Below are 57671 nucleotides of genomic sequence, written 5' to 3' on the forward strand. Positions count from 1 at the left end.
GTCCAGTACGAGGGCCTGTGCCCGGCACGCCGAGAGCACGCACCTGACGCCGCAGGGCCCGCCCTCCGGGCGGACGACGGGAATGTGACGACAGGGCCTAGGTCCGTCCCTCCCGCTCCTGTGCGTCCTTCAGTGCCGCGGACGTCGTGGCCCAGCGGGCTCGGACGACTCTGAAGCCGTCCCGTTCCGCCTCGTCGCAGACGAGTTCGTCGTCGTCGACGAGGACGTGGATCTCGCGGTCGCGCGCGAGCCGGCGCAGGATGTCCAGCTTGGTGCGGCGGGCGGGCCTGCGGTCGTCGTTGCGTCGCATCCAGACACGCCCCTCGGGCAACCCCTGCGCGGCCAGCCACTCGACGGTGTCGCGGCGGCAGCGCTCGGGACGGCCGGTCAGATAGACCACCTCGCACTCCTCCGTGCTGCGCAACGCCAGGGCCACCCCCTCCGCGAGCGGCGGATCCTGCGGCGCGGCCGCGAAGAACGCGTCCCAGTCCCGCGGCTTGCGCTCCAGGAACCGCTGCCGGTGCGCGCTGTCCGCGAGCGTGCCGTCGAGGTCGAACACGGCGAGCGGTCTGCTGGTCTTCTCCCTGGTCTTCTCCGTCACGCGGACCACCCTAAACAGGGCCGCCGACACCCGGCACTCCACGGCCACCGCCCGCCCCTGTGAATCCGTAGTCCCCTCGCACCAACTTCCTTCACCACAAGCACTATTCACATCACCCAGCAAGCCCTTACCGTGATGCCTCGCACTGCTTGTTGCACAGCATGTCGCACAACATTCGGTATTTCGAACGAGAACAGGGCGGTGAAGGGACACCACCGCCCGGTTCTTCGGCATGCGGAGGTCTTCGTGAACCCCCCACTCGACAGACGTCACTTCCTCGCCGTCACCGGCACGTCCACGGCCGCCGTGACCCTGGCCGCGGCCGGCGGCGGCGCGGCCCACGCCTCGACCGGGACCGACAGCTCGGGCGTCACCGTCGCCCACGACGCCACCGCTCCCGTCAGGCCTTTCCCCCTCGGCTCGGTGACCCTCCTGGACAGCGCCTTCCGGGCCAACCAGCAGCGCAACTCCGCCTATCTGCGCTTCGTGGACATCGACCGGCTGCTCCACACCTTCCGTACGAACGTCGGTCTGCCCAGCAGCGCCCAGCCGTGCGGTGGCTGGGAGGGCCCGAGCGTCGAGTTGCGCGGCCATTCGACCGGCCATCTGCTCTCCGGGCTCGCCCTCGCCTACGCCAACACCGGGGAGCGGGCCCTGCGCGACAAGGGTCATCGGCTCGTCGCGGCGCTCGCCGGGTGCCAGGCCGCCTCCCCCGCCGCGGGCTTCGGCGCGGGCTATCTGTCCGCGTTCCCGGAGAGCTTCTTCGACCGCCTCGAAGCCGGGACCGGCGTATGGGCGCCGTACTACACGATCCACAAGATCATGGCCGGGCTGGTCGAGCAGCACCGGCTGACCGGCAGCGGACAAGCCCTCGACGTCGTGCTGCGCCAGGCCGAGTGGGTCGACCGGCGCACCGAGCCGCTGTCGTACGAGCAGATGCAGCGGGTGCTGGAGACGGAGTTCGGCGGCATGAACGACGTGCTCGCCGATCTGCACGCCCTCACCGGCGACACCAAGTGGCTCGCCGTCGCCGAACGCTTCACGCACGCCCGCGTCTTCGACCCGCTGGCCAGGAACGAGGACAGGCTCGCGGGGCTGCACGCCAACACCCAGATCCCCAAGATGGTCGGCGCCCTGCGCCTGTGGGAGGAGGGCCTGCCCGACCGCTACCGCACGATCGCCGAGAACTTCTGGCAGATCGTCACCGACCACCACACCTACGTGATCGGCGGGAACAGCAACGGCGAGGGCTTTCACGAACCGGATGTCATCGCGGGCCAGTTGTCGAACAACACCTGCGAGAACTGCAACAGCTACAACATGCTGAAGCTGACCCGGCTGCTGCACTTCCGCACACCGCAGCGCACCGATCTGCTCGACTACTACGAGCGCACCCTGTTCAACCAGATGCTCGGTGAGCAGGACCCGGACTCGGCGCACGGCTTCAACATCTATTACACGGGTCTGGGCCCCGGCGCCTTCAAGCAGCAGCCGTCCTTCATGGGCACCGACCCGGACGCGTACTCCACCGACTACGACAACTTCTCCTGCGACCACGGCACCGGCATGGAGACGCAGGCGAAGTTCGCCGACACCGTCTACTCGCACGACCGGCACCGGCTGCTGGTGAACCTGTTCATCCCGTCGCAGGTCAACTGGCGGGACCAGAACATCACTTGGCGACAGACCACCTCCTTCCCCGATCGGTCCTCGACCGTGCTGACCGTCACCGCCGGACGGGCCGCGCACCAACTCCTCGTCCGTGTACCGTCCTGGGCCGCGGACGCCCGCGCGGCGCTCAACGGCCGCGCCCTGCCCGACCGTCCTGAGCCCGGCGGTTGGCTGACCCTCGAGCGGGAGTGGCGCGCCGGGGACCGGGTCGAGGTGTCGCTGCCCATGCGCACGGTCATCGAGCCCACGCCTGACGACCCCGACGTCCAGGCGGTACTGCACGGCCCGGTGGTGCTGGCAGGGGCGTACGGGGACCGGGCGACGCCGTGGCTGCCGCGCCTGGACACCGGATCCGTACGGCAGGAGTCAACGGACCCGCTGCGGTTCACCGCCCGCGCCGACGGTGCGGACGTCTCACTGCTGCCGATCTCCCGGGTGCACCACCAGCACTACTCCGTGTACTGGCAGACCGGTGAACCACCTCCCCCGCCACCGGAGTTCGCCGCCTGGCACCGTTTCGACGAGACCTCCGGGACCACGGCCGCCGACGCCACCAGGAACGGGAAGGCGGCCCAGCTCGTCGGCGGTGCCGCCTGGACGGCGGCCGGCGTCAGCGGTGGCGCGGTGGCCCTCGACGGCACGGACGGGTACGTACGCCTGGCCGACGACCTCCTTGCGGGTGCCGCCGCCTACACGCTGGCCGGCTGGGTGCGGCTGGACGGCCAACCCGGCGTCTGGGGCCGGGTGTTCGACCTCGGCACCGGTGTCACGGCCAACATGTTCCTCACCCCGCTCAGCGGCGACGGCACCCTCCGCTACGCCATCACCGCCGCAGGCGCGGGTGCCGAGCAGCGCATCGACGCCGCGCCGTTGCCCACCGACCGCTGGGTGCATGTGGCGGTGACGTACGGCGGCGGGACCGCCGTCCTGTACGTGGACGGGCAGGAGGCCGGACGGAACGCCCAGGTCACCGTGGACCCGAGCTACTTCGGCAACCACATCCGTGCCGGTTACCTCGGCACGCAGTACGCCGACCCCTACCTGAGGGGTGCCGTCGACGACTTCCGTGTGTACGGCAAGACCCTCACCGCCGAGGAGGTCGCCGCTCTGGCCCAGGCCTGGGCGACGCCACCTCGACGTGTGCGCAGGACGGGTGGGGACGCGGAGCCGCCGCACCCCCACCCGGAACGACAGAAACAAGGAGAGCCGCAAAAATGATCACCCCCGACCGGAACGCGTCCTCGACGCCGCTCAACCCGTCCCGGCGCAGTCTGCTGCGCGCGATGGTCGCGATACCCGCAACCGCACTCGTACTGGGCGAACTGCCCGGCCTGCTCGGCTCGGCCGCCGCGGCGGCCCCCGCCCACGGCTCGGCCACCCGCTACACCATCGTGCCGTTCCTCAACAGCGACGACGGCACCGTGAACGTCTACCAGTCCGACGACGCGACCGACTTCCGGCTCGTCAAGTCCTCCGCCTACACCCCGCCCGGCAACCGCATCCGCGACGCCAGCGTGTTCAAGCACACCGACGGCTACTACTACATCACCTACACCACGCACACCTGGCAGGACGTCAGCACCACCATCGGATTCGCCCGCAGCTCCGACCGGGCCAACTGGACCTTCCTGTACGACTACACGGTCCCCCTCACCAATCTGTCCCGCGCGTGGGCCCCCGAGTGGTTCGTCGACAGCGACGGCAGCGTGAACGTCATCGTGTCCTGTTCGACCACCGACGACGAGTGGATCTTCACGCCGTATGTGATGAAGGCCGCCAACTCCGCTCTCACCGCGTGGAGTTCACCCGTGGCTCTGTCCGGTATCGGCACCAACCACATCGACACGTTCATCGTGAAGATCGGCTCCACCTATCACGCGTTCCCGAAGAACGAGACGACGAAGTACATCGAGTACGCGACCGCCTCCAGCCTGACCGGGCCGTACACCATCACCCGGACCGGCGACTGGGCCGGCTGGGGCGGCACCCGTGAGGGTCCCTCGGTGATCCAGCTCGACAACGGGGCCTGGCGGATCTTCTTCGACGGCTATGGCGACGGCAGTTACTACTACAGCGACAGCTACGACACCTTCGCGACCTGGACCGCCCCGAAGAAGCTTCCGGGCATCTCCGGAACGGCCCGGCACTTCACCGTGATCAAGGAGACGGTGTCCGGCGGCGTGAACCTGGCGACCGATGTCACCCGTTCCTTCCGGTCGGGCAACTACTCCACCCGCTACTGGCAGGAGCAGTCCGCGCTGCTCAACCTGCCCGTGGTCACCAGCTCCAGCACCACCGCGGAGAAGCAGGCGTCCACCTTCACCGTGGTGCCGGGCCTCGCCGACGCGAACGCCTACTCCTTCCGGGACGCGGCGGGCAACTACCTGCGCCACTGGGACTTCCGGGGCCGCTTCGACGCCAACGACGGTACGTCGACGTTCGCCAAGGACGCCACGTTCGTCATCCGCACGGGCACCCCAGACGGCGCCGTCCGCTTCGAGTCGTACAACTACCCGGGCTACTACCTGCGCCACTACAACTACCAGCTGCGCCTGGACGTGTCGGACGGCACCGACCTCTTCCGCCAGGACAGCTCCTTCGTGCCCGTGACGGCCTGGGCATGACCTCCGCAGCCGCAGCCTCGGCCTCAGCCTCAGCCTCAGCCGAAGAAGTGAGGGAGACGCACCCGATGAGCGACCGCCCCAGCCCCCTTCAGCCGTCCCGCCGCACCGTGCTGGGGGCGATGGCCGCCCTCACCGCCTCCTTCACGATCGGCGTCCCGTCCGCGCGCGCCGCGGCCGGATCCGCGTACGTGATGGGCTACTTCACCGAGTCCCCGAACGGCCTCGGCGACGACTACGGCCTCCACCTGGCCGTCAGCACCGACTCGCTCCAGTGGATGCCGCTGAACCAGAACAACCCGGTCGTGACCCCGACCGGGGGCACCGGCGGTCTGCGCGACCCGTTCATCCTGCGCAAGCAGGACGGCACGTTCGTGGTGCTCGCCACCGACCTCAAGGGCACCGACTGGAGCCTGCAGAGCCAGTACATCCACATCTGGGACTCCGCCGATCTGCGCTCCTTCACCGGCTACCGGCGACTGAAGCTGCACGACATGGCCACCCACAGCTGGGCTCCGGAGGCGTACTGGGACGCGGGGCGTGGCCAGTACGGGATCATCTACTCGGCCGTCAACTCCACGGGCCACAACGTGATCATGGTGAACTACACCACCGACTTCGTGACGGCGTCGACGGCGCAGGTCTTCTTCGACCCCGGCTACGACATCATCGACGGCGATCTGGCCGTGGGCGTCGGTGGGGTCAACTACCTCTACTTCAAGAAGGACCAGACGCTGGTCGGCGCCAAGTCGACCTCCCTGGACCCGGGCAGCTTCACCGTGTTCAGCACACCCGCCGCACACGGCGGCACCGAGGCCCCGATCCTCGTGAAGTCCCAGACGTCGAGCACCTGGTACCTCTGGGGAGACACCTACACCCCGAACGGTGTCTTCTACGCCTGGCAGACGAGCGACCTGGCCGCCGGCACCTGGGCCGCCGTCGACCAGCGGCTCTACACCCAGCCGGTCAACTCCAAGCACGGCACCATCCAGCCGATCACCACCACCGAGTACGACAACCTCGTGGCGGCGTACGGAAAGCCGAGCTGGAACCGGATCAAGTCCTACAACTACCCGGACCGTTACGTCCGCCACGCGAACTACGTCGGCAGGATCGACGCCTACCCGTTCGACCCGTACACCGACGCGGAGTGGAAGCTCGTGCCGGGGCTCGCCGACAGCTCCGGGGTGTCCTTCCAGTCCGTCAGCTATCCCACGCGCTATCTGCGGCACTACAACTACCAGCTGCAACTGGACGTCAACGACAGCACGACGACGTTCGCGCAGGACGCCACGTTCTACCGGACCGCGGGCCTGGCCGACACCTCCTGGTCATCTTTCCGCTCCTTCAACTATCCGGACCGTCACATCCGCCACGCAGACTACGTCCTGCGCATCGATCCCATCTCCACCAGCACCGAGAAGGCCGACGCCACGTTCTCGGTCGGCTACTGACGCCCCGTCATCCCTCAGTACCCAGCCCCCAGGAGACACCCCCATGTCACCTCTCCGAGGAGTCCTCGCCACACTGGCCGCGGCAGCCGCGGCCCTCGGCGGACTCACGGCGACCGCCCCCGCTGCGGCCGCCGCCGACTCGGGCACCTTCAACGTGCTCAGCTACAACGTCGCCGGACTCCCCGAGAGCCTCTCCAGCGCCTCGACCCCGCGCGACACCAGCACCACGGCGATAGGCCAGCGGCTCGGCCCGTACGACATCGTCCACGTGGAGGAGGACTTCAACTACCACGCCTACCTCTACGCCGGCGACACCACGCACGCCTACCGCACGCCCACCAGCGGCGGTGCCGGGATCGGCAGCGGGCTCAACACCCTGTCCAAGATCTCCTACGACACCGACGACTTCGAGCGGGTGCACTGGAACTCCTGCCAGATCGACTCGGGTGACTGCCTGACCCCCAAGGGCTTCACGTTCATGCGGGAGCGGCTGGCGGAGGGCGTCTACGTCGACTTCTACAACCTGCACACCAACGCGGGCACGAACGACGGCGACCTGGCCTCGCGGGCGGACAACCTCAACCAGCTCACGGCGTTCATCCAGAGCCACTCCAAGGGCAACGCCGTGGTGGTCATGGGTGACACCAACACCCGCTACACCCGTACCGGCGACACGATCGCCGAGTTCGGCGCGGCCAACGGCCTGACCGACGCCTGGGTCAAGCTCATCCGCGGCGGCACCCCGCCCGCCAAGGGCAGCGACGCGCTGGTCTGCGACCAGACCGGTGCCACCGTGCCCAACACCTGCGAGGTCGTGGACAAGATCCTCTACCGCGGCAGCAAGCTGGTCACGCTCGACGCCACGAGCTACAACAACGAGCACGCGAGCTTCCTGACCTCGGACGGGCTGATGCTCTCCGACCACGACCCGATCACCGCCAGGTTCACCTGGTCGCGCAACTCCGCCTTCCAGCTGAGCGACCAGTTCGGCGGCCCGCACGGGGACTACTTCAACGACATCGACAGCGTGCCGGCCGGGGCCAGGGCGACCACCCTCACGCTGCGCAGCGGCTCGCGCGTCGACCAGATGGGCCTGACCCTGAGCAGCGGCACCACGCTGACCCACGGCGGTACGGGGGGCACCGCCTCGTCGCTCACGCTCGGCAGTGGCGAGTACGTCACCTCGGCGCAACTGTGCCAGGGCGTGAAGGACGGCAACACCCGCATCTTCTACGCCAAGTTCACCACCAACCTCGGCAACAGCCTGGCGGGCGGTACGACGACCTCGGACTGTGTGACCCGCACGGCGCCGTCGGGCTGGCAGGTCGCCGGGTTCCACGGCCGCACGGGCGACGAGGTCGACAAGATCGGCTTCATCTACACCCAGCGCTGACCGGACACGACCGGGCCCGTGGCCCCTGGTGTGCGCACACCAGGGGCCACGGGCTCACTTGCTCACTTGCTCACTTGCTCACACACGAGGCTCGGCTCACTCACGAGGAGAGCCACTCGGTGGCGTTCAGCGCGAGTGCGGCGTTGGTGGCTCCGGTGTCGTTCCAACCGTCGTACAGGGTGTTGCCGGACTGGCCGGTGCCGTCGTCGATCGGCGAACTGTCGCCCCAGAAGGCGACCTTGCCACTGCCGAAGGTGCTGGTGGCGAAGAAGGCCCCGGTGTTGCCCGAGTAACCGGAGCGGTAGAGCAGGCCCTTGACCGCCGAGTTGTCGGCGGGCTTCAGCGTGGCCGTCGTACCGTTGGCGATGAGGCTCTTGGTGACGGTGCCGAACGAGCCGTGCAGGACGGCGTTGGTGCTGTCGCTGATCGCCGCGGGGTAGCCCGAGCTGATGTTCAGCGAGTCTACGGAGAAGCCGAACGGGTCGGTGGAGTCGACGCTGTTGTTGGTCATCAGGTCGTTGAGGATCTTCACCGCGTCGTAGCCGTCGCTGTTGCGGTCGGCGCCGGTGTGGTCGGAGATCATGAACAGACCGCCGCCGTTCTTCACGAACGTCATGATCGCGGTCTTCTCGGCCGTGGTGAAGAGCGTGTTGGGCTCGGGCAGCACCAGCGTGTCGAAGTTCGACAGGTCGGTGGCCGAGGTACCGCCGTACGTCAGCTTGGAGCCCGAAGGCAGTGTGTCCAGGCTGTAGTCGCCGGTCTTCTGCAGGGCCACGCCCCACGAGGAGAGCGCGCCGGTCCAGTCGGTCTCGGAGGACGGCGAGGAGTCCTCGTTCAGCGGGTTCGGCTGACTGGTGGAGATGATCCAGTCGGCGTTGCCCGCCGTCTCCGCGTGGCCGTTGTCGAACAGGACGCGATGGGTGGTGGCCGCGTGCGCGGGGGCGGCGGTGGTCGTCTGGAGCGCGGCTCCCGTGAGCAGCACGCCGAGCGCGGTGAGGGCGACGGCGAGTCTGTGGCGGGGCCTTGTGGGGGTGAGCATCCGGCATTCCTCCATGGGTGGGGGCGGGGGAAGGGGCGGTGCGGGGCGCCGATCTGCGCGCGTAGAACGGCCGTTGAACGACTGCCGTCCGACACAACGGTGGACAGTACAGACATGATCAAGGCCGCCGGGAGACCCTGCCGCGACTTATCATCAACCTCTTACCTTGCGCCACAACCGGCGTAGAATTCAGGCCAGTTGAAGATCCGCGCGGTGGTTGCCCGCGGCAGTCGGACGATGATCCGTCAGGACGCGTCGACCAGCCAGGGCCTGACCTGCTTGCGCGCCTCGTGCAGCCGGGACTTGAGCGTGCCGAGCGGAATGCCGACGCGCTCGGCGACCTCGGCGTACTCCAGCTGGCAGATGTCCCGGTAGACCAACGGCGCCACCAGATGCGGGTGTTCGCGCTCCAGGCGCTCCAGCGCCTCCAGGAGGTCGATGCGGGATCCGGCGATCACGCTCGTGGTGCGCGGGTCGACGTGCTGCGAGGCATCGATGACGTCCGGCTGCTCGGCGGCCCGCCGCTTCAGCTCGCGGTACTTCTGACGGGCGCAGTTGGCGACGACCGTGTAGAGCCAGGTGCTGAACCGGCTGCGCCCCTCGAATGAGGTGATCTTCCGCGCCACCTGGAGGAGGACGTCCTGCGCCGCCTCCTCGGCGTCCTCGCGACAGGGCAGGAAGCGCCCGCAGCGCCGCACGACCTCCGGTCGGATCCCCTGGAGCAGCAGGTCAAGGGCTTCCGGATCGCCCGAGGCCGCGCGCAACGCGAGCTCCTCGGTCGCCGCCGCGTCCTGCACTGGGTGCTCCCCTCGGTGTCGATCAGAGGCCAGGCATCATAGTTGCATGGACTGCCTCGGCAGACAGACCGGGAGGTCATCCCTGACGCCCGGTTCAGCAGGGCAGTCGTCCGTGCCCATGCCACACGGAGTGTGATCCGGAAGTACCGTCGGACGCCCTCGTCGCGTACCAGGCCTCCCAGGACGTGAGCGACCAGGCCCACCGCGGGGTCCGGATGCCAGACGAGTGTGCGCTCGGCGAAGTGCGCCGTCGTCTCGGCGAGCGCGGTCACTTGCGCGTGGACAGTGCTCAGGCAGGAAGGGACGGCGGACAAAAGGGAGTTGAAGGTACGATTCATGTGGACCTCACCAGTTCGAAGCGGTGAGGTGCGGGCCCGCACCCCGGACTGTGCCGGCGTGAGTTCTCAAGGTCCCGCGTGCCTGGTCGGGGCACGAACCACGGCGAGGTCATGGACTTTCGGCTTTGCGAATCCGCAGGTCGGATCCCGTTGGGGTGGCATTTGCCGCGAGGTCTCGTTCGCGGTGTCGGCCCGGAAGGGCTCGACCTGTCCCCTACTCTGGGCGACCGGCAATCCAGCGATCTCGACGGGGAGTTGAGGCGGTGGCAGGAGCGGAAGCGTCAGAGCCGGGAGGGGACCGGCTGGGACCGGACTCCGAGGTGGCCCGCACAGCGGCACAGCTCCTGCTGACGGCCTTGGAACTGCTCTATGACCGTTGCCTTGAGCAGCTGCGACGGCAGACGACGGGGCGGCGGGGCGGTGAGGCAAGCCGCACGGACGAGGCGGTGTGGAGCGAGGTGCACCGGCTGGTGCGCCGTCAGATGGTCATGGACCGGGACTAGGGACTGAGCAGGGCGCCGGACCGTGTTCCTCAGTTCCACCGGGACACCTTCGTCTCGCTCCTCGCCGGCCTGCAGGCGGGCAAGGGCATCGGCTTCGACCAGCAGCGGATCGTGGAAGCCACGATCCGTCTTGCGCTCCCCTACCGGCTGCCCCCGTGCTCGTGGGACAGCTGCGCGTGGTCGTACGCGACCTGTGGCGGGTGAGCAGGGCGAGCGGCGACGGCGGGAAGTCGAAGAACGAATTCCTGCACGCTGTCAGCGAGCGGGCGCTCGACGAGATCGCACTGCTGGACCACGGGATCTCCCTCTCCGATCTCTACATCGCCCGGGGACACGAGGAACCTCTGGCCCGCACACTGGTCCAGCAGATCCGCGACCGGCAGCCGGGGCAGCGTCTGCGGAGTCGCCCCAGAACCGGGCGGAGACCGCCGGGGACCTGATGCGCGCGGCGGTGCGCGGCCTGCCCATCCGCGAAGTCGTCGCCCATCCGCTTCTGCGACGGCGAGCGTTGGCACAAGGCGCGTCGCAACAAGCTGAACGAGCTGAACGAGCTGATCCAGCGGAGTCTGGTCGACCACGCACCACACCGGCACCAACTGCCGGCCGCCGCGGTGAGCGAACGGATCCCGAGCGCGGACGTTCCCTGGATCGCCGCGCTGGCGAAGCAGACGGCCGAACAGCCGGCGTCCGTCACCTACGGCGCGGCACGTGCCGCGTTGGCCCGGTGCGGTACGGAACTCGCCTGGTGGTGTGCGGAGTTGTGGGCGGGCGCGCCGTGCCCGGACCCGGACGTGAAACTGGCGGCCCTCAGGCTGTGGGGCGATCTCGTGCGGCTGGGTGCGGCCGAGCGTCCCTCCCTCGCAGAGCAGGCCGGCCTGGCGGCGTCGTTCAGCGCGTCTCAGTGGGCCGGCGCTCTCTCGGTCCTGCGCCATTGGAACAGCTCGGAGGTCGCGCCTCTGGAGGCAGTCCCGGACAGGTCGAGCCGGTGACGGGCGCTCGCCCACTCGGCCGTGTGGACATGGGCGTCCCACAAGCCCGGCAGCAGCACCCGTCCCGCCAGATCGGGACCCGCTCACCGCCGGCCGGCACCGCTCGCCCCCCGGCGCCCTCCTCCGCGACGGCATGGGTGACTCTGCCGCCCGCCACCCGCAGGCGGGTGAGCGGTCCACCCGCGCCGAGCCGCACCCGGTCGAGTATCGGCGCGGTCGCCGGGGACAGGTCTCCTCCTGGGAGCCTGCGCCGAGCGCTTACGAAGTCCGCCATAAGGCCTCCATCTGCGACGACACGCGGTCTCGACCGGAGCGCGACGGATGTGACTCCCAACCGAACATCCATCAAGCCTTACCTCACCTCCCTGATCCGCCCCGTCCTGCGGGTGTTGGCCGCCGACGAGACCCTCGGTACCGAGGAAGAGTGCCCTGCGCACGGTGCCGCGTGCTCGGCGGCCGACGCGACCGGTAGGCTTCAACAGCCCGACCGTTGCCAGGAGCAGCAATCCGTCCAAGGACAGCGGCCACAGCGCCGCGCTCGTGGCATCCGCCCCGCCCTGGAGAGCAAATGCCCGCTGGTGAACAGATGCCAGGCCATCTCGACCGTGGTCGAACCCACCGGCTCACGGGCTTTCCGGCGGGTCGTCCATGCTGAGGGATCCCCTCGATCGGATCGGCCGCTACCGTCTGGACCGGCGTCTCGGCGCGGGTGGCTTCGGCGTCGTCTGGCTCGCCCACGACGAGGTGCTCGAGGCCGTCGTAGCCCTGAAGGTACTGTCCGACAACTGGGCCGACCATCTCGACGTCCGCGAACGTTTCCTCTCCGAGGCCCGGCTGCTGCGCAAGGCCGACTCGAACCGGGTCGTCCAGGTCTACGACATCGGCGAACTCCCCGACGGCAGGCCCTACTTCGTCATGGAGTACGCCGACGGAGGCACCCTCGCCGACCGGATCGAGGCCGGGCCGCTGCCCATCGCCGAGGCGCTGCGCCTGACGGCCCTCGCGGCGCGGGGCGCGGCCGCGCTGCACGCGGCCGGGATCGTGCACCGCGACATCAAGCCGTCCAACATACTGCTGCGCACCTCGTCCGGCGGCGCCGACCGCGTCCTGCTCGCCGACCTCGGGCTCGCCAAGAGCCTGGCGCAGGCCTCCGGGCTGACGATGGCGGCGGGTTCCGCGGGCTACACCCCGCCCGAACAGGCCCAGCCCGGTTCGGGCATCGACGCGCGGGCCGATGTGTACAGCCTCGGCGCCCTGGGCTACCACCTGGTCACGGGGTCGGTCCCCGGGCCGCCCGGCAAGGTCGTACGACCCGAGCGACTCCGTACGGATCTGGCCCCGGACGCGCAGCGGGCGCTGCTGCGCGCCATGGAACCCGACCGCGAGCGGCGCTGGCCCACGGCGCTGAGCCTGGCCGTGGAGTTGGAACGGCTGGCCGAACAGGTGTCGATGGGGTCGGTCCGCGTGCCCCGGCGCCGTCGTCGGACCGTACTGGTGGCCGTGGCCGCCGCGGTGGCGGTCGGCGCGGCCGGTGTGACCACCGCGCTCGTGACCCGGCGGTCCGACGCCCCGTCCGTGACGGTCGAGGACGCCTCCGGACAGGTCTCGGTCGAGGTTCCGCACGAGTGGGGCCGTCAACTGCGCGACTCCGGGTGGAATCCGCGGACCGTGGGCCTGTCGGACACGCACGAACCGGGTCTCGCCGTCGCGGACGACCTGGCGAAGTGGCAGAACCTGCGCTCGGGCGTGGACGGGGTGTTCGTCGGCCTGAGCGAACACGGCGACGTGCGCGGCAGGGTCGGGGCGATCGCCCACACCGACTGCCACTACGAGGGCAGCCGCACCTATACGGGCACGCGCTGGCACGGGCTGATCCGGACCTGGAACGCCTGTCCGGGCAGCCATGGCTCGCTCACGGAGGCGGGGCTCGCCTCGGCGGGCTCGGCGGGCGGGAACCAGCAGCCACAGCTGTACGTCCAGATCCGCCAGACCGCCGGCAGCGCCGCGACGACCGACCGGATTCTCGGCTCCATACGGGCCGGAGACTGACGAGCGGGGAGCTGACGAGCGGGAGGCTGACGAGCGGCGCCGAGGCCCGCGGGGCCCGGATCATGGGCCCCGTTCCGGGATCCGCGGAAATATAGCGTCCGGTCCGCGAACTTTTTCGCGTGCCCGAGCATCGGACATTGGTGACAGAGCACAGAGCGCCGTTCGCACGCCGAGTCAGGGCACGTGCGGTGAATTCCAAGGAGTGTTGACATGGCGACCTTCCGGCCCGGCGACGCGGTTCCCGTCCGCCGCCCGTCCTCCCCCACCCACAGGGCAGCACTGGTCGCGGGTGTCGCGCTGCTCGGCCTGCTCACGGCCTGCGGCACCGACCACGGCGCCGCCAGTCCTCCGCAGAAGCTCTCCGGCACCGCCGAGCCGGCCTCCGGCGACAAGACCACGGACACCACCGGTACGGGCGCCGCCCCGACCGGTTCCTCCACTCCCTCGGCAGCGGCCTCGAACTCGTCCTCGACCGGGAGCGGCTCGTCCGGCAGTACCCGGTGCCACACCTCGGAACTGCGCGCGACGGTCGGCGCCAACAACCCGGGCGCCGGTCAGGAGAACTTCCCCGTCGTCCTCACCAACATCTCCCACCGCACCTGCACATTGCGCGGCTTCCCCGGCGCGGCGTTCGTCAACGCGTCGGGCAACCAGCTCGGGCCCGACCCGAAGCGCTCCGCCGGCACGCCGACGACGGTCACGCTGACGCCGGGGCGTAGCGCGTGGGCGGGGCTGACGTTCTCCAATCCGGAGATCAGCGGCGCCAAGACGGCGGCACCCGCCACGCTGATCGTCACGCCGCCCGACGAGCGGGACCCGCTCAAGGTGGCGTGGCAGGGGGGCGAGGTACCGGTGTCCGGAAACGCCTCCTCGGTGTCCCTGACGGTCGTCCGGTCAGGCACCGGTGCCTGACCCCACCCGGCCCGCTCTCCGCCGGCCCGCTCTCCCCCGCCCCGCCATCAGTCACGAAGATGGCGGGGCGGGGAACTGCTGCGGGCGTACCGAGTTGTAGCGAGCGCCGGCGAGGTCGGCGAGGTCGGCCACGAGGACTCGCTCCCCAAGGCTCACTCCCCCTCAGTCGCCGGAAACGGTTTGTCACGGAACAGCAACACGTGCCGATCCCGGCGACCTTTCCCGACGATCCACGCATCACACCGTTTGACGCACCCCGCAGAGCGGCGCGTCACAGGAACGGAAGCTCCCGCCCGCGGGTGGGAGCCGGATCAAGGACATCGGGGGTTCAACATGACCGGCATCTCACGCAGGCATCTGCTGGCCGCGACGGCATCGGCGGGCGCGCTGGGCGGCCTGGGCGCGCTCTCCGCCTGCTCGGCGAACGACTGGTCCGTGGGCAGCAGCGCCAATGGGGATACGAGCGGCAAGTCCCCCAAGCCGAAACTGATCGGCGACGGCTCCACCGCCGACACCGGGGCCCAGCCCAAGCAGCCGAAGGCCGAGCGGCTGAAGCCGGGCGAGCGCCCGCCGCAGTTCGTGGTCTTCTCCTGGGACGGCGCGGGCGAGCTCAGCAACAAGCTGTTCTCCCGCTTCCGCAAGGTCGCCGCCGACCACGGCGCCTCGATGACGTTCTTCCTCAGCGGCATCTACACGCTGCCCGAGTCGAAGAAGCACCTCTACAGCCCGCCCCAGCACCCCGTGGGCGCCTCCGCGATCGGCTACCTCTCCGACCGGCACATCCACTCCACGATCCAGCAGATCCGGTCCGCCTGGCTGGAGGGCCACGAGATCGGCACCCACTTCAACGGCCACTTCTGCGGCGCGGACGGGGTGCGCCGCTGGTCCCCCGCCGAGTGGCGCAGCGAGATCGCGCAGGCGAAGAAGTTCGTCACCGAGTGGAAGACCAACACCGGCTTCACCGACCTCGAACCGTTCCCCTTCGACTACGAGAAGGAGCTGATCGGCGGCCGCGCCCCGTGTCTGGAGGGCCAGTCCAACCTGCTACCGACCGCCGCCGCCCTCGGCTGGAAGTACGACGCGAGCAGCCCCGGCGGCCTGCAGATGTGGCCCGGCAAGGTCCAGGGTGGCAAGGTCTGGGACTTCCCGCTGCAGTCCATACCCTTCCCCGGCCACTCCTTCCAGGTCCTGTCGATGGACTACAACCTGATGGCCAACCAGTCCCACGCCAACCCGCTCGGGGACAAGTCCATGTACGACGCCTGGCGTGCCCAGGCCCGCGACAGTTACCTCGCCGGCTTCCGCCGTGCCTACGAGAGCAACCGCGCCCCCTTCTTCATCGGCAACCACTTCGAACGCTGGAACGGGGGGATATACATGGACGCGGTCGAGCAGGCCATCGAGCAGATCGCCGGGCACGACGACGTGCGCCTGGTCTCCTTCCGCCAGCTCGTCCAGTGGCTGGAGGCCCAGGACCCGGCCGTACTGCGCAAGCTGCGCACCCTCAACCCCGGGCAGTCGCCCCTCGGCGGCTGGGCGGAGTTCCTGGGCACGGCGGCCTCGCAGTCGGCCACGGCGAGTTCCTGACGACTCGGACGTCGGCTACAACTCCACACACGATCGCGGCCAGGCGCGCGTGGCCTGGCCGCGGTAGATGTGACAGTCCCGGACGGTCAGCGGTGGCCGCCCTGGCCGCCGCCGTCTCCATAACCGCCGTAACCCCCGTAACCGCCGTACCCATAACCGCCGTAGCCGCCGTAGCCATATCCGTAGTCGTACCCGGGTGCGCCGTGTTGTCCGCTCGATGGCGCGCAGTAGTAGTACGGGGAGCAGTTGTGGGCGGGTGACGAGGCCGAGGGCGCGGGCGTCGAGGGCTTGGCCGAGGGCTGGGGCGACGACTTGGGGGCGGTCGGCGACGGCTCGGGAGAGGCCTGACCCGACGATGTCTTCGTCTGTCCGGCGGAGTCCCAGTTGACCGCCTCCATCTGGAGCGAGGGCGACGAGGTGTCCATCGTCCAGTGCTGGTCGGACTCCTCCTTGCGGACCTTGAGGACCAAGGACGCCTCGCCCTTGGTGGAGGCGGGGGTGAGGGCCAGGTCCTGGTTCCAACGGGGCACCACCGTGCCCTGGAGGGTGAAGTCGTAGCGCACGTTCTTGGTGCCCGGTTGCGACTCGCCGGTGCAGGGTGCCAGTTGGACCGAGTAACCGAGGTGGGAGTCGAGGCAGAGGTCGGGGGCGGCCAGGTCGCGCAGCAGTCCGTTGTCCTCGTACGACCATTCCTGGCTCGCCGCCGAGGAGCACGGCGTGAGCGCGGTCTCCACGCCCTTCGCGGGCTTCTCGCCCACGATGCCGACGCACAGCCCGGTCTCGGTGTTGCGCAGCCGGCCGTGCACGCCGCCCTTCGACGTGGCGCCGGTGCCTATCCAGGACGGGTTCGGTCCGGGCGCCTTGGCCGGGCCCGAACTGGGCGAGCCCGAGGGTCCGGCGCCATCGGCCATGCCGGGTGCGCCGTCCGAGTTCTGGGTGACCCACAGGACCAGCGGGACCAGGATCATTCCGCTCACGGTCAGCGCGGCCAACGCGACGTTGTTGCGGCGCGGGGCGCGGCGGGAGGAGCGCCGGGGCGCCCTGTGCGCCGGCGGGCGGGAGTCACCGGAAGCGCGGCTGCGCGGCGCGGGGCGCGGGGGCTCACTCGGAACGAAGGGCGCGTGGCTGGGAAGGGGAGGGATTCTGTGCGCGGCAGGGACGGTGTCCGGGACGTCCGTCACTTCCACGATCGCGTCGACGCGGCCGGGGCGGGAGTCGAGGTAGGCCGCGGCGCCCCAGCCGAGCAGGGCCTCGGCCAGCGGCAGCGCGAGGCCGCCGTTGAACCGGCTCAACTGGTCGGCGGTGTGACGGCAGTGCCGGCACCGGCCCATGTGCCTGCTCAGATCGGCGTCGAGGTCGCCGCCGCCGCGGCGCAGGGACACGTCGAGCATCCGGTGGAAGCGGCGGCACTCCTCCTCCGGGGCCAGTTCGCGGTGGATCTCCAGGCAGCCCTCGCGCAGGCGTTCCCGGGCCCGCCGCAGTTCCACCAGGGCGTCGTCGTCGCCGACTCCCAACAGCCCGGCCGGTACGGCGAGTTGTTCGGCCTCGACCTCGGTGTGCCACAGCAGACAGCGGGCGGGCTCGGGAAGCCGCTGGAACGCGCGCGACAACTGCCGTCTGTTCTCCGGCGGCAGAAGCCGCGCCATGACCCGGTCGCGGCTGTCGGAATCGGCCAGCAATTCGGGATGGAGCATCTCCCGCCGTTGGTCCCCGAGCCATTCGGCGGTCATACGCCGTACGGTGACCAGCAACTGTGGCCGCCAGGCGGCCGTCGGCCCGGTCTGCCGCAGCGATTCGCCGAACAGTCGGGTGAAAGCGGCCGTGGTGAGCATTCCGGCGGGACGCACACCGTTGGTACACAGGCGCGCGTAGGCGAAGACCGCTTCCCAGTGGCGGTCCAGGAGTTCCCCGACGGGATGGTGCGCGGGCGTGTTCCCCGAGCTCTTCTTCAGGTCCGCCGCGAGCCGCTCATCCGAAACTTCGAACAAGCGACCGGGCGTTGGGGAATGAGACAGCGCTGCGTCATTCACGTCCGCTTTCCTCCCAAAGGTAACGCAGGAATTAGTCCATACCAATGGGTATGTAGCCCGCCCGCCGAAGCGGAGGGACTACCCATGGGGGGTTGTTACCGCAATCGCCCCCCGACAGCTCTTTCGAAGCGAGGGGCGCACGGGCACACCGTGCGCGCGCAGAAGGAAGCGAATTGTCTGCACGCCAACAAGGCACACCTTTGCACAGCGCGCCGAGCCGAAACAAGAGATCTCGTCACCTTCCCCTTTCCTTCGAGCGCGGACGTATTGACCGAACGTCAGCAGAGGTCTCCACAAAGGAAATTCAGAATCCCCGACAACCATCGGCCGAGCAGCCGTACGCAAGCCCCCGACCAGGCCTCCGGAGGCCACAAAGGCCTTCACCGACCCATTGACGGCCTGGCATGCCCATGCAATGCTCCATATTGGGAGCGCTCCCATTCTCCGTCGTCCACCTCTCGTGGCCGCGGCCCAGGATTCACTTGACCGCTGGGAGCCGCTCATGTCCGCATTCCCGTTGCCCCGCCGCCGTCAAAGACACCTGGCGGCAGCCTTGCTCGCGGGGACATTACTCGTCGGCGGCCTGGCGACCGCCCCCTCCGCGACGGGACTCTCCACCGCCGTCACGGCGACAGCCGCCGTACGGGTCAACCAAGTCGGCTATCTGCCGGACGGTCCCAAGCGCGCGACCGTGGTCACCTCCGCCGCGCGGCCGCTCACCTGGCGACTGCGCGCCGCCTCGGGCAGGGTGGTCGCCTCGGGGTCGACCGTCGGCCGGGGCACGGACGCGGCCTCCGGGCAGCCGACCCAGGTCGCCGACTTCTCCTCGTACGCACGGACCGGTTCGGGTTACGTCCTGACGGTCGATGGAATGGTCAGCGACCCCTTCGACATTCGCGTGGATCTCTACGACGGGCTGCGCTCCGACGCGCTGGCCTTCTTCTATCACCAGCGCAGCGGCATACCGATCGAAGCCTCCCTGGTGGGTTCCGCCTATGCGCGGCCCGCCGGGCATCTCGGAGTCGCACCCAATCAGGGCGACACGAACGTGCCCTGCCAGTCCGGGGTGTGCGAGTACACGCAGGACGTCAGGGGCGGTTGGTACGACGCGGGAGACCAGGGCAAATACGTCGTGAACGGAGGCATTTCCACCTGGCTGCTCGTCAATTCCTTCGAACGCGCGAAGCGAGCGGGCACCGCGTCCGCGCTCGGCGACTCGACGCTGCGCGTTCCCGAGCGCGGCAACGGCGTTCCCGACGTCCTGGACGAGGCGCGCTGGGAGCTCGACTTCCTGATGCGGATGCAGGTGCCGGACGGCAGACCGTACGCGGGAATGGCGTTCCACAAGGTCCACGACGCCGCCTGGACCGGGCTGCCGACCCGGCCCGAACAGGATGCCCAGCCGCGTGAGCTCCACCCGCCGTCCACCGCGGCCACCCTCAACCTGGCGGCGACGGCGGCCCAGTGTGCCCGTGTCTTCAGGCCCTACGACACCGCGTTCGCGAACCGGTGTCTGACCGCCGCCCGCACGGCCTGGACGGCGGCGCGGGCCAACCCGGCGATGTACGCGCCGGATTCGGACAGCACCGGCGGTGGGGCGTACGGCGACACCCAGGTCACCGACGAGTTCTACTGGGCGGCCGCCGAGTTGTACGCCACGACCGGCGAGCGCGCCTACCGGGACGCGGTGACCTCCTCGCCCTGGCACACCGCCGTGAACGCCTTCACTCCCGGTGGCTTCAGCTGGGCCGACACCGCCGCGCTGGGCAGGCTGACGTTGGCGACCGTACGCACCGGGCTGCCCGCGGCCGACCTCGGGCGGGTACGCACCTCGGTGACCGCCGCCGCGGACGGCTATCTGTCCACCATGGCCGGGCAGGGATACGCCGTCCCGCTCCCCGCCACCGGGTACGTCTGGGGCTCCAACAGCGCGGTCACCGACAACGCGATCGTCATGGCCACCGCCCAGGAACTGACCGGGGACCCGCGCTACCGCGCCGGGGTGCTGGAGTCGATGGACTACCTGCTGGGACGCAACGCCCTGGGCCAGTCGTATGTGACCGGATACGGGGAGCGGTACTCCGACAACCAGCACCACCGCTTCTGGGCGCACCAGTACGACCCCTCGCTGCCGCACCCGCCGGCGGGCTCCCTCGCGGGCGGGCCCAACAGCGGGCTGCAGGACCCGGTCGCGCAGGAGCACCTGCCCGGCTGCGCGCCCCAGGCCTGCTACATCGACGACATCGGCTCGTACTCGACGAACGAGGTGGCCATCAACTGGAACGCGCCACTGGCGTGGCTGGCCGCCTACGCCGCCGAGGACGACTGCGCGGTCGGCCGTTCGGGGCGCCTCAGCTGAGCGCGCTCCCCGCCCGCCACTGGGTCCAGCTCATGTTCCAGCCGCTCAGACCGTTGTCGGGCTGCACGGTGTCGTCGTGGGAGTTGACCACTTCCACGACGTCACCGATCAGCGAGTTCTCGTAGAACCAGTAGGCGGGCGTTCCGGTGTCCTTCGCGCCCTGGGTGTCGTGCAGGCCGACACAGCCGTGGCTGACGTTCTGCGCGCCGAAGGTCGCGGCGGACGACCAGTAGTTGCCGTGCACGAAGGTGCCGGAGGTGGTCAGGCGCATGGCGTGCGGGACGTCGGGGATGTCGTACTCGCCGCCGAAGCCGACGGTGGAGCCGTCCATGCGGGTCTGCAGATACTTCTCCGAGATCACCATCCTGCCGTTCCAGGTGGTGTGTGCGGGCGCTCCGGAGGTGATGGGGATCGTGCGCACCGCGCGGCCGTCACGTCGTACGACCATGGTCTTCTTGTCCGCGTCGACCAGGCTGGTCTGGTTGCGGCCGACGGTGAAGGTGACGTCCTTGTGCTGGACGCCGTAGCGGCCGCTCGCGCCCTCGACACCTCGCAGCCGCAGGGCGAGGGTGACCTTGGTGCCCGCGGGCCAGTAGTTCTCGGGGCGGAAGTCGAGCCGGGTGTCGCCGAACCAGTGGGCGGCGATCTCGACTCCCGCCGTGGAGGTCACCGTCACCGCCTGCTCGACCGCCTTCTTGTCGGTGACGGCGTGGTTGAAGTTGAGCGAGACCGGCATGCCCACACCCACGGTCGAGCCGTCCTCGGGGGTGAAGTAGCCGACGAGGGTGGCCTCGGGGGCGATGGTGGTGAAGGTGGTGTTGGCCAGCGCCTCGCGGCCGTTCTTGTCGGTGGCGACGGCGCGTACCGAGTACTTGGTGGACGGGGAGAGCCTGCCGGACGGTGTCCACCGGGTGCGGTCGGCGGAGAAGGCGCCGGGCACCCGGATGCCGTCCTCGGCCGTGACCGTCACCGAGGTGAGGCTGCCGCTGCGGACGGAGACGGAAAGCGCGCCCTCGACCGCCGTGTTCGCCGCGCCGGTCTTGGGCGCGACCGTGACGCGGGCGGTGGAAATGGCGGACGCGGAAGCCGAGTCGGACGTCTTCTTCGGCTCGGACCTGCCGGACGTACAGGCGCTGACCACACCCGCGCCGATGACGGCGAGGACGGAGCGTCTACCCAGCCGCCGGGCGGTCGCTGTCCGGGAGGTGCGGCGGCTGTGATCGTCGTTCACGCGGGAATCCTTTTTCCGTGCGGGTCGGCCCCGCGCACCGGCGCGAGGCCCGACCGTCTTCACTTGAACTCTAAAGGATCTTATTTAAACTTCAATAAAGCGAACCTGTGTGGATTCAGCGCCCCGGCGCGCGTCAGTGCCCACTGATCGCGTGGGGCGTGTACGGCTCCTCCAGCTGTTCGATCTCCTTCTCCGAGAGCTCCACGTCGAGGGCGGCCACCGCGTCGTCGACGTGTCCCACCTTGGTGGCACCGATGATGGGCGCGGTCACGGTGCTCTGGCGCAGCAGCCAGGCGAGGGCGATCCGGGCACGCGGAATGTCACGCTCGGCGGCGATCCGTGCGACGGCGTCGACGATCTCGCGGTCGCCCGGCTGGTAGAGCCTCTTGCCGTACTCGTCGGTGCGGCTGCGCTCGGTGGTGACGTCCCAGTCACGGGTCAGCCGGCCGCGGGCGAGCGGGCTCCAGGGCAGTACACCGACGCCCTGGTCCGCGCAGAGCGGCAGCATCTCGCGCTCCTCCTCGCGGTAGAGGAGGTTGTAGTGGTTCTGCATGGACACGAACCGCGTCCAGCCGTTCAGCCGGGCCGTGTACTGGGCCTTGGAGAACTGCCACGCGTACATCGAACTCGCCCCGATGTAACGGGCCTTGCCCGCCTTGACCACGTCATGCAGGGCCTCCATCGTCTCCTCGACGGGAGTGGCGGGGTCGAAGCGGTGGATCTGGTAGAGGTCCACGTAGTCGGTGCCCAGGCGGCGCAGGCTGTTGTCGATCTCCGTCATGACGGCCTTGCGGGACAGGCCGCGCGCGTTGGGGCCGTTGTGCATCGCGCCGTTCACCTTGGTCGCGATGACGATCTCGTCGCGGCGCGCGAACTCCGCCAGCGCACGGCCGACGATCTCCTCGCTCGTGCCGTCGGAATACACGTTCGCCGTGTCGAAGAAGGTGATCCCGGCGTCCAGCGCGCGGCGGATCAGGGGGCGGGCACCCTCGTCGTCGAGCGTCCACTCGTGGGGCCCCCGGTCGGGCAGCCCGAAACTCATGCAGCCCAGGCAGATCCGGGACACGTCCAGGCCCGTCGAACCGAGCTTCACGTACTGCATGTTCACTCCTGCTTTCCGTGGGGTGGAAGGGCTCCCGCCGACCCGGCCGCGGCGAGCCGCCGACAAGAGCTCCGGGGAAGCCATTCCCGATCGCCGTTCGCTTAGTCGCGAGGGCGCGGCGCAGTACGTGCCGCCGAGGAGTTCCTACGACGGCCGGCGGGCCCAGGTGGATTCCGTGGCGGCATGGGTGTGGGCCGCGGTCTGAACTGTGGTGATGCCTCGGACGTAGCACCGGATGCGAAACAGGTCTTGGACCCGGAGCGCTTCCCGTGCGCAGGTTGCAATCACCGCCCCGGTGCCGCATCGGGGCGGCCTCTGTTCGTCCTGTCGAAGGAATGCACCATGCGCGTATTCGTCACCGGCGCGACCGGATTCATCGGTTCCGCCGTCGTCCGTGAACTCCTCGAAGCGGGGCACCAGGTCGTCGGCCTCGCCCGCTCGGACGCCGCCGCCTCGGCGCTGACGGCCGTCGGCGCCGAGGCGCGCCGCGGCTCCCTCGACGATCCGGACAGCCTGCACGAGGGTGCCGCCGCGGCGGACGGCGTCATCCATCTGGCCTTCAACCACGACTTCTCGGACTACGTCGCCAGCGACAAGCTGGACCTGCGTGCCGTCGAGGCTGAGCGGCGCTCGAAGGGACCGGCAAGCCGCTCGTGGTGACCTCGGGAACCCTGATGCTCACAATGATGGCGCCGGGTCGCCTCGGGACCGAGGAGATCGCGCCCGATCCCGGGTCTCAGGCACCGCGGATCGCATCGGAGAGCGCGGCCATGGCCCTGGCCGCGCGCGGGGTGCGCGCTTCGGTCGTGCGGCTTTCGCCGACCGTGCACGGCGAGGGCGACAAGGGCTTCGTCCCGAGTCTGATCGGCATCGCCCACGAGACCGGCGTGTCGGCCTTCGTCGGCGACGGGTCGAACCGCTGGCCGGCCGTGCACCGGCTCGATGCGGCGCACCTGTTCCGGCTGACGGTGGAAGCCGCCCCGGCCGGCTCGATCCTGCACGGGGCCGCCGAAGAGGGTGTGCCCTTGCGTGACATCGCCGAGCTCATCGGACGCAGGCTGAAGCTGCCGGTCGCCGGGATCACGGCCGAGGACGCGAGCCGGCACTTCGGCTTTCTCGCCGCCGCCGTGCCGCTCGACAACCCGACCTCGAGCGTCCTGACCCGGAAGCTGCTCGGATGGCGTCCCGAGCACCCCGCACTCGTCCCGGACCTCGAAGCGGGCCACTACTTCAACGACTGAGCGAGCCGCTCGGGCGGCTCGAACCCGGCGACTTCGTCACCCGTCCGTGCCCGGCCGGGATGCGCCGCCCGGGACCGTCGTGTCCCATGAAGTCAGGATCTTCCCACCGGTGGAACCCCGTCCCCGGCCATTCCCTCTAGCAGGGCGACGAGGAGGTCGGCATGGAAGACGGCCCCCAGACGGTGAGCGGCAGACCCACGCGGCAGTTCGTGCCCGCGTCGCCTGCCGCCTCGCCCGAGGTGTGGCGATGGCGGGGCGAACTGAAGCGGGCGTTGCCGGCGCTGTGGCTGTTCGCCGCCGCGCGGCTGACGGGCGTGGTGATGGTGACCGCCTGGTCGCTGCACCTGGGCCGGCACCCGCGCAATGTGCTCGGTCTGGAATGGGACGGCGGCTGGTACTGGCACATCGCCCGGTACGGCTACGGCACGATCGTCGCCGCCAAGTCCGGCCACGGGGTCATCTACAACGACCTGGCGTTCTTCCCGCTCTTCCCCGGACTGATCCACGGCCTGAACACGGTCCTGCCGATCGGCCCGGTCAACGCGGCGCTCGTCATCTCCTGGACCGCCGCCGCCGTGGCCGCCTGGGGCGTGTACGCGGTCGGCGAGCTGCTGCACGGACGGCGGGTCGGCCTGGCGCTCGCGGCACTGTGGGCGCTGCTGCCGCACGCCGTCGTACTGACCATGGCGTACACCGAGTCCCTCATGACGGCCTTCGCCGCCTGGGCGCTCTACGCGGCGCTGACCCAGCGCTGGCTGACCGCCGGGACGTTGGCCGCGCTGGCCGGGCTGTGCCGCCCCAACGGTTTCACCGTGGCCGCCGCCGTCGTCACGGCCGTCGCCGCCCACCTCTGGCAGCGCCGCCGCGACGGGAGACCCACCGTCCCGCGCGCCTGGGTGGCCATGCTCCTGGCGCCCGTCGGGTGGCTCGGGTACGTCGTCTGGGTGGGGCTGCGCACACACGACCTGACCGGCTACTTCCGGGTGCAGAGTCTGTGGGGCTCACATTTCGACTTCGGTCACTACACCGCGCACATGTTCAAGCACCTGATCGTCGGACACGACACCCTGGTCGTCTATCTCTCCGCCGGAATCGTCCTCGGCTGCCTCCTGCTGTTCGTCCTCGGCGTCCTGGACCGACAGCCGCTGCCGCTTCTCGTGTACTCGGGGATTCTCCTCGTCATCGCCCTGGGCGACGCCCACTTCTTCACGAGCAGACCCCGACTGCTGCTGCCCGCCTTCCCCCTGCTGCTGCCGTTCGCCCTCTCCCTGGCCCGCGCCCAGCGGCGCACGGTCGTCGTCCTGCTCATCGGCCTGGCCGGTTTCTCCCTCTTCTACGGCACCTATCTGCTGACCATTTCCCACGAGGCCCTGTGACGGCCGGTGCGGCGAGATCCGTATCATCCGAGGAGTCATGCCGAGCCCACACGATCACGCGGGTCCACCGGGACGGGACTCCCGCCTCGCAGCGACGCGTTTCTCCGTCCTCGACCGCTCGCGCACCCGCGAGGGGCACGACGCCGCCGAGGCCCTGCGGGACACCGTGCGTCTGGCCCAGGAGCTGGAAGGGCTCGGATACCACCGGATCTGGGTGTCGGAGCACCATGGCGTGCCCGGGGTCGCCGGGTCCGCGCCCACCGTGCTGGCCGCCGCGGTCGCCGCCGCCACCCGGACGATCCGGGTCGGTACCGGCGGGGTGATGCTGCCCAATCACCAGCCCCTGGTCGTGGCCGAGCAGTTCGGTGTGCTCGAGTCCCTGTTCCCCGGGCGGATCGACATGGGGCTCGGGCGTTCGGTCGGCTTCACGGACGGAGTGCGCAGGGCGCTGGGGCGGGACAAGGACGTCGCCGACGACTTCGCGGGGCAGCTCGACGAGCTGCTCGGCTGGTTCCGCGGCCCGTCGCCGACGGGGGTGCACGCGCGCCCCTCGGAGGGGCTGACCGTGCCGCCCTTCGTGCTCGCCCTGAACGAGGGCGCCACGATCGCGGCGCGGGCGGGCCTGCCCCTGGTCATCGGGGACATCAGGAACCGGGAGAAGATGCGGCGCGGGATCGACCACTACCGCGCGACGTTCCGCCCCTCCGTGTGGGCGGCGGAGCCGTACGTCGTCGTCTCCGGCGCCGTCGCGGTCGCCGCGACCCCGGAGGAGGCGATGCGGCTGCTCCTCCCCGAGGCCTGGTCGATGGCGTACGCCCGCACGCACGGCACCTTCCCGCCGCTGCCGCCCGCCGAGCGGGTCGAGGACCTTCCGATGAACGGCAAGGAGCGGCATTTCTACGAGTCGGCGCTCGCGGGGCAGATCGCGGGCACCGAGAAACAGGTCGAGCACGAACTGGAGATGTTGATCGAGGAGACCGGCGCGCAGGAGGTGCTGGTCACGACCAGTACGTACGACCGCGGGGCCCTGCTGGACTCCTTCCGGAGGCTCGCCCGGGTCGCGGGACTGACCGGGGCCTAGAATCGTGGGGTTTGCCCCGAGCCCCCAGGAGTCCCGTCGATGTCCGACCCGCACCGCCGCCACGACGAGTACGTCCGTGTGCGGGGCGCCCGCGAGCACAATCTCCAGGGCGTGGACGTCGACATTCCGCGCGATGTCCTCGTGGTCTTCACCGGGGTCTCGGGCTCGGGCAAGTCCTCGCTGGCGTTCGGCACGATCTACGCGGAGGCCCAGCGGCGCTACTTCGAGTCGGTGGCGCCGTACGCGCGACGGCTGATCCACCAGGTCGGGGCACCGAAGGTGGGGGACATCACCGGGCTGCCGCCCGCGGTCTCGCTCCAGCAGCGCCGTTCGGCGCCCACCTCGCGCTCGTCCGTGGGCACGGTCACCAACCTCTCCAACTCGCTGCGGATGCTGTTCTCACGTGCGGGCGACTATCCGCGGGGCGCCGAACGCCTCGACTCGGACGCCTTCTCGCCGAACACGGCCGCCGGGGCCTGCCCGGAGTGTCACGGTCTCGGCCGGGTCCACCGTACGACCGAGGAGTCGCTGGTCCCGGACCCGTCGCTGTCGATCCGCGCGGGCGCGATCGCCGCGTGGCCCGGTGCCTGGCAGGGCAAGAACCTGCGCGACGTCCTCGACGCGCTGGGGTACGACGTGGACCGGCCGTGGCGCGAGCTGCCGCCCGAGCAGCGGGAGTGGATCCTGTTCACGGACGAGCAGCCGGTCGTCACCGTGCATCCGGTACGGGACGCGGACCGGATCCAACGCCCCTACCAGGGCACGTACATGAGCGCCCGGCGCTACGTCATGAAGACGTTCTCCGATTCGAAGAGCCCGACGCTGCGGGCCAGGGCCGAGCGGTTCCTGACCAGCGCCCCGTGCCCGGTGTGCGGCGGCAGCCGGCTGCGTCCCGAGGCGCTGGCGGTGACCTTCGCGGGCCGCACGATCGCCGAACTGGCGGGGCTGCCGCTGTCCGAGCTGGCCGGGACCCTGGAGCCCCGGGGAGAGACGGCCCGCGTCCTCACCGACGACCTGAGAGCGCGGATCGCCCCCGTCGTCGAACTCGGCCTCGGTTACCTCAGCCTCGACCGGGCCACCCCGACCCTCTCCGCGGGCGAGTTGCAACGACTGCGGCTGGCCACGCAGTTGCGCTCCGGTCTGTTCGGTGTCGTGTACGTCCTCGACGAACCGTCCGCGGGTCTGCACCCGGCGGACACGGAGGCCCTGCTCACGGTCCTGGACCGACTGAAGGCAGCGGGCAACTCGGTGTTCGTGGTCGAGCACCATCTGGACGTCGTGCGGGGTGCCGACTGGCTCGTCGACGTCGGTCCGCGGGCGGGTGAGCACGGCGGGCGGGTACTGCACAGCGGCCCGGTGGCGGAGCTGGCCGGGGTGGAGGAATCGGCGACGGCCCGCTTCCTCTTCGACCACTCCTCCGGCCTGGAACGCGAAGTCCGTTCCCCACAAGGGCAGTTCAAGGTGGGGCCGGTGAGCCGCCACAACCTGCGCGGGGTGAGCGCCGCGTTCCCGCGCGGTGTGTTCACCGCCGTCACGGGCGTCTCCGGCTCGGGCAAGTCCACCCTCATCGGCGAGGTGACCGCGGAACTGGAGGGGGTGGGACGGCTCGTCTCCGTCGACCAGAAACCCATCGGCCGTACCCCGCGCTCGAATCTCGCCACGTACACGGGCCTCTTCGACGTCGTGCGCAAGGTCTTCGCCGGGGCGCAGGAGGCGCGAAGGCGCGACTACGGGGTGGGGCGCTTCTCCTTCAACGTCGCGGGCGGGCGCTGCGAGACCTGCCAGGGCGAGGGGCTCGTGAGTGTGGAGCTGCTCTTCCTGCCGAGCACCTACGCTCCCTGTCCGGACTGCGCTGGGGCGCGCTACAACCCCGAGACGCTCGAAGTGACGTACCGCGGACGGAACATCGCGCAGGTCCTGGACATGACGGTGGAGGCCGCGGCGGAGTTCTTCACCGACATCGCGCCCGTCGCCCGCAGCCTCGCCACGCTCCTCGACGTGGGTCTGGGCTATCTGCGACTCGGCCAGCCCGCCACGGAGTTGTCCGGTGGCGAGGCCCAGCGCATCAAGCTGGCCAGTGAGTTGCAGCGGGTCCGCCGGGGGCACACCCTCTATCTCCTCGACGAGCCGACGACCGGGCTGCACCCCGCCGATGTCGAGGTGCTGATGCGCCAGTTGCACGGCCTGGTCGACGCGGGACACACCGTCGTGGTCGTCGAGCACGACATGTCGGTGGTCGCGGGCGCGGACTGGGTGATCGACCTGGGTCCGGGCGGCGGGGACGCGGGGGGCCGGATCGTGGCCGCGGGCTCCCCGGCCGAGGTGGCTCGGGCGCAGGGGAGTACGACGGCCCCGTACCTCACCCGGGCACTCGCTCGGGGCCGGTAGCCCCGTACCGGCGGCTGCCGGCCCCTGTCCCTTCAGGTCGCCTCGTCCTGATACGTCAGCGATGTGCGGGGACCGACGCGCGTGCGCCCTGGGAATGCAACCCCCCTTGCGCCGCGCGGGCCAGCTCCCGTCGATCCGGGTGGCTGCCCGGGGCGAGCGTGGGCCGTACCTCGACCTCGGCCACCAGCCCCCGTGCCGAGGCCACCCGCCACAGGGAGGCGAGCAGCGAGTCGTTGCCGACGAAGGCGGGCGCGGTGCTCGCCACTCCCCCGGCGAGCCGGTAGTGGATGTGCACCGGCTGGACCGGCACCCCGGCGTCGAGCGCGGCCTGGAAGACGGCCCGCCGGAAGTGTCCCTGCGCCCTGCCGCACCAGGTGCTGCCCTCCGGGAAGGCCACGACGGCCGCCCCGTCGCGCAGCAGCCCCGCGATCCGCGCCACCGTGTCCGGGAGCGCGCGCAACCGGTCGCGCTCGATGAACAGGACGCCGCCGCGCGCGGCCAGCGGTCCCGCCACCGGCCACTGCCGGATCTCGGACTTGGCGAGCATCCTGGCCGGCCGGACGGCGGCGAGGAGCGGGATGTCCAGCCAGGAGATGTGGTTGGCGACGATCAGCAGCCCGCCGGTGGGGACGGCGGGGCCGGTGATCCGAACGCGTACGCCCGCGGCCCGCACGATCGCCCGGCACCAGCGCCGTACCGGCTCGGCGGGGATCCGCCCGCCGAGCGGCAACAGCACGACCCCGGTGGCGACCACCACCAGGACCGCCGCGAGCCGCAGCACGGCGCGCGGTACGGCCGTGGCGGACCCCGTCGCCTCGACGCACGCCCTGGGGGTGCAGGGCGCGCTGGGCAGCCAGACGCTCATCAGGCCTGGACGAGCGAGAGGAAGTGCCGCAGATAGCGCGGGTTGACCCGGCGCATCGACAGCAGCACGAACAGGTCCGCGACCCCGAAGTCCGGGTCGTGCGCGGGTGCGGCGCAGACCCAGGCGCCGAGCCGGAGATAGCCGCGCAGCAGCGGGGGCAGTTCGGTGCGGGGCCGGCGGGTGACACCCTCCGCGGTCCAGGGCAGCAGCGGTCGTACCTGGTACTCCTCGGGTGCCAGGTGCTTGGCCTGCACCCGGTCCCAGGTTCCGGCCGCGAGTTCGCCGCCGTCGGCGAGCGGGATCGAGCAGCAGCCCGCGAGCCACTCGTGGCCGCCCTCGACCATGTAGCGGGCTATCCCGGCCCAGATGAGGCCGATGACGGCGCCGTCGCGGTGGTCGGGGTGCACGCAGGAGCGCCCGACCTCGACGAGTCCCGGGCGGATCGCGTCGAGCGGGGTCAGGTCGAACTCGCCCTCCGAGTAGAGCCGGCCGGCGATCGCGGCGCGCTCCGGGGGCAGCAGGCGGTAGGTGCCGACGACCTGGTCGGTCAGCGTGTCACGGACCAGCAGGTGATCGCAGTAGGCGTCGAAGGCGTCGATGTCGAGCCCCGGCTGCGGCGTGGTCAGCAGGGCGCCCATCTCCCCGGCGAAGACGTCGTGCCGCAGCCGCTGCGCGGCCCGGACGTCGGCCTCGGAACGGGCGAGGGAGACGGTGTAACGGGTGGGGGCCAGGGGCTGCGGGGGGCTGTCGAGGGTGGAAACGCCGGTCATGGCACTCTCCTGGTCACGGGCCGGTTCGGCACAGCGGCGGCAGACCGGTTCGGTACGGCCCGCGCGCTCCTGTTCTTCCGATGCAGGTTGGCGTGCGCGTGACCTGTGCCAGGAGCCAGGATGTGGGGATGTTGAATGCCAGGAGATTCCCCGAATGCGAGACGGGGCCGGGGATGAGCACCACCTCCCGGCCCCGCCCGTCCGCACAGATCCGGCGAACGTTTTCTGAACAAGTGACCTCGGCTGGAGCGCGCCCCAAAGGGGCGCGGGGAACTGCGCGACCAGCCACATCCGACCCGCAGCCGAAGTCTCCCTAGCGCCGCCCGGTTTTACGGGCAGCCCGCAGCCACTCCTTGTTCATCCCGGTGATGGAAACCAACGGAATCCCCTTCGGGCAGGCGGTGGCGCACTCCCCGGCCAGCGTGCACCCCCCGAACCCCTCCTCGTCCATCTGCGCCACCATGTCCAGCACCCGCGTCTCCCGCTCGGGCGCCCCCTGCGGCAGCACGTTCAGATGGTTGATCTTCGCCGAGGTGAAGAGCATCGCGGCCCCGTTGGGACAGGCGGCCACACACGCACCGCACCCGATGCACTCGGCGTGCTCGAACGCGAAGTCGGCGTCCGGCTTCGGCACGGGCGTCGCATGGGCTTCGGGCGCCGCGCCGGTCGGGGCGGTGATGTAGCCGCCGGCCTGGATGATCCGGTCGAAGGCCGTCCGGTCCACGACGAGGTCCTTGACGACCGGGAAGGCGGAGGCGCGCCAGGGCTCGACGTCGATGGTGTCGCCGTCCTGGAAGGACCGCATGTGGAGCTGGCAGGTGGTGGTGCGCTCGGGTCCGTGCGCGTCGCCGTTGATGACGAGGCTGCACGCGCCGCAGATGCCCTCGCGGCAGTCGTGGTCGAAGGCGACGGGGTCCTCGCCCTTGAGGATGAGTTCCTCGTTGAGAGTGTCGAGCATCTCCAGGAAGGACATGTCGGCCGAGATGCCGTCCACCTCGTACGTGGACATCGCTCCGTCGGCGTCGGCGTTCTTCTGGCGCCAGACGCGCAGGGTGAGCTTCATGCGTAGCTCCGCTGGGTGGGGTGGACGTACTCGAAGACCAGGTCTTCCTTGTGCAGGACGGGCGCGGCGCCGGTGTCGGTGAACTCCCAGGCGGCCGTGTAGGAGAACTCCTCGTCCTTGCGGGCGGCCTCGCCGCCCTCGGTCTGGGACTCCTCGCGGAAGTGGCCGCCGCAGGACTCGGAGCGGTGCAGTGCGTCGAGGCACATCAGCTCGGCGAGCTCCAGGTAGTCGACGACGCGGTTGGCCTTCTCCAGGGACTGGTTGAACTCCTCACCGGTGCCGGGGACCTTGATGCGCCGCCAGAATTCCTCGCGGATCTGCGGGATGCGCTCCAGCGCCTTGCGCAGACCCGTCTCGGTGCGGGCCATGCCGCAGAACTCCCACATGAGTTCGCCGAGTTCGCGGTGGAAGGAGTCGGGGGTGCGGTCGCCGTCGACGGCCAGCAGCAGCCGCAGCCGGTCCTCGGTCTCGGCCAGTATCTCCTGGACGGCGGGGTGTTCGTCCGTCACCTCGGTGTGGTGCGGGTTGCGGGCGAGGTAGTCGTTGATGGTGGACGGCAGCACGAAGTAGCCGTCGGCGAGGCCCTGCATGAGGGCCGAGGCGCCGAGGCGGTTGGCGCCGTGGTCGGAGAAGTTGGCCTCGCCGATCGCGAACAGGCCGGGGATGGTGGTCTGGAGGTCGTAGTCGACCCACAGTCCGCCCATCGTGTAGTGCACGGCCGGGTAGATCCGCATCGGCACGGTGTACGGGTCCTCGGCGGTGATCCGGGCGTACATGTCGAAGAGGTTGCCGTACTTCTCCTCGACCTTCGCCCTGCCCATGCGCCCGATGGCGTCGGCGAAGTCCAGGTAGACGCCCTGTCCGCCCGGCCCCACCCCGCGGCCCTCGTCGCAGACGTTCTTGGCGGCGCGGGAGGCGATGTCACGCGGGACCAGGTTGCCGAAGGAGGGGTAGATGCGCTCCAGGTAGTAGTCGCGCTCGTCCTCGGGGATCTCGTTCGGCGGGCGCGTGTCGCCCTTCGCCTTCGGGACCCAGATACGGCCGTCGTTGCGCAGCGACTCGCTCATCAGGGTGAGCTTGGACTGGTGATCGCCGGTGCGCGGGATGCAGGTGGGGTGGATCTGGGTGAAGCAGGGGTTGGCGAAGTAGGCGCCGCGCCGGTGCGCCCGCCAGACGGCGGTGGCGTTGGAGTTCATGGCGTTCGTCGAAAGGTAGAAGACGTTGCCGTAGCCACCGCTGGCCAGGACGACGGCGTCCGCGTAGTACGTGTCGATCCGGCCGGTGATGAGATCCCGTGCCACGATGCCGCGCGCCCGTCCGTCGACCACGATCAGGTCGAGCATCTCGGTGCGCGGATGCATCTCGATGTTGCCGGCCGCGATCTGCCGCGACAGTGCCTGGTAAGCACCGAGCAGGAGCTGCTGGCCCGTCTGGCCGCGGGCGTAGAAGGTGCGGGACACCTGGACGCCGCCGAAGGAACGGGTGTCGAGCAGACCGCCGTACTCGCGCGCGAACGGCACGCCCTGGGCGACGCACTGGTCGATGATCTCGACCGAGATCTGTGCGAGGCGGTGGACGTTGGACTCGCGGGCGCGGAAGTCGCCGCCCTTGACGGTGTCGTAGAACAGCCGGTGGACGGAGTCGCCGTCGTTGCGGTAGTTCTTCGCCGCGTTGATGCCGCCCTGGGCGGCGATCGAGTGGGCGCGGCGGGGCGAGTCCTGGTAGCAGAACTGGACGACGTGGTAGCCCTGTTCGGCGAGCGTGGCGCCCGCCGAGCCGCCCGCGAGGCCGGTTCCGACGACGATCACCGTGTGCTTGCGGCGGTTGGCGGGATTGACGAGCTTGGCCTCGAAGCGGCGGGTGTCCCAGCGCTCGTTGACCGGGCCCTCGGGGGCCTTGCTGTCGACGACGGGCGCACCGGTCGTGTACGCGGCGTATTCAGAGGCTGCGGTCATGTCAGCTCACCAATCCGGTCATGACACCGACGGGTACGGAGATGAAGCCCACCGTCAGCACCAGCGCGAGGACGTCGGCGATGGTCTTGAGGGCGCGGTCGCGGGTGCGGCTGCCGGCGCCCATGGTCTGTGCGGCGCTCCAGAAGCCGTGCCGGATGTGCAGGCCGAGCGCGAGCATCGCGACGATGTAGATCACGTCGCCGTACCAGGTCGAGAAGGTGTCGATCACGTTCTGGTACGGGTGTCCGGACTGGAAGCCGCCGGGGTGCACGGTGCCGGTCGTCAGGTCGAGGATGTGCCAGACGATGAACAGGCCGAGGATGATCCCGCCCCAGCGCATCGTGCGGGTCGCGTAGCTGGACCTGGGCTTCTTGTGGACGTACTTGCTCGGGCGCGCCCTGATGTCACGGCGGCTGAGCTGGTACGCGGCGGTGGCGTGGGCGACGACGGCGACGACCAGGACCACGCGGATGATCCACAGGGCCCACTCGTAGTGCAGGAAGGGCTCGCCGAGGGTGCGCAGCCAGTGGGCGTAGTGGTTGAACTCGCCCGAGCCGAAGAAGATCTTCAGGTTGCCGAGCATGTGGACGACCAGGTACAGCAGCATGATCAGGCCGCTGACCGCCATCACGGTCTTCTTCCCGACGGAGCTGTCCCACACGGTGCGCGTCATGGACGGTCGTCGGTCCGTCCGCGTTGCCAGAGCCATGTCTCAGAAGCTAGGGCCACGGGTGCCGATCGGTCCAAGACATGGTCCGGCTCGTTTCAATAGCTGGAGCCTATGATGGGTGGATGCAGTTCCAGCAGCTCCAGTACTTCGTGGCGGTCGCCGAGACCCGGCACTTCACCCGGGCCGCCGATCTGGTCCATGTCGCCCAGCCGTCCCTGTCCCAGCAGATCAAGGCGCTGGAACGGGAGTTGGGGGCGGACCTCTTTCTCCGCGCGCGGGGCAACATCACGCTGACGGACGCGGGCGAGGCGCTGCTGCCACTGGCCCGGCGCATCCTGGCCGACGCGGACACGGCCCGGCACGAGGTGCAGGAACTGGCCCAGCTGCGCAGCGGCCGGATCCGCCTGGGCGCGACGCCGAGCCTGTGCACCGGCCTGCTTCCGGACGTCCTGCGTGCCTTCCACGACCGCTATCCCGGTATCCGGCTGCTGATCGAGGAGGGCGGCTCGCACGATCTCGTACGGGAACTCGCGCGCGGCGCGTTGGATCTCGCCCTGGTCGTCCTCCCGCTGCCCACCCCCTCCCCCGCGCTGACGACGGTGGAGCTGCTGCGTGAGGACCTGGTCGTGGTGTCGTCACCGGACGCGCCCGCGCCGGGGACCGGCCGCACGGTGCGCATCCCCGATCTGGAGGGCGAGCGCCTGGTGATGTTCCGGCACGGCTACGACCTGCGGGAACTGACCGTCGCCGCCTGCCGCGCCGAGGGCTTCGAGCCGGACTTCGCCGTCGAGGGCGGCGAGATGGACGCGGTGCTGGGTTTCGTCAGGGCGGGGCTCGGCGTGGCCGTCGTCCCGCGCATGGTCGCGACACGCTCGGGACGCGGTCTGCGGGTGACACCGCTCGCGCGCCCCGGACTCCACCGCACCATCGCCCTGGCCCACCGCAGCGATGTGGCTCCGCCTCGCGCGGCCCGCGAACTCCAGCGGATGCTGCTGGAACGCTGACCGGCGCAGGGGGTTTCGAAGGTCGGTCGCCGCGTCACCAGGTCGGGATGAAGCCGCCGTCGATGACGAAGTCGCTGCCGGTGATGTTGCGGGAGTGGTCGCCGGCGAGGAAGAGAACCAGGTCGGCGACCTCGTTCGGCTGGGAGAAGCGGCCGGTGACCGTGGCACCGGACGCCTGGGCGACCACGTCGTCCGGGGTGATCCCGGCGGCTGCCGAGACCGTGGCCGCCACCCCGTCGCCGCCGAGCCACAGCTCGGTCTCCACCGGGCCCGGGCTGACGGTGTTGACCCGGATGCCCTTGGGGCCGACCTCCTTGGACAGCGCTTTGGAGAAGGCGACCAGCGCGGCCTTGCCCGCGCTGTAGTCGATCACCATCGGGTCGGGCAGCGTGGCGTTGACCGAGGCGACCGTCACCACCGAGCCCTGCCCGGCGGTCAGCATCAAGGGCAGGGCGGCGCGGGTGACCCGTACGGCCGTGAGGAGGTTCAGATCGACCGTGCGCTGCCAGTCCTCGTCGGTCACCGACAGGAATCCGCCCATGCGGGCGGGGGCCGCACCGACGTTGTTGACCAGGATGTCCAGCCGGCCGTCAGCCGCCGTCACGAGGCGCTCGGCGGCTCCGGGTTCGGCCAGGTCCACCGGTACCCAGGTGACTCCGCCCTGCTTGACCAGCGCGTCGAGACCCGGCGTCGTGGTGCGCGACCCGGCGATCACCGTCGCACCCGCTCCGGCCAGCGCCTCGGCGACGGCCAGTCCGATGCCCTTGCTCGCGCCGGTGACGACGGCGGTCCTGCCCTGGAGTTCCGTGCTCATCCAGCTCAGCTCCTTCGATTACTTCGATTACTTCGATCGGTGAAATGAGGCATGCCACGAACCGAGGCGTGCCTCGGCTCAGACGTCCGGGTCAGACCTGTGAGGTGTCCCGGCCCTGGATGCCCTGCTCGGACAGCCACCGCAGGGCGTACTCGGCCACCGTCCGCCAGCCGTGGTCGACGACCAGGGAGTGGCCCCGGTCGGGGAACTGCTTGAGTTCGGTGACCGCCGACGAGTCGCCGTAGAGCTTGTACGCCGAGCGGGTCACGACATCGGGAACGGTGTGGTCGGCCTGGCCGGAGATCAGCAGGAGCGGCCCGCGGTCCGCGTTGCCGGTGGCCACGGCCGCCGGGGAGCGCCGCGCGAAGTTGGCGAACGCGGCCTCGAACAGCGGCCGCCCCGGCGAGGGGATGGTGAGGCGCTCGTACAGGTCGTCGGACTCGGTCCCCTCCAGCGCGTTGCCGAAGCCGTAGCGGAACTGCGCGGCGGTCAGGGAGACCGCGCGGCGCCGGTTGGCGGGGTTGCCCAGGACCGGGAAACCCGCCCGCAGCTGGGCCGGCGGCAGCGCCTTGACGCCCTTGATCTGGGCCGGGTCGATGGCCACCGCGGCCCGGCCGAGACCCGCGCCGAGCAGCTTCTGCGCGATCAGTCCGCCGAAGGAGTGTCCGATGAGCACCGGCGGGCGGTCGAGGGAGCGGACGATCCCGGCGTAGTGCTCGGTGACGTCGTCGATGCCGAGCCCGGCGACGGCCTCGGGGTGGCGCCGGGCCTCGGCGACGGTGCCGGCCTCGCCGGGCCAGCCGGGTGCCAGCGGCGCGTAGCCGTGCTCCTCGGCGAGGTCGATCCAGGGCTGCCACGACCCTGCGTGCAGCCACAGGCCGTGGATGAGGACGAGCGGGGTGCGCGGGTCGGACATGGCTTCTCCTGGACTTCTCGTGGCCGCCCCGGGGGTGGCGCGACGAGTCCAGACTCCCTGGGCAGTCATGCCCGCCGAATCGGTCGAATGACTGCGGTGACCGACGTAGGCCGGTGTCCGTGCGGGTCGGGACTCATCCACCTTCGATGGAATGCCCCGCCTGCGCCAGCGCGTCCCGCAGCGAGGCCCGCGAGGAGATGCCGAGCTTGGGAAAGACCCGGTAGAGGTGTGCCCCGACCGTGCGCGGGGAGAGGAACAGGCGGGCGCCGATCTCCTTGTTGCTCAGCCCGCTCGCGGCGAGCTCGGCGATCTGCCGCTCCTGCGCGGTGAGCGTGTCGGCCCTGCTCTCCGCGGCCCTGCCGACCGCCGCACCGGCCGCGCGCAGTTCGGCCCGGGCACGCCGGGCCCACGGCTGCGCGCCGAGTCGCTCGAACGTCTCGACGACCTCCTCGAACACCGTCCGTGCGGCCGCGCGCTCCCGGGCCCGGCGCAGCCACATTCCCTGTGCCAGGCGCACCCGGGCCAGCTCGAAGGGGAACTCCACTCCCGCGGGGTGAGCCACCGCCCGTTCGAACGCGGCCCGGGCTCCCGTGTCGTCGGCGGTCATCGCCAGGGCGGCGGCGGTGAGGAAGTCGAGGTGCGGCGAGATCGCGGGCAGTCCCTGGTCACGGGCGGCGAGGGCGTGGGCGCGGGCCTGGTCGGCGCGCCCGGTGTGCACGGCGGACTCCACCAGGTCCAGCAGGGTGCGTACGGCCTGCTGGGAGCAGGGCGTGAAGGCGCCCGGCGCGGTGAGGCCGCTCGCGTAGGCGTACGCCCCTTCGAAGTCCCCGGCCGTGAGGTGCATGGCGGCGCCGATGGCCTCGGCGAGCTGGGTGAGGTGGCCGACGCCGCGCGGGCGGGCCCAACGGTCGAGCCGGTTCAGCGCAGCGGTGGCCCGCTCGGTGTCGCCGCGCCAGGCGGCGATCAGGCCGAGGAAGCCGTGGTACTGGTGCTCGAACAGCGCGTAGCCATGGGCGGTGGTGAGCTCCAGACCGCGCTTGCCGGTGTGCTCGGCAGCCTCCCATGCGCCGCTGTTGATCTGATCGAGCATGACCAGCTGGAGCAGGGTCATCGCGTTGGTGACCGCCCCGCTGCCCGCCTCCCGGTCGGCGACGCGGCGCACCAGCGGACGATGGTCGCCGAGCGCGTCGAGGTAGTACGCCGCCACCCCGAGCCGCATGACGTCCCACGGCTGCTCCTCGCCCAGCCGCGCGAACGCGTCCTGGACTCGCTCCCGCGCGCCCGCTCCACGCCGGGCGACATCTCCGAACGCGTCGCGGTAGAGCAGGGTCGAGGGGTCGGTCGCCGCGACGTCCACCAGCGTGTCGGTGACCGACCAGAGGGCCGGGTCGGCGGAGAACAGGCTGATGGCCAGCAGCAGGTTGAACAGCCGGGTCCGGATCTCCTCAGAGGTGTCCGCCGGCAAGGCATCGAGCGCGGCGGCGACACGGCGGTGGGCGGATCGGACGTCGCCGTCCTGGTAGAGCGCGGCGTACGCCGAGGTGATCACAGCGGTGGGCGACTGGTGGGTGCCGACCAGCCGGTCGGAGGCCTCGCGCAGTTCCTGTGCCTGGTCGAGCAGCGCGGACTGGGCCGCCACGTACGCGGCGTCGCCCAGCCGGCGGGAGCGTGCCGCGGCACCGGGGCTGAGTTCGGCGGCGCGGGTGAGCAGGGCGACGGCGGACGCGGCGCCGCCCCGGGCCGTGGCAGATCGGGCGGCGCGCTCCAGGACGACGGCGACGGCCTCGTCGGGGTCGACCGTGGCGGCCGACAGATGGGCGGCGTGGCGTTCGATGTCCGCGCGGTGCAGCCGGGCCAGTTCCGTGTGCGCGGCGCGCCGTTCGTTGGGTGTCGCCGACTGCAGCAGCGCGGAGCGGACCAGCGGGTGCCGGAATACGAGACCGGCCCGGCCGCCGCCGGCCGTGTCCGGGGTGAGCAGCCCGGCGGCCACGGCCCCGTCGGCCTCGCTCATCCGGTAGCGGGCCCGGTCGGCGGGCGAGGGTGAGGCGCCGGTACCGACGCCGTCGAGCGCGGCCCGCAGCAGCTCGGCGCGTTCGCCGGGAGCGAGGGTCTTGATCCGGTCGCCGTAGAGGTGTTCCAGCCGCCGGGAGAGCGGCAGTTCACCGGGCTCCGCGCCATGGGTGGTGCCCTCGTCGAGGGCGCGCGGCAGTTCCAGCAGGGCGAGCGGGTTGCCCTGTGCCTGATCGAGGACCTGGCGGCGGACGGCCTCCCGCAGGTGCGGGGCGTGTGTGTCGAGGAGGGTCGCGGCCGCCGCGGCCTCCAGCGCGGGGACGGCCAGCTCGGGCAGTCCGGCCGCGTCCCAGGCGGAGGGGATGTCCTCCCGTACGCCGATGGCCATCCGTACGGCGTGCGCGGACAGGCGGCGGGCGATGAACCGGCCCACCTCGGCGCTCTGCGGGTCGAACCAGTGCGCGTCGTCGACGACCACCAGCAGGGGTACGTCTCCGGAGGCCAGCGCCAGCAGATCGAGTACGGCGATGCCCAGGGCCATCACGGAGGGCGCCTCGCCCGTCGTACGCCCGAACACGGTGTCGAAGGCGGCCCGGGTGACCCGGTCGAGGCCGGCGGCCCCCGGGAGCAGCGGGTACAGCAGCTGGTGCAGGCCCGCGAACGGCAGCTGCGTCTCGGCCTCCACGCCGGCCGCGCGGACGACGCGGTGTCCGAGCGCGGTGGCGTGCGCGGCGGCCGCGTCCAGCAGGACGCTCTTGCCGACGCCCGCCTCGCCGCGCAGCAGCAGGGCCCGGCCGTCGGGCGACGCGGCCAGCCGGGAGAGCTCGGCGAGCTCCGCCTCCCGGCCCACGATCGGCCGCTCGTCCGCCATGTGCCCACTCCTCCCCCGAGTTCACCCGACACCGCCGCCGGTCACGGGAGCACGGACAGCGGCGTGGTCTCCGTTCCAGGAGACCACGCCGCGCCCGATGCATCAGCCTGTCGCGTCCACGAGCGCCAGCTCGTGGAGCCGCTCCGGTGGGCCGGGGCGGGCGTAGTACCAGCCCTGGGCCGTGTCGCAGCCCAGTATCCGCAACTGCTCGGCCTGTGCGCCCGTTTCGACGCCTTCCACGGTGACCGCGAGGTCGAGGCTGTGGGCGAGTGAAACGATCCCCTCGACGATCTTGAGGTCGACGGGGTCCGCCGGGAACTGCTGCATGCCCTGGGTGAAGGAGCGGTCCAGCTTGAGGATGCTCACGGGCAGTCGGCGGAGGTTGGCGAGGTTGGAGTAGCCGGTGCCGAAGTCGTCGAGGGCGATGTCGACGCCCATCTCGGCCAGGCGCCGCAGCGGCTTCAGCAGATCGTCGTCGGCGCCGATCAGCGCGGACTCGGTGACCTCCAGGCAGAGTGCCTCGGCGTCGAGACCTTCACGCTCCAGGATGTCGACCGTGTCCTGGACCAGGCCCGGGTGGGTCAGCTGGCAGGGCGACAGGTTGACGTTGATCCGCAGCGAGCCCGCGTCGGCGTGTCGTTCCTGCCACTGGCGGGCCTGGCGGACCGACTGCTCCAGGACCCAGCGGCCGAGCGGCACGATCAGCCCGGTGTGCTCGGCGAGCGGGATGAACCGGTCGGGGCCGAGGACCCCGTGCTGCGGGTGCAGCCAGCGCACCAGCGCCTCCGCGCCGTGCACGCTGCCGTCACCGAGGTGCACGAGCGGCTGGTACTCGATGAAGAACTCGCCCCGGTCCAGGGCCGCGGGCAGTGCCGTGGTGAGCCCGTGCCGGGTGATGGCGCGGGCGTCGGCCTCGGGGTCGGCGAGCTCGAAGCGGTTGCCGCCCGCGGACTTGGCGCGGTACATCGTGATGTCGGCGCTGCGCAGCACCTCCGCCGGGCCGCGCTCGCCCGCCGGGCCCTCGACGATGCCGATGCTGCCGCGGACGGTCAGTTCCCGGCCGTCGATGCGGACCGGGGTGACGAGGGCGTTCATGATGCGGTCGGCGAGCGCGTCCACCTCGCGCTCGGTGTCGGGCCCGGTGGTGAGGGCCACGAACTCGTCGCCGCCGAGCCGGGCGACCATCTCGCCGGGCGCGGTCGCGCAGGACTGCAGCCGGTCGGCGACCTCGACGAGCAGCCGGTCGCCGGCCGCGTGCCCGAGGCTGTCGTTGATGGTCTTGAAGCCGTCGAGGTCGAGGTAGCACAGGCCGAAGCGCTGGTCGTTGCCCGCGGACAGTGCCTTCTCCAGGCGTTCGAAGAAGAGGGTCCGGTTGGGCAGGCCGGTGAGCGCGTCGTGGGTGGCCTCGTAACGCAGCCGCAGATTGAGCAGCCGCCGCTCGGTGGTGTCCTCCATCAGCGCGAGCTGGTACTGCGGCCGGCCGTCCGCGTCGCGCAGCAGGGACACCGTCAGGTTGGTCCACAGGGCGGTGCCGTCGGGCCGGTAGAAGGCTTTTTCGACGTGGTAGTGCTCGCGCTCGCCGCGTACCAACTCCTCGTACAACCGCCAGACTTGGGGCGCGTCCTCGGGATGTGTCCACTCGGGGACCTTGCGGCCTCGCACACCCTGCTCGGAACCGCCGAACATACGCAGCAGGGCTCCATTGACCTGCAGTATGTTGCCTTCGAGGTCGGCGATGCCGATTCCTATCGCCGCGCCCTCGAAGACCGCGCGGAACCGGGCCTCGCTCGCGTGCAACGCCTCGGCCACCGTGCTGCGCGCGTTCAACGCCGCCTGGGAGATGGCCTCCTGCTCGGCGAGCGTCCGCTCCCGCAGTGCCCCCGCGTAGCCCGCCGCCATGGCGTGCTGCAGGCGCGCCGAGCGGGTCCGCAGGGCCTCCTGGGGCCCGTCCTCGCCGCAGTAGAGCACCAGATAGGCGTCGACGCAGTCGAGGCTGCGGCTGAGCGCCTCGGGGTCGGTGCAGTGTGCGGCGACGAGCGCGGCGCCGACCGTCTGGACCGCGGCGGCGTCGAAGGTCCTCGCCTTCAGCGCGTCGCTCAACCGCCGGGCGAGCGGCAGGAGTTGCTGCTCGAGCTCCGGCCGGGTCAGCGACGTGGAGGTGACCGGGAAGACCGCCCGGCTCCAGATCGTCGCGAACCTGTGCAGTCTGTCCTCCGGCCCGTCCGGTTCGCCCGTCACGCCGTGCGCCCCACACCGGCGAACCCCGAGAAGGAATAGGGATCCTCGTCCTCGGGTGCCGTGTCGGGCCGCCAGATCGGCATCGGCACCAGACCGGGTTCCACCATGTCGTACCCCTCGAAGAACCGCGCGATCTCCTCGCGCGAGCGCATGATCAGTGGGTTGCGGATGTCCTTGTACACGTCGACCGCGCCCTCGGCCCGCTCGGGCGAGAGCGGGATTCCCTCGTACGAGGCATGCGTGAGCACGAGCAGGCTGCCCGGCGCCAGCGCGTCGCGCAGCTCGGCCACCGCACCGTACGGGTCGTCCGCGTCCTCCACGAAGTGCAGTATGGCAACGAGGAGGAGGGCCACCGGACGGTTCAGGTCGATCAACCGCTGCACCTGGGGGGTCGCCAGGATCTCCTGGGGCTTGAGCAGATCGGCCGCGACCACGTCCGCGTCCTCGTTGTCCCGCAGGACCGCCTGGCTGTGCGCGACGGCCACCGGGTCGTGGTCCACGTACACGACGTGCGCGCCGGGCCTGGCCGTCTGGGCGATCTCGTGGACGTTGCCGAAGGTCGGGATGCCGGAGCCGATGTCGAGGAACTGGTCGATGCCCTCGTCGGCCGCGAAACGCACGGCACGGCGCATGAACGCCCTGTTCGCCTGCATGATCTTGGGCAGTCCCGGCATGAACTCCATCGCCTTGCGCGCGGCTTCCCGGTCGACCTCGAAGTTGTGCGAACCGCCCAGGTAGTAGTCATAGATACGGGACACGCTCGGCACCGAGATGTCAATGCTGCGGGGGGCCCAGGCGGGACGCTCCATCTATCTCTCCAAGGCGTAGTCGACGACGTAGGCGATCCGGTGTTCGAGCTGAGGCTACTGATCGTCCGCCAAAGGAGCGAGTCAAAACGGAAATTGACCGTCCGTTCACCGTCACTGCCTCGGGCATGTGCCGAATTGGCGCCCGGTGCAGGTCAGTCGAACACGCCGTCCGCTGTCACCGCGAAATCGATGCGAAGCATTCCAAAAAGTTCGTGGGAGTTACGAAGCGTCGCGACGGTATCAGGGGGTCGGGTATCCCCGGTGTGGAAAACTTCAGGGCGTTCGTACGGCAAGTGAACCGCGCCGTGAACCGCGCGCCCCGCGTGGTCCGAACCACGCACCCCGCCCGTTCCGGTATGCCAAGCGGTCCGCCCCCTCCGTGCGGTGCGGAGGGGGCGGACCCGGGTCGTACGCGTTGTTCCGTTCGTCCGGCACACTTGCCAGTCCTGGTCCACTCCCTTCCGCGATCCGTTGTTCCGGGCGAGATCGATCAACCCTGGGGAGGTGATCCTCTACTTCGGCGCGCCGACCGGCTTCCCGTCGGGGGCGACGGCGTACCAAGTACCGCCCACGCCCTGACCGTTGGTGTCCCCGGCGGCCTTGTCACCGGAGAAGGTGTAGATGGGCCAGCAGTTGACGGTCATCTGCTTGGCGCCGTCCGGGCGGGTGAAGCCCATCAGGCCCTTCTTCTTCACGCCCTTGGTGTCACTGGCGGAGACCGGGGCCACGACGGGCCACTTCTCCAGGCAGGCACCGGTGCAGGCGGACTTCGGGACGGGCCAGGCCTGGTCCTTCAGGAAGCGGTAGACCGTCCTGCCGTTCTTGTCGACGATGATCTCGCCGAGCTTGGGGTCGTTGCGGGTCGACAGGCCCGGCAGGGAGGCCAGGGTCGCCTTCTTGCCATCGGGGGCGGAGGCGTACCAAGTACCGCCGACGCCCTGGCCGTTGGTGTCACCGGCCTTGGTGTCCTTGGCGTACCGGTACATCGGCCAGCCGCCGATCGTCAGCTGCTTGGTGCCGTCCGAGCGGGTGACCTCGCCGAGCAGGGTCTTGTCCACACCGGTGGCGGCCACGGCGCCGTCGGCGGGAACGGGCGGCCAAGCGGTCGCGCAGTCGCCGTCGCAGTTCGACTTCGGCGGCTCTGCGGTGTCCTTCTCGAAGCGGTACAGGGTGAACCCGGCGCTGTCGGTCAGCACCTTGCCGAGCGTCGTGCTTTCCGCGACGGCCAGCTGACCTGCGGATTCCGCCTTGGGGGCGGCACTCTGCTGGTCGGCGCCGTAGCCGTTGGGAGAAGTGGTGCTGCTGCTGGTTGCCTGACCGTAACCGTTGGCAGCCGCGGCGGCGCCCACGTTCTGGCTCCCCGTCGACTGGGTGCCCGATTCCTGACCGCACGCCGTCGTGAGCGCCAGCATGGCCGCAGCTGTCGCTACGAGTGAGGCGCTCCGCCAGGAGGTCTTCATTGGGTAACTCCCACTGTTCGCATTAAGGGTTGCAGCGCCCTGCTGCGCCGCGCATGGCCCTAGGTACGGGTGGGAGTGGCGGATGTGTTCAACGGCCGCACAAAAAACTTTCCGCACGCTGTGACACACCCCACGCCGACGTGTTTCTCGTGCATCTGTGCCCACCCCGGTGGCCGTGTCCCGCGGGGGCGTCAAACCGGTCCGAGCCGGACGTCCTTCGTTCGGGGGCAATACCCCTCAGCTCCGGCGTGCCCGGGCGTCGCACGCCTCATGATCTCCGTCGTGCATGGACCACAGCGGACCCGGTCCGCCCTAGTCATACGGGTGTTGGCGCTGCTGACGCTGACCTGGATCATCGGCGGCGCGCCGGCCTCGGCGGCGGTCGCCGACTCCTGCGCGTACGCCTCCATCGGCCCGGACGGCACGGACGCGGTGGCGGTGGCCGGCGACGGCCTCTGCACCATCAGCCCGCCGCCACCCTCGCCGTCGCCCCCACCGGCTCCGAAGCCACCTCCCCCACCACCCCCTGCGCCTCCGCCCAAACCCAGGCCCAAGCCCCCGCCACCGCCTCCGCCCGCCTCGCCGACCCCGCGGCCTCCCGTCGTGGCGCCACCGCCGAGGCCGGCACCCCCGCCGGCGCCGAAACCGAAGCTCACACCGACACCGACGCCCTCGCCCACGCACAAGGCGCGCCCCAAACCGTCGGCGACCCCGGTGAGTTATCCGGCCTACCGCGCCCCGACGCGCAAGCACTCGCCCCGCAGCGGACCGTCCCTGGTCTCGCTCACCCTGCTCGTCACCGTGCCCGCGTTGCTCGCCGTCGCGGCGCTGCGTCCGCGCTGATCCCCTGGAGGCATCCTTGTCGGAATGGCTTGTTCTCGTCCTCGCGATGGCGGCGGCGTGTGTCGTCGTCCTCGTCGTGTCCCTCGTACGCACCCGCCGGGCCCCCGAGGACGAGGATCCGTCCGAGACCCCGGACGTGATCGAATACATGACCATGATGATCGGCGTGGTCTACGCCATCGTCCTGGGACTGGCCATCGCCGGTGTCTGGGAGGCCCGCAGCGCCGCCCAGGACCATGTGAAGGCGGAGGCCCAGGCCCTGCACGAGATCTCCGAGCGGGTCCGCGTCTACCCGCCCGACGTGCGCGACCGTATCCGCGGCGACGTCGGCGCTTACGTCGGATACGTCGTCAAAACCGAGTGGAAGACAATGGCCGACCACGGCCATGTCACCGCCGAGGGAGGCCGGCTCTTCGAGGTCGTCCGTCAGGACGTCAGCGACTACAAGCCGAGGTCGGACTTCGAGGCCCAGGCCTACCAGCCGCTGGTCGACCAGGTGACCGCGGCCGACGCGGCACGCAACGCCCGCGCCGACTCGACGGACGCGACCATGCCGGGAGTGGTGTGGTTCGGGCTGATCACCGGAGCCGTGGTCACCATCGGGATGGTGTTCGCGCTCCAGATCAGGCGCACCAAGCGGGAACTGATCCTCGCCGGGCTCTTCTCCGCCCTGATCGCGTTCCTGCTCTTCCTGATCTGGGACTTCGACGCGCCTTACAGCCGGGGGATCGCGGCTTCGGCGGAACCGTTCACGGCGCTGTTCCCGCACCTTCCGAAGTGACGGTCCTCCTTCAGGGACCGGAGGACCGGGGGACGGACGCCACGCCGCGTCCGTCCCCCGGTCGCGCCTGCGCGTTCCCCCGTACGGCCCACACGGTTACCCCATTCGCGCTACTGCGATCGCGCCCACGTGCACGCCTTCCTAGCGTTTCGAACATCGAGGCGCATTTCAGACGCAGGCGGAAGGTCCGCAGCAACGCTCCTCGGGGACCCGGAGGCTCACCATGCACGCGATACGCGTCGCTTCGGCCGCACTGCTGGGCGTGAGCGCCCTCACCCTTTCCGCAACCGCCGCTCTCGCCGGAAACGGCGACGCAAACAGTGACGGCGGCCGTGACAGTGGCCGTGACAGTGGCCGGGGCAACAACAACATCACCTCGTTCGGCTTCAACGTGCAGCCACAGAGCATCGCGGCGGGCGGCCGGCTCCGGCTGACCGCGGAGAGCTGCGACTCCGTCGCCAGGGTCTCCTCGGGAGTCTTCGACACGGTCACGATCCCCAAGGGCCAGTCGTCGACGACGGCCCTGATCGACAGGGACGCCAGAGCGGGCGCGGTGTACCAGGTGACGTTCCAGTGCGGCAACGAGAGCGGCCACACCGAGCTGACCATCGCCCCCGGCCGCTCCGACACCAACTACTCCGACCCGGCCCAGGTCCAGGTCCCCGCCTCCGTGCAGCGAGGTGTCAAGGCCGGTGTCGGCGGAAGCTCCGGCGGTGGCTTCGACCTCAAGGAGATCGGCCTGGGAACCGCGCTCATCGCCGGCTGTCTCGGCACCGCGTGGTCCATGACGCGCCGCCGCGTCACGGACGAGGAGTCCTGATCGCTCGCCACGCGCAGCGCCGCTCGCCCCGGATCTCGGCGAGGATCTCGGCGAGAAGGTCCGGGGCGAAGGCCTGTCACACGGGGTCTCCGCAGGGAACTGCCAAGGATGACGGCACCGATCAGATTCGCCGCTCGGACCTGCGGCGCAGCCAGAACAGCCCACCGCCGACGACGCCGGCGGTCAGCAGTCCGCCGCCGATCGCGATGTCGGCGGGCGCCGGTCCGCCGACGCTGCCACCGAGACCACCGCTGACACCGCCGATGACGGTGAAGGCCGCGGGTCGGGTCAGTCTTCGGCCGTCACAGCGGGCCGTGATGTCGTACGACCCCGGGCGCGCGCCACGGTCGACGATGACCGTCGCGATGGACGTGTCGCCGCCCACCGGGCGCAGCAGGGTGGTGCGGAAGGCCCGCGAGGAGACCGTACTGCCGGGCCGCTCGCACGCTTCGCCGTTCACGGTGATCGACAGCTGGCCGCCCCGCGCGATGACTCGGGGCCGGACGACGATGTTCCGCACCTCGTGACGGCCGAAGTCATCGAAGCGGCCGTTGTCATTGAACCGACCGAAGTCATCGAAGCGGCCGTTGTCATTGAACCGGCCGTTGTCGTTGAAGCGGCCATTGTCGTTGAACCGACCGTTGTCGTTGAACCGACCGTTGTCATTGAAGCGACCGTTGTCACCCGGGCGGCCGCCACCGACCACGCCACCGCCGCCGATCACCACGCCACCGCCGCCGACCACGCCACCGCCGCCGACCACCCCGCCACCGACCACGCCACCGCCCACCACGCCACCGCCGCCGACCACCCCACCGCCGCCGACCACTGCGCCGCCGTTGTTCAGCCCTGTGCCGTTGCCCGGTCCACCGGGGTTGCCCAGTGGCTCGTTGCCGCTCGGCTCGTTGCTGCTCGGCTCGTTGTTGCTCGACTCATTGCTGCCCGGTTCATTCGATGCCGTCGCCGCCGGGGCGGCGAGCCCCACCGCGGCGACCACGGCGGCAGAGACCGCCAGGGCACGAGTTGTACGCATGTGATCCTCCGCGGAAGACGCCCCGGGAACCGTCCCCGGTCGATCGGCGAGAAAGCGCCTCCCATACAGACCCTCAGATGCGGCGCACAGGGACGCATTTCGAGAATGGTCCGTCCTGGTGAGAAGACACGCCGAAGGATTTCCACACAATCGGATATTGCCGCAGGTCACGGACCGTCAGAAATTTCCTGCCCTCGGCAACTCGGATGGCTCACCACGCGGAGGCCCGACACCCGTTCGCCCGCGCCCCGTCGCCTGCCGGGCATGCTGCACTTAGCGTTCTGGTATGCGCGACGGACGCGGCGACGGACGCGTCGAGAGGGGATTGCGAATGTTTGCGTCCGAGGTGGCCGAAGAGGAGGAGCGACAGAAGAAGCGCGCCCCGTGGGGCGTGATAGCGCTTGTTCTGCTGACCGGCCTCGCACTCATTCGGAATGGTTCCGGTGAGTTCGACGTGGGCCCTCCGCAGCCCGCGACGGCGGCGGCAGCGGACAGCAGGACACCCGTCGCCACCTTCTCCAACGGGCCCGCCGCGTTGCCGTACTCCGTGGTGGACCGGGTCAGGATCCCGGCGATCCAGGTGGATGCCCCGGTCGTGCCGGTGGGTCTCGACTCGGCCGGCTGGGTCGCCGCGCCGCCGCCCGACAACGCCAATCTCGCGGGCTGGTTCACCGGTGCGGTGTCGCCCGGCGAGAAGGGCACGGCCGTGATCGTGGGCCATGTGGACAACATGCAGGGTCCGGCCGTCTTCTATGGGCTCGGTTCCCTCAAGAAGGGAAACCGGGTCGAGGTTCAGCGAAGGGACGGGAAGACCGCCACATTCGAGATCTACGGCGTCGACGTATTCGCGAAGAACAACTTCCCCGGTGACCGGGTGTACGGCAGCAAGGGCACCCCGGAATTGCGGGTCATCACCTGCGGAGGCGGTTTCTCCAAGCAGCACGGCTACGACGGGAACGTCGTCGTGTTCGCCCGCCTGGTCGACGTCCGCTGAAACTCCCCGCCGAAGGGCCCGGGCAGTGATCCCGGGCCCTTCGGCGGAGTCGGGGGCGACCGCGACCGCGACCGCGCCCGCTCCCCGCTCCCCGCTCCCCGCTCCCCGCTCAGAAGTCCTGGCGGTGCGGCACCGTGAGGTGATAGCCGGAGTCGAGGAGTTCGGGCAGGTAGTCGCGCAGGGCGCGGACGGTCTGGGAGCGGTCGCCGCCCGCGTCGTGGGAGAGGACGACGACGCCGGGGGCGGCGCCCTCCTCCACCCGGTCGACGATGGTGGCGGTGCCCGGGGTGGCCCAGTCGAGGCTGTCGACCGTCCAGGCCATCGGTTCCATGCCGAGGTCTGCGCCGATCTGGAAGGTCGCCCGGTTCCAGGCCCCATAGGGCGCGCGGAACCAGACGGGCCGTTCACCGTAGGCGTCCTCGATGACATCGCTGGTACGCGCGATCTCGGAGCGGATCTCGGAGCGCCGGAGCTCGGTCAGCAACGGGTGCGTCCAGGTGTGGTTGCCGACGACGTGCCCGTCGTCGGCCATCTCGGCCAGCAGGTCCTTGTTGTCGACGGCCATCTCCCCGCAGACGAAGAACATCGCCCGTACCTCGTGCTTGCGCAGGGTGCGCAGAATGCTCGGGGTGTAGCGCGGATCGGGTCCGTCGTCGAAGGTCAGCACCATCGTGTGGCCGCGCCCGCTCACCCGCATGATCGGCTCACGCCGGACAGCGGGCTTGCCGGGCGTCCGGCTCGACGGAGCGAATCCGGTCATCGGCTCGAGGCGGTACGCGGAGGGCTTGAGTGCCCGGCGCGCCTGCGGGCCCCCGGCCACGGGTGCGCCGCCCACCGGGCTCGCGGCCGGATCGGCGGTGAGGAGGCGGGCCGTGCCCGCCGCCCCCAGGACGGCGACACCTGCGATCAACGCCCGGCGCCGCGTGAGCATCTTATCCTTTTTCATGACTAATCAGTCGCCCAGCGGAGGCACGACGCGGCTGAGCAACACCGGTGCGGACTCGGGAAAGCACCCGTTGGGACCAGCTCAGCGCCGACGCACCAGGGGGAACGGCAATGTCTCCCGAATCGTCAGCCCCGTGAGGAACATGACCAGCCGGTCCACGCCGATGCCGAGCCCGCCGGTCGGTGGCATCGCGTACTCCAGCGCGTCGAGGAAGTCCTCGTCGAGTTCCATCGCCTCGGGATCTCCCCCGGCGGCCCGCAGCGACTGCGCGGTCAGCCGCCGCCGCTGCTCCACGGGGTCGGTCAACTCCGAGTAGGCGGTGCCCAGTTCGGTGCCGAAGGCGACGAGGTCCCAGCGCTCGGCGAGGCGCGGGTCGGTGCGGTGCTGCCGGGCGAGCGGGGAGACTTCGGTCGGGAAGTCCTTGTAGAACGTGGGCAGCAGGGTCTTCTCCTCGACCAGTCGTTCGTACATCTCCAGTACGACGTCGCCCTGTCCGTCGTCCGGCCGATACGGCACTCCCGCACCGTCGCACAGCCGGTGCAGGTCCGGCAAGGACGCGCCGGGATCCACCTCCTCCCCCAGGGCCTCCGAGATCGCGCCGTGCACCGTCTTGACCGGCCACGGGCCGGAGATGTCGTACTCGGTGCCGTCCCTGCGGGCGACGGGCGCGCCGAAGGCGGCGGTCGCGGCGCCCTGGATCAGTTCGCGGGTGAGGTCGAGCATCACGTCGTAGTCGGCGAACGCCTGGTAGGCCTCCAGCATGGTGAACTCGGGGTTGTGCTTGTAGGAGACGCCCTCGTTGCGGAAGGTGCGCCCCATCTCGAAGACCTTCTCCAGGCCGCCCACGCACAGCCGCTTGAGGTAGAGCTCGGGGGCGATGCGCAGATACATGTCCAGGTCGTAGGCGTTGATGTGGGTGGTGAACGGGCGGGCGTTGGCGCCGCCGTGGATCTGCTGGAGCATCGGCGTCTCGACCTCGAGGTAGCCCCGGTCCAGCAGGCCCTGGCGCAGCGCCTGTACGGCCGCGGACCGGGCCCGCAGGACCTCGCGGGCGTCGGGGCTGGACACCAGGTCGAGATAGCGGCGGCGCACCTTCGCCTCGGGGTCGGCGAGGCCCCGGCGCTTGTCGGGCAGCGGGCGCAGGCATTTGCCGGTGAGCTGCCAGGAGGAGACGAAGAGGGTCGGTTCGCCCAGGTCGCTGACGCCGGCGAGGCCCTTCGCGGTGATGTGGTCGCCGATGTCGACGTCCTGGCGGAAGCGCTTGAGCTCGGGTCCGGACTCCAGCCGGGTGAAGGCGAGCTGGAGATCGCCTGACCAGTCACGCAGGACGGCGAACACGATCCCGCCGAAGTCGCGTACGAGGACGACACGCCCGGCGACGGTCACGTGCTGTCCCACCGGTCCCGCACGGACCTCGGCGAGGGTGTGCGTGCGGGACGGGACGCCCACCGGGTAGGGGTCGACTCCGCCGGCGCGCAGCCGGTCGAGTGTGCGGTGGCGCAGGCGGATCTGTTCGGGCAGGGCCGCGGTCGGATCGGTGGCCGGGGTCTCCTCGCCCTCGCCGAGGCCGAGGGCCGACAGCGAGGGCAGGCCCGCGGTGCTCGCGGGCTGGGGTCCGGTCCTGGGGTGCCCCTTGCCCCAGAGCTTGCGCAGCGAGGGCACGGAGACGAAGCCCTCGGCGATGCCGGACGCCAGACCGATGCGGGCGAGGGAGCCGGTGTCGCCGTAACAGATGAAGCGGGGGTACCACTCGGGCTGGAATTTGGCGTTGGACCGGTAGAGGGCCTCCAGCTGCCACCACCGGGAGAAGAACAGCAGCAGTCCGCGCCAGAGCCGGAGCACCGGCCCCGCGCCGATCCGGGCGCCCTCCTCGAAGACCGACCGGAACACCGCGAAGTTGAGGGAGATGCGGCGTACGCCGAACGTCCCGGCCGCCGCGCACACCTCGGCGACCATGAACTCCATGACGCCGTTCGGGGCGCTGCGGTCGCGGCGCATGAGGTCGAGCGAGATGCCGTCCTTGCCCCAGGGCACGAAGGACAGCAGCGCGAGGAGCTTGCCGTCGGGCGTCAGGGCCTCGACGAGCAGGCAGTCGCCGTCCGCGGGGTCGCCGAGCCGGTCCAGGGCCATGGAGAAGCCGCGCTCGGTCTCGGTGTCGCGCCAGGCGTCCGCCTTGTCGATGAGCTCCTCCATCTCCTCGTCGGTGAGGCTGCAGTGGCGGCGTACCCGGCAGGTGGCGCCGGTGCGCCGTACGCGGTGCACGGCCTGGCGCGTGACACGCATGTCGCGGCCGTCCAGATCGAAGCCGGCGACGTGCAGGATCGCCTCGTCGCCGAGTTCGAGCGCGCCGAGCCCGGCGCGCGCGAAGGCCTTGGCGCCGTCCTCGGAGGCGCCCATGACGGCGGGCGCCCAGGCGTAGCGGCGGGCCAGGTCGAGCCAGGCCTCGATGGCGTGCGGCCAGGCCTCGCGGTCGCCGACGGGGTCGCCGCTGGCCAGGCAGACGCCGGCCTCGACGCGGTAGGTGACGGCGGCCTTGCCGCTGGGTGAGAAGACGACGGCCTTGTCGCGGCGGGTGGCGAAGTAGCCGAGGGAGTCGTCGGCGCCGTACGCCCGCAGGAGGGCACGGATGCGGACCTCCTCGTCGCCGCGCAGGGCCGCCTCCAGGCGCTGGGAGCGGAAGAGCGTGGCGACGGCGTTGAGCTGGGCGAGGGCGCCGAGGAGGCCGAGGACGAAGAAGAGCTTGCGGGGCGGGCGCCCGCTGAACGAACTGCTGGGGACCAGCCCGCCGCACACCCGGCTGGCCGCCCACAGCAGCCGTTCTTCCGAGGCCAGCGTGCCGGGGAACAACTCGACCAGGCCCCAGCCGATCAGGATCGCCACGGCGAGTCCGACGAGCAGTACGGCGAGGGCGCGCCATACGGCGCCGCGCCGGGAGTCGGCGTAGAACTCGCGGCGCGCCACGATCAGGAGCACCAGCAGCAGTCCGCAGGCGACGAAGGACGGCAGCGACTCGGCGTACAGGCCCATCGACAGGCCGACGATGTCGAAGAAGACCAGCAGGCCGAGGTAGACGACGACCAGCCACCAGGCGACCTTCTTGCGGGCGGCGGTCGCGGCGGCGAGCAGGAAGAGGAAGACGGCGTACGCGAGGTTGGCGCTGACCGGGACGATCAACAGGTCGAGGAAGGCCACGGCGGGGTGCAGCAGACGGCGCACGGGGGCGAAGAAGGCCAGCAGGACGCACAGCAGCGAGAGGGCGCCGAAGAAGGCCGCGAAGCCTTCGGGCACCTTGCTGAGGAAGCCGACCCGGGACGGCGGTACGGGACCCGTGACGTCCCTCGGTCCGCGGGCCTCCACGGTGGCGCTCATGGTGTCGACTCTAGGAAGCCCCGGCCGGACCCGCCCGTCGAGCGCCCTGCCCCTCGTCGCCGACGCGCAGGGCGGTCGTGGCGGGCCGTGGCGGCGGACACTTCACCCGTTCCGCCCCATGCGGTGCGCCACGGGCCCGCCCTGCTCCCGACCTGCGGCTTCCGATAGCCTCGGTGGTGTGGCGGAACAGCAACCCTCGCACCGGTTCGAGCGTGGCACGGACGGTCCCAAGGTCATCGTCGTCGGCGTGGACGGCTCCGAGTCGTCGCTGCGCGCGGCGGCCTACGCCGCCGGGCTGGCCAGGCGGCAGCACGCGCTGCTCGCCCTCGTGTACGTGCAGCCCGTCATGGCCGCCGGAGCGGCGTTCGGGGCGCCGGTCGCCGAGACGACCGACCGGATCGCCGAGGACCTCATCGCGCAGATCCGAGAGGCCACCGAGCAGGTCAAGGACATATTCGCGGTGCGCTGGGAGTTCCACACCTTCCGTGGCGATCCCTACAACGGTCTGGTGACGGCGGCGGACGAGTTGAAGGCGGACGCCGTGGTGGTCGGCGCCTCCGAGCAGGCGGGGCACCGGATCATCGGGTCGGTGGCGATCCGGATGGTGAAGGCGGGCCGCTGGCCGGTCACGGTCGTCCCGTAGTCCCCGTAGTCCCCGTAGTCCCCGTAGACCTCAGGGACTCCGTGGGTCCTATTGCCCCATCATCAGGCCGTCGTGAGCGGCGCCGCGGCTGAGCACCACGTCACGGATGCGGTCGCGTACGCCGGCCAGGTCGGCGCCTTGGGCCAGAGCCGCGTTGACGTCGACGACCCGCCCGGCGTCGACGTCGAACACCTGCGGCACGAACTCCGCCTTCGTGACCTCCCAGCGGTCCCCCCTGTGCGCGGGCGGGGCGAAGGTGAAGCGAGCGAGGGTGCTCTCGTTGCCCCGGGAGTCCTGGAGGCCTTGGCGGTTGAACATATCGCCCGCGATCTGGTCGCCCATCCCGTAGACGACCCACGTGCCGTTGACCTTCTCGTACGCCTGCGGGACACGCGCGTGCGTACCCAGGATCAGGTCGATGTCGGGCCGCCCGTCCGTGCGGGCGGCGGTGAGCTCCCGGCCCAGTGTCACCTGCTGGGTGTCGGGCTGCTCCTGCCATTCGGTGCCCCAGTGCAGGGACACGACGACGACGTCGGCGCCCGCCTTCCTGGCGGCCCGGGCGTCCGCGAGGATCCGGTCGCGGTCGATGAGGTTGACGCTCCACGGCTGCCCCTGAGGCATCGGGGAGCCGTCCGTGCCATAGGTGTAGGCGAGGTGGGCGACCGTCGCGTTGCCCGCGCGCAGGAGAGTGGGCACGTACGCCTCCTGCGCCGTGCGCGCCGATCCCGCGTGCCGTACGCCCGCGAGGTCGAGGGCGTCCAGAGTGCGCCGTACGCCCGCGGCGCCGTCGTCCAGGGAGTGGTTGGAGGCGGTGGAGCAGGCGTCGTACCCGGTCGCCGCGAGCCCGTCGGCCACCTGCGGTGGAATCTTGAAGGCCGGGTTACCGGTGCGGTTGCCGTCGGACCCGTACACGGTCTCCATGTGACAGATCGCCAGGTCGGCGCCGGAGACGAGGGGTTTCACCCCTTCGAACATCGGCAGGAAGTCGTACCCGGTGCCGCCCGCGTCGGCGTTCGCCCGCTCGGTGACCGAGGTGTGCGCCAGCACGTCGCCGGAGGCGACGAGGGTGAAGTCGTGGGGGGTGAGGGGCGCGCCGGGGTGCGCAGTGCTGCGGGCCGACGGTTGCTGGTCGGCCCTGCAGCCGGCGCCCACGACGAGTACGGCCGCGAGCGCGATGCCGGCCAGTCGACTACGTGTGATCATGCCCAGCCTCGATGTAGTCATATTTAACTAGGAAGTGAGGCAAATCCACCCAATCGAGAGAGTAGAGTCAAGGAGCGACGCGCACCCGTAGCCCGTCCGGCCCTCGGGGAACTGCCCGTTGGGGCGCCACCGGGCCCCGCTGAACCGTTCACCGCGCCGTTCACCGACGGCATCGACCGCCCACCGCAGACCCGTGCCCCGGCCCTGTCCCAGCGGAGCGGCACCCGCTGGCATACAGGCCATGACGGCCGGAACCACCACCAAGACGACCGCCGAACACGAGTTGGCCGCGCTGCAGCGCGAGCACGGCCGGCCCCTCTTCGCCCTGCTCCTGCGACTCTCCGACGGCGACCGCCAACGCGCCGAGGATCTGCTGCAGGAGACGTTCGTCCGCGCCTGGCAACACCCCGAGGCGCTGCGCGCCGACGACTTCGACTCCGTACGTCCCTGGCTGCTCACCGTGGGACGGCGGCTCGCGATCGATGCGCGGCGGGCCCGCCAGGCGCGTCCGCCGGAGGTCGGGGGCGCGGTGCTGGACAGCGCGCGGGTCTGCGCGGATCACGCCGAAAGGTCGGCGGCGACGCTCGATGTGCGGGAGGCTGTGAAGACACTCACTCCCGAGCACCGTGAAGTCCTGGTGCTGGTGTACTTCCAGGGGGCGAGTGTGGCGGAGGCCGCCGCGGCGCTCGGAATTCCGCCCGGTACCGTGAAGTCTCGTGCGTACTACGCACTGCGCGCCCTGCGCCGGGTTCTTCCGGGATACGCGGCCGACCTGCGGTGAAACCGAAGGCCGAGTCAAACCTCCGTAAAGCGCCTTGCTGAGGACCATGGTTGAGCAATCAGCTGTCCTCATCCGTGTTCCGGATTGGGGGGAAACCCCCAAGGGCTCGGGATCGGGCGACGCGCACGCAAACCGGAGGAAGGCAGGAAGGGATGCTGCACAGAGGCCAAGAGAGCACGGACGGCACCGGCGGTGGGGAACTCACCGTCCCCATGGCGTGGTTGTACGCCGAGTACATCGCCGACGAGCTGCTGCGGACCGGCGACCTGATGCCGCCCACGTCCTTCGAGTTCCGCGCCGGGCGTGACGCCCTGGCACTGACCATCTTCCTCTCCGACACCGACGGCGAGCTCTCGGGCATCCGGGTCGTCTCGCAGTTGGAGACCTGGCTCTCGCTGACGGCGTACGACCAGCCGTGGCAGGACTGGGTGCGCGAGCACATGGCGCGGCGCTCGGCCGAGGCGGTCGAGTCCGGCGGCCCCGCTCCGGACCTGGAACTGGCGACGGCGGCCTGGCGCTGGCTGGAGGAGACCGAACTGCTCGCCCCGGACCTGGACGCCGTGCCCGGCGGCGGGCCGATCCCGGGCGAGGACGACGGTCCGAAGGTGTGGACACCGGCCTGGCGGCTGGGCCTGCCCCTGGGGCATCTGGCGATCCATCTCTTCTGATCGCCACGACCGGGCGGACCGCCGGTAACCCCAGTTCATGGCTCCGCGCTCCGCCAAACAAGTTTTCCGCACAACTTTTTTCGGGCTCGCACCAATCCGCGAGCCCACCCGCTCCGAATGTCTTGGCCGCGATTCCGAACGAGTCTTGAGTGATTCGACGGTCTGGTGCGTACCCGTGGGCAACAGCAACACCACTCCCACCCCCGCACCATCGCCACGAGGATTCGGTATTCGGTATGAGGTCCCTGGAACGGCATCGCGACGTCGGCGCCTACGCGCTCGGCGTGCTGGACGAGGCGGAGGCGTTCCGCTTCGAGGATCACCTCATGGAGTGCCCCCAGTGCGCGGCGCACGTGAGTGAGTTCAGGCCCGCCACGCGGCAGCTGATGCTGTACCGGCACGCCACCCCGCGCTCCGTGCACCCCTTCGCCGCCCCCGGGCCGCGCCTGATGGACAAACTCCTCACTGAGGTGGCGACCCGGCACCGGGCCGGACGCAGGCGCTGGCTGTACGCGGTGGCCGCCGCCGTGGTGCTCGCGGTGGGCGGTCCGTCGATCGCGATGGTCACGTCGCACGGCTCCGGGTCACAGACGGCCGCGGTCGCGTCGACGGACGCGCAGACCGGCGTATGGGCCAAGGTCACCACCGCGGACCGGATCTGGGGCAGCCAGGTCGAGGTCGAGGTCAAGGACGCCGGGGGCCCGCGCCCCTGTCAGCTCGTCGCCATCGGCAAGGACGGTTCGCAGCAGACGGTGACGAGTTGGATGGTGCCCGCCCACAACGGCGAGTCGACCACCCTGCAGGGCGGCGCCGCACTCAAGGCCGACGAGATCAGCCGGTTCGAGGTGCGCACGACGGACGGCAAGCACCTGGTGACCGTCACGCCCCACTGATCCCGGGCTGTTCCCCGCTGCTCCCGGGCTATTTGAGCAGCCGGGACAACCGGCGGTCCGCGAGTGGCCTGCCTCCCGTCCGGCAGGTCGGGCAGTACCGCAGCGAGGAATCGCTGAAGGAGACCTCGCGCATGATGTCGCCGCACACCGGGCACGGCTCACCCGTTCTGCCGTGCACCCGGGGCCCGCTCTTCTTCTCCGCCTTGAGGCGCCCCGCCGCCAGACCGTGGGAGCGCTCCACGGCCTCGGTGAGCGTGGACCGCAGCGCCTCGTAGAGACGGGTCGTCTCCTCGGGGGTCAGTGAGGCGGCCGGCTTGGAGGGGGACATCCTGGCGGCGTGCAGGATCTCGTCGCTGTACGCGTTTCCCACGCCGTCGATCAGGCTCTGGTCCCGGAGTGCGCCCTTGAGTTGGCGGCGCTCACCCGCGAGCAGCCGGGCGAACCGTGCCTCGTCGAAGTCGGCGGCTGGGGGTCCCCCAGGCTCTTCAGG

The 57671-nt window shown here is 70.5% G+C and carries 45 protein-coding genes and 2 pseudogenes (1 of these 47 running past the window's edge); 24 read left to right on the forward strand and 23 right to left on the reverse strand.

The genetic code is table 11. The features are described 5' to 3' along the window. Nucleotides 1–97 precede the first annotated feature (97 nt). The gene (locus tag ACFVWD_RS28495; RefSeq protein ID WP_389600133.1) at nucleotides 98–610 is read right to left on the reverse strand and encodes a hypothetical protein; all 513 of its coding nucleotides are present in this window, start codon (nucleotides 608–610) and stop codon (nucleotides 98–100) included. Nucleotides 611–847: 237 nt separating this feature from the next. Between ACFVWD_RS28495 and ACFVWD_RS28500 the strand changes: the two genes are divergently transcribed. The 4 genes from ACFVWD_RS28500 to ACFVWD_RS28515 all read left to right on the forward strand — a co-directional run bounded on the left by ACFVWD_RS28500 (nucleotide 848) and on the right by ACFVWD_RS28515 (nucleotide 7740). Then, nucleotides 848–3490, forward strand: a complete 2643-nt coding sequence (locus ACFVWD_RS28500; RefSeq protein ID WP_389600134.1) for a beta-L-arabinofuranosidase domain-containing protein — start codon at nucleotides 848–850, stop codon at nucleotides 3488–3490. After that, on the forward strand, nucleotides 3487–4896 hold the full coding sequence (locus ACFVWD_RS28505; protein WP_389600136.1) for a glycoside hydrolase family 43 protein: 1410 nt from the start codon (nucleotides 3487–3489) through the stop codon (nucleotides 4894–4896). Before ACFVWD_RS28500 ends, ACFVWD_RS28505 begins: the two co-directional genes overlap by 4 nt. A 65-nt stretch (nucleotides 4897–4961) precedes the next feature. Next, nucleotides 4962–6347 (forward strand): glycoside hydrolase family 43 protein, encoded by a 1386-nt coding sequence (locus ACFVWD_RS28510; RefSeq protein ID WP_389600137.1) that lies wholly within the window; start codon nucleotides 4962–4964, stop codon nucleotides 6345–6347. A gap of 43 nt (nucleotides 6348–6390) precedes the next feature. Beyond that, nucleotides 6391–7740 carry a jacalin-like lectin gene (locus ACFVWD_RS28515; RefSeq protein WP_389600139.1) on the forward strand — a complete coding sequence of 450 codons (1350 nt, stop codon included), beginning with the start codon at nucleotides 6391–6393 and terminating at the stop codon, nucleotides 7738–7740. A gap of 100 nt (nucleotides 7741–7840) precedes the next feature. Here the strand turns inward: ACFVWD_RS28515 and ACFVWD_RS28520 are convergent, their stop codons facing one another. Together ACFVWD_RS28520 and ACFVWD_RS28525 are read right to left on the reverse strand one after the other, a co-directional pair. Then, nucleotides 7841–8779, reverse strand: a complete 939-nt coding sequence (locus ACFVWD_RS28520) for a hydrolase (RefSeq protein WP_389600141.1) — start codon at nucleotides 8777–8779, stop codon at nucleotides 7841–7843. A gap of 245 nt (nucleotides 8780–9024) precedes the next feature. Beyond that, nucleotides 9025–9576, reverse strand: coding sequence for an RNA polymerase sigma factor (locus tag ACFVWD_RS28525; RefSeq protein WP_168514008.1), 552 nt, complete (start codon nucleotides 9574–9576; stop codon nucleotides 9025–9027). A gap of 601 nt (nucleotides 9577–10177) precedes the next feature. Between ACFVWD_RS28525 and ACFVWD_RS28530 the strand changes: the two genes are divergently transcribed. From ACFVWD_RS28530 to ACFVWD_RS28540, 3 genes are all read left to right on the forward strand, one after another. Next, complete coding sequence (locus ACFVWD_RS28530) at nucleotides 10178–10417, forward strand: hypothetical protein (RefSeq protein WP_389600143.1); 240 nt, start codon at nucleotides 10178–10180, stop codon at nucleotides 10415–10417. A 155-nt stretch (nucleotides 10418–10572) separates the two neighbouring features. Continuing rightward, nucleotides 10573–10857: a hypothetical protein gene (locus ACFVWD_RS28535; RefSeq protein WP_389600145.1), complete on the forward strand. Its 285-nt coding sequence runs from the start codon at nucleotides 10573–10575 to the stop codon at nucleotides 10855–10857. A gap of 171 nt (nucleotides 10858–11028) precedes the next feature. After that, entirely contained in the window at nucleotides 11029–11406 is a 378-nt protein-coding gene (locus ACFVWD_RS28540) for a hypothetical protein (protein ID WP_389600147.1), read from the forward strand. Between the two features lie 83 nt (nucleotides 11407–11489). Here the strand turns inward: ACFVWD_RS28540 and ACFVWD_RS28545 are convergent, their stop codons facing one another. Further along, nucleotides 11490–11999, reverse strand: a complete 510-nt coding sequence (locus ACFVWD_RS28545; RefSeq protein WP_389600236.1) for a DUF2637 domain-containing protein — start codon at nucleotides 11997–11999, stop codon at nucleotides 11490–11492. A gap of 55 nt (nucleotides 12000–12054) precedes the next feature. On the opposite strand from ACFVWD_RS28545, the gene ACFVWD_RS28550 reads away from it, so the two are divergent. The 3 genes from ACFVWD_RS28550 (at nucleotide 12055) to ACFVWD_RS28560 (ending at nucleotide 15954) form a co-directional block, all read left to right on the forward strand. Then, a complete protein-coding gene (locus ACFVWD_RS28550; RefSeq protein WP_389600149.1) occupies nucleotides 12055–13455 on the forward strand; it encodes a serine/threonine-protein kinase in 1401 nt (466 codons plus the stop codon). A gap of 210 nt (nucleotides 13456–13665) precedes the next feature. Beyond that, on the forward strand, nucleotides 13666–14367 hold the full coding sequence (locus ACFVWD_RS28555; protein WP_389600150.1) for a DUF4232 domain-containing protein: 702 nt from the start codon (nucleotides 13666–13668) through the stop codon (nucleotides 14365–14367). A 333-nt stretch (nucleotides 14368–14700) separates the two neighbouring features. Next, nucleotides 14701–15954 carry a hypothetical protein gene (locus ACFVWD_RS28560; protein WP_389600152.1) on the forward strand — a complete coding sequence of 418 codons (1254 nt, stop codon included), beginning with the start codon at nucleotides 14701–14703 and terminating at the stop codon, nucleotides 15952–15954. Between the two features lie 86 nt (nucleotides 15955–16040). Here ACFVWD_RS28560 and ACFVWD_RS28565 read toward each other — a convergent pair whose 3' ends face one another. After that, a complete protein-coding gene (locus ACFVWD_RS28565) occupies nucleotides 16041–17942 on the reverse strand; it encodes a ricin-type beta-trefoil lectin domain protein (RefSeq protein ID WP_389600153.1) in 1902 nt (633 codons plus the stop codon). Nucleotides 17943–18486: 544 nt separating this feature from the next. Here ACFVWD_RS28565 and ACFVWD_RS28570 point away from each other — a divergent pair. Then, nucleotides 18487–20343, forward strand: a complete 1857-nt coding sequence (locus ACFVWD_RS28570) for a glycoside hydrolase family 9 protein (RefSeq protein WP_389600155.1) — start codon at nucleotides 18487–18489, stop codon at nucleotides 20341–20343. Here ACFVWD_RS28570 and ACFVWD_RS28575 read toward each other — a convergent pair. Together ACFVWD_RS28575 and ACFVWD_RS28580 are read right to left on the reverse strand one after the other, a co-directional pair. Continuing rightward, entirely contained in the window at nucleotides 20336–21574 is a 1239-nt protein-coding gene (locus tag ACFVWD_RS28575; RefSeq protein ID WP_389600156.1) for an Ig-like domain-containing protein, read from the reverse strand. The two genes, ACFVWD_RS28570 and ACFVWD_RS28575, sit on opposite strands and share 8 nt — an antisense overlap. A 133-nt stretch (nucleotides 21575–21707) precedes the next feature. Continuing rightward, nucleotides 21708–22676, reverse strand: coding sequence for an aldo/keto reductase (locus ACFVWD_RS28580; protein WP_389600158.1), 969 nt, complete (start codon nucleotides 22674–22676; stop codon nucleotides 21708–21710). A gap of 342 nt (nucleotides 22677–23018) precedes the next feature. On the opposite strand from ACFVWD_RS28580, the pseudogene ACFVWD_RS28585 reads away from it, so the two are divergent. From ACFVWD_RS28585 to ACFVWD_RS28600, 4 genes and pseudogenes are all read left to right on the forward strand, one after another. Continuing rightward, a pseudogene (locus tag ACFVWD_RS28585) lies at nucleotides 23019–23917 on the forward strand (SDR family oxidoreductase). 161 nt (nucleotides 23918–24078) lie between these two features. Beyond that, nucleotides 24079–25293, forward strand: coding sequence for a hypothetical protein (locus ACFVWD_RS28590; RefSeq protein WP_389600159.1), 1215 nt, complete (start codon nucleotides 24079–24081; stop codon nucleotides 25291–25293). Between the two features lie 37 nt (nucleotides 25294–25330). Further along, nucleotides 25331–26374: an LLM class flavin-dependent oxidoreductase gene (locus tag ACFVWD_RS28595; protein ID WP_389600161.1), complete on the forward strand. Its 1044-nt coding sequence runs from the start codon at nucleotides 25331–25333 to the stop codon at nucleotides 26372–26374. A gap of 39 nt (nucleotides 26375–26413) precedes the next feature. Next, complete coding sequence (locus ACFVWD_RS28600) at nucleotides 26414–28762, forward strand: ATP-binding cassette domain-containing protein (RefSeq protein ID WP_389600163.1); 2349 nt, start codon at nucleotides 26414–26416, stop codon at nucleotides 28760–28762. A 55-nt stretch (nucleotides 28763–28817) separates the two neighbouring features. Here the strand turns inward: ACFVWD_RS28600 and ACFVWD_RS28605 are convergent, their stop codons facing one another. The 5 genes from ACFVWD_RS28605 to ACFVWD_RS28625 all read right to left on the reverse strand — a co-directional run bounded on the left by ACFVWD_RS28605 (nucleotide 28818) and on the right by ACFVWD_RS28625 (nucleotide 34088). Next, nucleotides 28818–29627 carry a lysophospholipid acyltransferase family protein gene (locus ACFVWD_RS28605; RefSeq protein WP_101402363.1) on the reverse strand — a complete coding sequence of 270 codons (810 nt, stop codon included), beginning with the start codon at nucleotides 29625–29627 and terminating at the stop codon, nucleotides 28818–28820. Beyond that, on the reverse strand, nucleotides 29627–30397 hold the full coding sequence (locus tag ACFVWD_RS28610) for a GNAT family N-acetyltransferase (RefSeq protein ID WP_389600165.1): 771 nt from the start codon (nucleotides 30395–30397) through the stop codon (nucleotides 29627–29629). The genes ACFVWD_RS28605 and ACFVWD_RS28610 overlap by 1 nt, the downstream gene beginning before the upstream one ends. A 313-nt stretch (nucleotides 30398–30710) precedes the next feature. After that, nucleotides 30711–31460 carry a succinate dehydrogenase/fumarate reductase iron-sulfur subunit gene (locus ACFVWD_RS28615; RefSeq protein ID WP_389600167.1) on the reverse strand — a complete coding sequence of 250 codons (750 nt, stop codon included), beginning with the start codon at nucleotides 31458–31460 and terminating at the stop codon, nucleotides 30711–30713. Beyond that, the gene (locus tag ACFVWD_RS28620; RefSeq protein WP_389600169.1) at nucleotides 31457–33415 is read right to left on the reverse strand and encodes a fumarate reductase/succinate dehydrogenase flavoprotein subunit; all 1959 of its coding nucleotides are present in this window, start codon (nucleotides 33413–33415) and stop codon (nucleotides 31457–31459) included. The genes ACFVWD_RS28615 and ACFVWD_RS28620 overlap by 4 nt, the downstream gene beginning before the upstream one ends. A gap of 1 nt (nucleotide 33416) precedes the next feature. After that, nucleotides 33417–34088 (reverse strand): succinate dehydrogenase, encoded by a 672-nt coding sequence (locus tag ACFVWD_RS28625; protein WP_389600170.1) that lies wholly within the window; start codon nucleotides 34086–34088, stop codon nucleotides 33417–33419. A gap of 119 nt (nucleotides 34089–34207) precedes the next feature. On the opposite strand from ACFVWD_RS28625, the gene ACFVWD_RS28630 reads away from it, so the two are divergent. Continuing rightward, nucleotides 34208–35089, forward strand: a complete 882-nt coding sequence (locus ACFVWD_RS28630) for a LysR family transcriptional regulator (protein WP_389600172.1) — start codon at nucleotides 34208–34210, stop codon at nucleotides 35087–35089. Nucleotides 35090–35123: 34 nt separating this feature from the next. Here ACFVWD_RS28630 and ACFVWD_RS28635 read toward each other — a convergent pair whose 3' ends face one another. From ACFVWD_RS28635 to ACFVWD_RS28660, 6 genes are all read right to left on the reverse strand, one after another. Then, nucleotides 35124–35903, reverse strand: coding sequence for an oxidoreductase (locus tag ACFVWD_RS28635; protein WP_389600173.1), 780 nt, complete (start codon nucleotides 35901–35903; stop codon nucleotides 35124–35126). Nucleotides 35904–35994: 91 nt separating this feature from the next. Continuing rightward, complete coding sequence (locus tag ACFVWD_RS28640; protein ID WP_389600175.1) at nucleotides 35995–36819, reverse strand: alpha/beta hydrolase; 825 nt, start codon at nucleotides 36817–36819, stop codon at nucleotides 35995–35997. Between the two features lie 133 nt (nucleotides 36820–36952). Then, the gene (locus ACFVWD_RS28645; RefSeq protein WP_389600177.1) at nucleotides 36953–39700 is read right to left on the reverse strand and encodes an AAA family ATPase; all 2748 of its coding nucleotides are present in this window, start codon (nucleotides 39698–39700) and stop codon (nucleotides 36953–36955) included. Between the two features lie 102 nt (nucleotides 39701–39802). After that, complete coding sequence (locus ACFVWD_RS28650) at nucleotides 39803–41938, reverse strand: putative bifunctional diguanylate cyclase/phosphodiesterase (protein WP_389600179.1); 2136 nt, start codon at nucleotides 41936–41938, stop codon at nucleotides 39803–39805. Beyond that, nucleotides 41935–42747, reverse strand: coding sequence for an SAM-dependent methyltransferase (locus ACFVWD_RS28655; protein WP_168513967.1), 813 nt, complete (start codon nucleotides 42745–42747; stop codon nucleotides 41935–41937). The genes ACFVWD_RS28650 and ACFVWD_RS28655 overlap by 4 nt, the downstream gene beginning before the upstream one ends. Nucleotides 42748–43259: 512 nt before the next feature. Beyond that, nucleotides 43260–44207: an SCO0930 family lipoprotein gene (locus ACFVWD_RS28660; protein WP_389600180.1), complete on the reverse strand. Its 948-nt coding sequence runs from the start codon at nucleotides 44205–44207 to the stop codon at nucleotides 43260–43262. Nucleotides 44208–44489: 282 nt separating this feature from the next. Between ACFVWD_RS28660 and ACFVWD_RS28665 the strand changes: the two genes are divergently transcribed. From ACFVWD_RS28665 to ACFVWD_RS28675, 3 genes are all read left to right on the forward strand, one after another. Further along, complete coding sequence (locus ACFVWD_RS28665; protein WP_389600182.1) at nucleotides 44490–45050, forward strand: hypothetical protein; 561 nt, start codon at nucleotides 44490–44492, stop codon at nucleotides 45048–45050. Nucleotides 45051–45066: 16 nt separating this feature from the next. After that, complete coding sequence (locus tag ACFVWD_RS28670) at nucleotides 45067–45831, forward strand: hypothetical protein (protein WP_389600184.1); 765 nt, start codon at nucleotides 45067–45069, stop codon at nucleotides 45829–45831. Nucleotides 45832–46054: 223 nt separating this feature from the next. Then, nucleotides 46055–46651, forward strand: a complete 597-nt coding sequence (locus tag ACFVWD_RS28675) for a hypothetical protein (RefSeq protein WP_389600186.1) — start codon at nucleotides 46055–46057, stop codon at nucleotides 46649–46651. A gap of 121 nt (nucleotides 46652–46772) precedes the next feature. Here the strand turns inward: ACFVWD_RS28675 and ACFVWD_RS28680 are convergent, their stop codons facing one another. Then, a complete protein-coding gene (locus ACFVWD_RS28680) occupies nucleotides 46773–47171 on the reverse strand; it encodes a hypothetical protein (protein WP_389600238.1) in 399 nt (132 codons plus the stop codon). 844 nt (nucleotides 47172–48015) lie between these two features. Between ACFVWD_RS28680 and ACFVWD_RS28685 the strand changes: the two genes are divergently transcribed. Next, nucleotides 48016–48678, forward strand: coding sequence for a class F sortase (locus tag ACFVWD_RS28685; protein WP_389600187.1), 663 nt, complete (start codon nucleotides 48016–48018; stop codon nucleotides 48676–48678). A 109-nt stretch (nucleotides 48679–48787) separates the two neighbouring features. Here ACFVWD_RS28685 and ACFVWD_RS28690 read toward each other — a convergent pair whose 3' ends face one another. Both ACFVWD_RS28690 and lysX read right to left on the reverse strand, forming a co-directional pair. Then, nucleotides 48788–49624 carry a polysaccharide deacetylase family protein gene (locus tag ACFVWD_RS28690; protein ID WP_389600189.1) on the reverse strand — a complete coding sequence of 279 codons (837 nt, stop codon included), beginning with the start codon at nucleotides 49622–49624 and terminating at the stop codon, nucleotides 48788–48790. A gap of 81 nt (nucleotides 49625–49705) precedes the next feature. Further along, nucleotides 49706–52993: a bifunctional lysylphosphatidylglycerol synthetase/lysine--tRNA ligase LysX gene (gene lysX / locus ACFVWD_RS28695; protein WP_389600191.1), complete on the reverse strand. Its 3288-nt coding sequence runs from the start codon at nucleotides 52991–52993 to the stop codon at nucleotides 49706–49708. Between the two features lie 178 nt (nucleotides 52994–53171). Between lysX and ACFVWD_RS28700 the strand changes: the two genes are divergently transcribed. After that, nucleotides 53172–53636, forward strand: coding sequence for a universal stress protein (locus tag ACFVWD_RS28700; RefSeq protein ID WP_389600193.1), 465 nt, complete (start codon nucleotides 53172–53174; stop codon nucleotides 53634–53636). A 48-nt stretch (nucleotides 53637–53684) separates the two neighbouring features. Here ACFVWD_RS28700 and ACFVWD_RS28705 read toward each other — a convergent pair whose 3' ends face one another. Then, entirely contained in the window at nucleotides 53685–54839 is a 1155-nt protein-coding gene (locus ACFVWD_RS28705) for a CapA family protein (RefSeq protein ID WP_389600194.1), read from the reverse strand. A 241-nt stretch (nucleotides 54840–55080) separates the two neighbouring features. On the opposite strand from ACFVWD_RS28705, the gene ACFVWD_RS28710 reads away from it, so the two are divergent. From ACFVWD_RS28710 to ACFVWD_RS28720, 3 genes are all read left to right on the forward strand, one after another. Further along, nucleotides 55081–55620, forward strand: coding sequence for a sigma-70 family RNA polymerase sigma factor (locus tag ACFVWD_RS28710; protein WP_389600196.1), 540 nt, complete (start codon nucleotides 55081–55083; stop codon nucleotides 55618–55620). Nucleotides 55621–55772: 152 nt separating this feature from the next. Continuing rightward, nucleotides 55773–56288, forward strand: a complete 516-nt coding sequence (locus ACFVWD_RS28715; RefSeq protein WP_095851206.1) for a hypothetical protein — start codon at nucleotides 55773–55775, stop codon at nucleotides 56286–56288. A 236-nt stretch (nucleotides 56289–56524) separates the two neighbouring features. Beyond that, complete coding sequence (locus tag ACFVWD_RS28720; RefSeq protein ID WP_389600198.1) at nucleotides 56525–57181, forward strand: anti-sigma factor family protein; 657 nt, start codon at nucleotides 56525–56527, stop codon at nucleotides 57179–57181. A 28-nt stretch (nucleotides 57182–57209) separates the two neighbouring features. On the opposite strand, the pseudogene ACFVWD_RS28725 reads toward ACFVWD_RS28720, so the two are convergent. Next, a pseudogene (locus ACFVWD_RS28725) lies at nucleotides 57210–57671 on the reverse strand (DNA-formamidopyrimidine glycosylase family protein) (it continues 321 nt past the right edge of the window).

Source organism: Streptomyces sp. NPDC058086 (assembly GCF_042885015.1).
Classification (GTDB): Bacteria; Actinomycetota; Actinomycetes; order Streptomycetales; family Streptomycetaceae; genus Streptomyces.

Coding starts and splice junctions, on each gene's coding strand:
- ACFVWD_RS28675 (WP_389600186.1), top strand. CDS start 46,055: ATGCACGCGATACGCGTCGCTTCGGCCGCACTGCTGGGCGTGAGCGCC.
- ACFVWD_RS28610 (WP_389600165.1), bottom strand. CDS start 30,397: ATGACCGGCGTTTCCACCCTCGACAGCCCCCCGCAGCCCCTGGCCCCC.
- ACFVWD_RS28715 (WP_095851206.1), top strand. CDS start 55,773: ATGCTGCACAGAGGCCAAGAGAGCACGGACGGCACCGGCGGTGGGGAA.
- lysX (WP_389600191.1), bottom strand. CDS start 52,993: ATGAGCGCCACCGTGGAGGCCCGCGGACCGAGGGACGTCACGGGTCCC.
- ACFVWD_RS28555 (WP_389600150.1), top strand. CDS start 13,666: ATGGCGACCTTCCGGCCCGGCGACGCGGTTCCCGTCCGCCGCCCGTCC.
- ACFVWD_RS28505 (WP_389600136.1), top strand. CDS start 3,487: ATGATCACCCCCGACCGGAACGCGTCCTCGACGCCGCTCAACCCGTCC.
- ACFVWD_RS28600 (WP_389600163.1), top strand. CDS start 26,414: ATGTCCGACCCGCACCGCCGCCACGACGAGTACGTCCGTGTGCGGGGC.
- ACFVWD_RS28705 (WP_389600194.1), bottom strand. CDS start 54,839: ATGATCACACGTAGTCGACTGGCCGGCATCGCGCTCGCGGCCGTACTC.
- ACFVWD_RS28710 (WP_389600196.1), top strand. CDS start 55,081: ATGACGGCCGGAACCACCACCAAGACGACCGCCGAACACGAGTTGGCC.
- ACFVWD_RS28570 (WP_389600155.1), top strand. CDS start 18,487: ATGTCCGCATTCCCGTTGCCCCGCCGCCGTCAAAGACACCTGGCGGCA.
- ACFVWD_RS28580 (WP_389600158.1), bottom strand. CDS start 22,676: ATGCAGTACGTGAAGCTCGGTTCGACGGGCCTGGACGTGTCCCGGATC.
- ACFVWD_RS28590 (WP_389600159.1), top strand. CDS start 24,079: ATGGAAGACGGCCCCCAGACGGTGAGCGGCAGACCCACGCGGCAGTTC.
- ACFVWD_RS28690 (WP_389600189.1), bottom strand. CDS start 49,624: ATGAAAAAGGATAAGATGCTCACGCGGCGCCGGGCGTTGATCGCAGGT.
- ACFVWD_RS28630 (WP_389600172.1), top strand. CDS start 34,208: ATGCAGTTCCAGCAGCTCCAGTACTTCGTGGCGGTCGCCGAGACCCGG.
- ACFVWD_RS28515 (WP_389600139.1), top strand. CDS start 6,391: ATGTCACCTCTCCGAGGAGTCCTCGCCACACTGGCCGCGGCAGCCGCG.
- ACFVWD_RS28520 (WP_389600141.1), bottom strand. CDS start 8,779: ATGCTCACCCCCACAAGGCCCCGCCACAGACTCGCCGTCGCCCTCACC.
- ACFVWD_RS28640 (WP_389600175.1), bottom strand. CDS start 36,819: ATGTCCGACCCGCGCACCCCGCTCGTCCTCATCCACGGCCTGTGGCTG.
- ACFVWD_RS28620 (WP_389600169.1), bottom strand. CDS start 33,415: ATGACCGCAGCCTCTGAATACGCCGCGTACACGACCGGTGCGCCCGTC.
- ACFVWD_RS28720 (WP_389600198.1), top strand. CDS start 56,525: ATGAGGTCCCTGGAACGGCATCGCGACGTCGGCGCCTACGCGCTCGGC.
- ACFVWD_RS28595 (WP_389600161.1), top strand. CDS start 25,331: ATGCCGAGCCCACACGATCACGCGGGTCCACCGGGACGGGACTCCCGC.
- ACFVWD_RS28685 (WP_389600187.1), top strand. CDS start 48,016: ATGTTTGCGTCCGAGGTGGCCGAAGAGGAGGAGCGACAGAAGAAGCGC.
- ACFVWD_RS28625 (WP_389600170.1), bottom strand. CDS start 34,088: ATGACGCGCACCGTGTGGGACAGCTCCGTCGGGAAGAAGACCGTGATG.
- ACFVWD_RS28660 (WP_389600180.1), bottom strand. CDS start 44,207: ATGAAGACCTCCTGGCGGAGCGCCTCACTCGTAGCGACAGCTGCGGCC.
- ACFVWD_RS28635 (WP_389600173.1), bottom strand. CDS start 35,903: ATGAGCACGGAACTCCAGGGCAGGACCGCCGTCGTCACCGGCGCGAGC.
- ACFVWD_RS28655 (WP_168513967.1), bottom strand. CDS start 42,747: ATGGAGCGTCCCGCCTGGGCCCCCCGCAGCATTGACATCTCGGTGCCG.
- ACFVWD_RS28605 (WP_101402363.1), bottom strand. CDS start 29,627: ATGAGCGTCTGGCTGCCCAGCGCGCCCTGCACCCCCAGGGCGTGCGTC.
- ACFVWD_RS28615 (WP_389600167.1), bottom strand. CDS start 31,460: ATGAAGCTCACCCTGCGCGTCTGGCGCCAGAAGAACGCCGACGCCGAC.
- ACFVWD_RS28510 (WP_389600137.1), top strand. CDS start 4,962: ATGAGCGACCGCCCCAGCCCCCTTCAGCCGTCCCGCCGCACCGTGCTG.
- ACFVWD_RS28560 (WP_389600152.1), top strand. CDS start 14,701: ATGACCGGCATCTCACGCAGGCATCTGCTGGCCGCGACGGCATCGGCG.
- ACFVWD_RS28645 (WP_389600177.1), bottom strand. CDS start 39,700: ATGGCGGACGAGCGGCCGATCGTGGGCCGGGAGGCGGAGCTCGCCGAG.
- ACFVWD_RS28550 (WP_389600149.1), top strand. CDS start 12,055: ATGCTGAGGGATCCCCTCGATCGGATCGGCCGCTACCGTCTGGACCGG.